58 protein-coding genes (1 of these 58 running past the window's edge) are annotated in these 57,671 nt (G+C 43.8%); 14 read left to right on the top strand and 44 right to left on the bottom strand.

Annotated elements, in window-relative coordinates; translation table 11 throughout:
- The 3 genes in view from purN to ABFW99_RS14155 are tightly spaced (at most 15 nt apart) and all read right to left on the bottom strand, a layout consistent with a single transcriptional unit that may run on beyond the window.
- Positions 1–79, bottom strand: partial view of a phosphoribosylglycinamide formyltransferase gene (gene purN, locus ABFW99_RS14165; RefSeq protein WP_349355624.1) — the beginning only. Its footprint begins 578 nt before the window's first position; 79 of the gene's 657 nt are visible here — the first part of the coding sequence; its start codon is at positions 77–79; the stop codon falls past the left edge of the window.
- Positions 76–1,245, bottom strand: a complete 1,170-nt coding sequence (locus tag ABFW99_RS14160; protein ID WP_349355625.1) for an ATP-grasp domain-containing protein — start codon at positions 1,243–1,245, stop codon at positions 76–78. The genes purN and ABFW99_RS14160 overlap by 4 nt, the downstream gene beginning before the upstream one ends.
- Before the next feature lie 15 nt (positions 1,246–1,260).
- The gene (locus tag ABFW99_RS14155) at positions 1,261–4,557 is read right to left on the bottom strand and encodes a TDP-N-acetylfucosamine:lipid II N-acetylfucosaminyltransferase (RefSeq protein WP_349355626.1); all 3,297 of its coding nucleotides are present in this window, start codon (positions 4,555–4,557) and stop codon (positions 1,261–1,263) included.
- Between the two features lie 390 nt (positions 4,558–4,947).
- Between ABFW99_RS14155 and ABFW99_RS14150 the strand changes: the two genes are divergently transcribed.
- The 5 genes from ABFW99_RS14150 to ABFW99_RS14130 all read left to right on the top strand — a co-directional run bounded on the left by ABFW99_RS14150 (position 4,948) and on the right by ABFW99_RS14130 (position 8,979).
- Positions 4,948–5,235, top strand: a complete 288-nt coding sequence (locus tag ABFW99_RS14150; RefSeq protein ID WP_349355627.1) for a flagellar export chaperone FliS — start codon at positions 4,948–4,950, stop codon at positions 5,233–5,235.
- Positions 5,236–5,264: 29 nt separating this feature from the next.
- Complete coding sequence (gene fliD / locus ABFW99_RS14145; RefSeq protein WP_349355628.1) at positions 5,265–6,662, top strand: flagellar filament capping protein FliD; 1,398 nt, start codon at positions 5,265–5,267, stop codon at positions 6,660–6,662.
- Positions 6,663–6,693: 31 nt separating this feature from the next.
- On the top strand, positions 6,694–7,050 hold the full coding sequence (locus ABFW99_RS14140) for a hypothetical protein (protein WP_349355629.1): 357 nt from the start codon (positions 6,694–6,696) through the stop codon (positions 7,048–7,050).
- Positions 7,051–7,070: 20 nt separating this feature from the next.
- Positions 7,071–7,427 carry a hypothetical protein gene (locus tag ABFW99_RS14135; RefSeq protein ID WP_349355630.1) on the top strand — a complete coding sequence of 119 codons (357 nt, stop codon included), beginning with the start codon at positions 7,071–7,073 and terminating at the stop codon, positions 7,425–7,427.
- 133 nt (positions 7,428–7,560) lie between these two features.
- Complete coding sequence (locus ABFW99_RS14130) at positions 7,561–8,979, top strand: sigma-54-dependent transcriptional regulator (RefSeq protein ID WP_349355631.1); 1,419 nt, start codon at positions 7,561–7,563, stop codon at positions 8,977–8,979.
- Positions 8,980–9,148: 169 nt separating this feature from the next.
- Here the strand turns inward: ABFW99_RS14130 and ABFW99_RS14125 are convergent, their stop codons facing one another.
- From ABFW99_RS14125 to ABFW99_RS14080, 10 genes are read right to left on the bottom strand one after another with little or no spacing between them, the layout of a single operon-like run.
- Positions 9,149–10,471, bottom strand: a complete 1,323-nt coding sequence (locus ABFW99_RS14125) for a tetratricopeptide repeat protein (RefSeq protein WP_349355632.1) — start codon at positions 10,469–10,471, stop codon at positions 9,149–9,151.
- A gap of 36 nt (positions 10,472–10,507) precedes the next feature.
- A complete protein-coding gene (gene flgL / locus ABFW99_RS14120) occupies positions 10,508–11,401 on the bottom strand; it encodes a flagellar hook-associated protein FlgL (RefSeq protein ID WP_349355633.1) in 894 nt (297 codons plus the stop codon).
- 3 nt (positions 11,402–11,404) lie between these two features.
- The gene (gene flgK, locus ABFW99_RS14115; protein WP_349355634.1) at positions 11,405–12,763 is read right to left on the bottom strand and encodes a flagellar hook-associated protein FlgK; all 1,359 of its coding nucleotides are present in this window, start codon (positions 12,761–12,763) and stop codon (positions 11,405–11,407) included.
- 2 nt (positions 12,764–12,765) lie between these two features.
- A complete protein-coding gene (gene flgN / locus ABFW99_RS14110; protein WP_349355635.1) occupies positions 12,766–13,275 on the bottom strand; it encodes a flagellar export chaperone FlgN in 510 nt (169 codons plus the stop codon).
- Positions 13,276–13,298: 23 nt separating this feature from the next.
- Entirely contained in the window at positions 13,299–13,607 is a 309-nt protein-coding gene (locus tag ABFW99_RS14105) for a hypothetical protein (protein ID WP_349355636.1), read from the bottom strand.
- 23 nt (positions 13,608–13,630) lie between these two features.
- A complete protein-coding gene (flgI, locus tag ABFW99_RS14100; RefSeq protein ID WP_349355637.1) occupies positions 13,631–14,758 on the bottom strand; it encodes a flagellar basal body P-ring protein FlgI in 1,128 nt (375 codons plus the stop codon).
- Between the two features lie 23 nt (positions 14,759–14,781).
- Positions 14,782–15,411, bottom strand: a complete 630-nt coding sequence (locus tag ABFW99_RS14095; protein WP_349355638.1) for a flagellar basal body L-ring protein FlgH — start codon at positions 15,409–15,411, stop codon at positions 14,782–14,784.
- A complete protein-coding gene (gene flgA, locus ABFW99_RS14090) occupies positions 15,393–16,097 on the bottom strand; it encodes a flagellar basal body P-ring formation chaperone FlgA (RefSeq protein WP_440707534.1) in 705 nt (234 codons plus the stop codon). The genes ABFW99_RS14095 and flgA overlap by 19 nt, the downstream gene beginning before the upstream one ends.
- Before the next feature lie 24 nt (positions 16,098–16,121).
- On the bottom strand, positions 16,122–16,913 hold the full coding sequence (gene flgG / locus ABFW99_RS14085) for a flagellar basal-body rod protein FlgG (protein WP_349355641.1): 792 nt from the start codon (positions 16,911–16,913) through the stop codon (positions 16,122–16,124).
- Between the two features lie 30 nt (positions 16,914–16,943).
- Complete coding sequence (locus tag ABFW99_RS14080) at positions 16,944–17,684, bottom strand: flagellar hook-basal body protein (protein ID WP_349355642.1); 741 nt, start codon at positions 17,682–17,684, stop codon at positions 16,944–16,946.
- A gap of 414 nt (positions 17,685–18,098) precedes the next feature.
- Here ABFW99_RS14080 and flhB point away from each other — a divergent pair, with 414 nt between their 5' ends.
- From flhB to ABFW99_RS14045, 7 genes are all read left to right on the top strand, one after another.
- A complete protein-coding gene (flhB, locus tag ABFW99_RS14075) occupies positions 18,099–19,175 on the top strand; it encodes a flagellar biosynthesis protein FlhB (RefSeq protein WP_349355643.1) in 1,077 nt (358 codons plus the stop codon).
- 5 nt (positions 19,176–19,180) lie between these two features.
- Positions 19,181–21,331, top strand: coding sequence for a flagellar biosynthesis protein FlhA (gene flhA / locus ABFW99_RS14070; RefSeq protein ID WP_349355644.1), 2,151 nt, complete (start codon positions 19,181–19,183; stop codon positions 21,329–21,331).
- Positions 21,328–22,851: a hypothetical protein gene (locus ABFW99_RS14065; RefSeq protein ID WP_349355645.1), complete on the top strand. Its 1,524-nt coding sequence runs from the start codon at positions 21,328–21,330 to the stop codon at positions 22,849–22,851. The genes flhA and ABFW99_RS14065 overlap by 4 nt, the downstream gene beginning before the upstream one ends.
- 4 nt (positions 22,852–22,855) lie before the next feature.
- Positions 22,856–23,653, top strand: coding sequence for a MinD/ParA family ATP-binding protein (locus ABFW99_RS14060; RefSeq protein WP_349355646.1), 798 nt, complete (start codon positions 22,856–22,858; stop codon positions 23,651–23,653).
- Positions 23,654–23,668: 15 nt separating this feature from the next.
- Positions 23,669–23,899, top strand: coding sequence for a hypothetical protein (locus ABFW99_RS14055; protein WP_349355647.1), 231 nt, complete (start codon positions 23,669–23,671; stop codon positions 23,897–23,899).
- 2 nt (positions 23,900–23,901) lie between these two features.
- Positions 23,902–24,672, top strand: coding sequence for a sigma-70 family RNA polymerase sigma factor (locus ABFW99_RS14050; protein ID WP_349355648.1), 771 nt, complete (start codon positions 23,902–23,904; stop codon positions 24,670–24,672).
- Positions 24,673–24,933: 261 nt separating this feature from the next.
- A complete protein-coding gene (locus ABFW99_RS14045; protein ID WP_349355649.1) occupies positions 24,934–25,191 on the top strand; it encodes a hypothetical protein in 258 nt (85 codons plus the stop codon).
- Positions 25,192–25,605: 414 nt separating this feature from the next.
- Here the strand turns inward: ABFW99_RS14045 and fliR are convergent, their stop codons facing one another.
- The 22 genes from fliR to ABFW99_RS13935 form a co-directional block, all read right to left on the bottom strand.
- Positions 25,606–26,394: a flagellar biosynthetic protein FliR gene (gene fliR, locus ABFW99_RS14040; protein ID WP_349355650.1), complete on the bottom strand. Its 789-nt coding sequence runs from the start codon at positions 26,392–26,394 to the stop codon at positions 25,606–25,608.
- Positions 26,395–26,439: 45 nt separating this feature from the next.
- Entirely contained in the window at positions 26,440–26,709 is a 270-nt protein-coding gene (gene fliQ / locus ABFW99_RS14035; protein ID WP_349355651.1) for a flagellar biosynthesis protein FliQ, read from the bottom strand.
- 6 nt (positions 26,710–26,715) lie between these two features.
- Positions 26,716–27,534, bottom strand: coding sequence for a flagellar type III secretion system pore protein FliP (gene fliP, locus ABFW99_RS14030; RefSeq protein WP_349355652.1), 819 nt, complete (start codon positions 27,532–27,534; stop codon positions 26,716–26,718).
- Position 27,535: 1 nt separating this feature from the next.
- Complete coding sequence (locus tag ABFW99_RS14025; RefSeq protein ID WP_349355653.1) at positions 27,536–28,117, bottom strand: flagellar biosynthetic protein FliO; 582 nt, start codon at positions 28,115–28,117, stop codon at positions 27,536–27,538.
- Complete coding sequence (gene fliN / locus ABFW99_RS14020) at positions 28,117–29,055, bottom strand: flagellar motor switch protein FliN (RefSeq protein WP_440707533.1); 939 nt, start codon at positions 29,053–29,055, stop codon at positions 28,117–28,119. The genes ABFW99_RS14025 and fliN overlap by 1 nt, the downstream gene beginning before the upstream one ends.
- A 2-nt stretch (positions 29,056–29,057) precedes the next feature.
- Complete coding sequence (locus ABFW99_RS14015; protein WP_349355656.1) at positions 29,058–29,993, bottom strand: flagellar motor switch protein FliM; 936 nt, start codon at positions 29,991–29,993, stop codon at positions 29,058–29,060.
- 25 nt (positions 29,994–30,018) lie between these two features.
- Positions 30,019–30,522 carry a flagellar basal body-associated FliL family protein gene (locus ABFW99_RS14010; RefSeq protein WP_349355657.1) on the bottom strand — a complete coding sequence of 168 codons (504 nt, stop codon included), beginning with the start codon at positions 30,520–30,522 and terminating at the stop codon, positions 30,019–30,021.
- Positions 30,523–30,533: 11 nt separating this feature from the next.
- Positions 30,534–31,289: an OmpA/MotB family protein gene (locus tag ABFW99_RS14005; protein WP_349355658.1), complete on the bottom strand. Its 756-nt coding sequence runs from the start codon at positions 31,287–31,289 to the stop codon at positions 30,534–30,536.
- A complete protein-coding gene (locus ABFW99_RS14000; protein WP_349355659.1) occupies positions 31,253–32,131 on the bottom strand; it encodes a motility protein A in 879 nt (292 codons plus the stop codon). Before ABFW99_RS14000 ends, ABFW99_RS14005 begins: the two co-directional genes overlap by 37 nt.
- Before the next feature lie 222 nt (positions 32,132–32,353).
- Entirely contained in the window at positions 32,354–33,976 is a 1,623-nt protein-coding gene (locus tag ABFW99_RS13995; RefSeq protein WP_349355660.1) for a flagellar hook protein FlgE, read from the bottom strand.
- Between the two features lie 93 nt (positions 33,977–34,069).
- A complete protein-coding gene (locus ABFW99_RS13990; RefSeq protein ID WP_349355661.1) occupies positions 34,070–34,750 on the bottom strand; it encodes a flagellar hook assembly protein FlgD in 681 nt (226 codons plus the stop codon).
- 12 nt (positions 34,751–34,762) lie between these two features.
- Positions 34,763–36,601, bottom strand: a complete 1,839-nt coding sequence (locus tag ABFW99_RS13985; protein ID WP_349355662.1) for a hypothetical protein — start codon at positions 36,599–36,601, stop codon at positions 34,763–34,765.
- Entirely contained in the window at positions 36,598–37,176 is a 579-nt protein-coding gene (locus tag ABFW99_RS13980) for a hypothetical protein (protein ID WP_349355663.1), read from the bottom strand. Before ABFW99_RS13980 ends, ABFW99_RS13985 begins: the two co-directional genes overlap by 4 nt.
- A 3-nt stretch (positions 37,177–37,179) precedes the next feature.
- Entirely contained in the window at positions 37,180–37,608 is a 429-nt protein-coding gene (gene fliJ, locus ABFW99_RS13975) for a flagellar export protein FliJ (protein ID WP_349355664.1), read from the bottom strand.
- A gap of 18 nt (positions 37,609–37,626) precedes the next feature.
- Positions 37,627–38,946, bottom strand: coding sequence for a FliI/YscN family ATPase (locus ABFW99_RS13970; protein WP_349355665.1), 1,320 nt, complete (start codon positions 38,944–38,946; stop codon positions 37,627–37,629).
- Between the two features lie 5 nt (positions 38,947–38,951).
- Positions 38,952–39,638, bottom strand: a complete 687-nt coding sequence (locus tag ABFW99_RS13965) for a FliH/SctL family protein (protein WP_349355666.1) — start codon at positions 39,636–39,638, stop codon at positions 38,952–38,954.
- Positions 39,639–39,643: 5 nt separating this feature from the next.
- The gene (fliG, locus tag ABFW99_RS13960) at positions 39,644–40,687 is read right to left on the bottom strand and encodes a flagellar motor switch protein FliG (protein ID WP_349355667.1); all 1,044 of its coding nucleotides are present in this window, start codon (positions 40,685–40,687) and stop codon (positions 39,644–39,646) included.
- 10 nt (positions 40,688–40,697) lie between these two features.
- Positions 40,698–42,338 carry a flagellar basal-body MS-ring/collar protein FliF gene (fliF, locus tag ABFW99_RS13955; RefSeq protein ID WP_349355668.1) on the bottom strand — a complete coding sequence of 547 codons (1,641 nt, stop codon included), beginning with the start codon at positions 42,336–42,338 and terminating at the stop codon, positions 40,698–40,700.
- A gap of 12 nt (positions 42,339–42,350) precedes the next feature.
- Positions 42,351–42,665: a flagellar hook-basal body complex protein FliE gene (gene fliE / locus ABFW99_RS13950; protein ID WP_349355669.1), complete on the bottom strand. Its 315-nt coding sequence runs from the start codon at positions 42,663–42,665 to the stop codon at positions 42,351–42,353.
- Between the two features lie 27 nt (positions 42,666–42,692).
- Positions 42,693–42,926 (bottom strand): hypothetical protein, encoded by a 234-nt coding sequence (locus ABFW99_RS13945; protein WP_349355670.1) that lies wholly within the window; start codon positions 42,924–42,926, stop codon positions 42,693–42,695.
- A gap of 4 nt (positions 42,927–42,930) precedes the next feature.
- The gene (locus ABFW99_RS13940) at positions 42,931–43,431 is read right to left on the bottom strand and encodes a flagellar basal body rod C-terminal domain-containing protein (RefSeq protein WP_349355671.1); all 501 of its coding nucleotides are present in this window, start codon (positions 43,429–43,431) and stop codon (positions 42,931–42,933) included.
- Between the two features lie 11 nt (positions 43,432–43,442).
- Positions 43,443–43,928: a flagellar basal body rod protein FlgB gene (locus tag ABFW99_RS13935; RefSeq protein ID WP_440707532.1), complete on the bottom strand. Its 486-nt coding sequence runs from the start codon at positions 43,926–43,928 to the stop codon at positions 43,443–43,445.
- A gap of 56 nt (positions 43,929–43,984) precedes the next feature.
- Here ABFW99_RS13935 and ABFW99_RS13930 point away from each other — a divergent pair, with 56 nt between their 5' ends.
- Both ABFW99_RS13930 and ABFW99_RS13925 read left to right on the top strand, forming a co-directional pair.
- Entirely contained in the window at positions 43,985–45,061 is a 1,077-nt protein-coding gene (locus tag ABFW99_RS13930; RefSeq protein WP_349355673.1) for a sensor histidine kinase, read from the top strand.
- Positions 45,062–45,228: 167 nt separating this feature from the next.
- On the top strand, positions 45,229–46,623 hold the full coding sequence (locus tag ABFW99_RS13925) for a PAS domain-containing protein (RefSeq protein ID WP_349355674.1): 1,395 nt from the start codon (positions 45,229–45,231) through the stop codon (positions 46,621–46,623).
- A gap of 104 nt (positions 46,624–46,727) precedes the next feature.
- Here the strand turns inward: ABFW99_RS13925 and ABFW99_RS13920 are convergent, their stop codons facing one another.
- The 9 genes from ABFW99_RS13920 to ABFW99_RS13880 all read right to left on the bottom strand — a co-directional run bounded on the left by ABFW99_RS13920 (position 46,728) and on the right by ABFW99_RS13880 (position 57,478).
- Positions 46,728–48,056, bottom strand: a complete 1,329-nt coding sequence (locus tag ABFW99_RS13920) for a sensor histidine kinase (RefSeq protein ID WP_349355675.1) — start codon at positions 48,054–48,056, stop codon at positions 46,728–46,730.
- Positions 48,057–48,115: 59 nt separating this feature from the next.
- Entirely contained in the window at positions 48,116–48,514 is a 399-nt protein-coding gene (locus ABFW99_RS13915; RefSeq protein ID WP_349355676.1) for a response regulator, read from the bottom strand.
- 54 nt (positions 48,515–48,568) lie between these two features.
- Positions 48,569–48,973, bottom strand: coding sequence for a hypothetical protein (locus tag ABFW99_RS13910; protein ID WP_349355677.1), 405 nt, complete (start codon positions 48,971–48,973; stop codon positions 48,569–48,571).
- A 90-nt stretch (positions 48,974–49,063) separates the two neighbouring features.
- Entirely contained in the window at positions 49,064–50,815 is a 1,752-nt protein-coding gene (locus ABFW99_RS13905) for a methyl-accepting chemotaxis protein (protein WP_349355678.1), read from the bottom strand.
- A gap of 33 nt (positions 50,816–50,848) precedes the next feature.
- Complete coding sequence (locus ABFW99_RS13900; RefSeq protein WP_349355679.1) at positions 50,849–51,361, bottom strand: chemotaxis protein CheW; 513 nt, start codon at positions 51,359–51,361, stop codon at positions 50,849–50,851.
- Between the two features lie 559 nt (positions 51,362–51,920).
- Positions 51,921–52,352 carry an energy transducer TonB gene (locus ABFW99_RS13895; protein ID WP_349355680.1) on the bottom strand — a complete coding sequence of 144 codons (432 nt, stop codon included), beginning with the start codon at positions 52,350–52,352 and terminating at the stop codon, positions 51,921–51,923.
- Positions 52,353–52,581: 229 nt separating this feature from the next.
- Positions 52,582–53,724 carry a hybrid sensor histidine kinase/response regulator gene (locus ABFW99_RS13890; protein ID WP_349355681.1) on the bottom strand — a complete coding sequence of 381 codons (1,143 nt, stop codon included), beginning with the start codon at positions 53,722–53,724 and terminating at the stop codon, positions 52,582–52,584.
- A complete protein-coding gene (locus tag ABFW99_RS13885) occupies positions 53,705–56,887 on the bottom strand; it encodes a PAS domain S-box protein (RefSeq protein WP_349355682.1) in 3,183 nt (1,060 codons plus the stop codon). Before ABFW99_RS13885 ends, ABFW99_RS13890 begins: the two co-directional genes overlap by 20 nt.
- A gap of 378 nt (positions 56,888–57,265) precedes the next feature.
- Positions 57,266–57,478, bottom strand: a complete 213-nt coding sequence (locus tag ABFW99_RS13880; protein WP_349355683.1) for a response regulator — start codon at positions 57,476–57,478, stop codon at positions 57,266–57,268.
- Positions 57,479–57,671 lie beyond the last annotated feature (193 nt).

Here is a 57,671-nt window from a genome sequence, read left to right as displayed (position 1 = left end):
CATCATCCTGATAATATCTGTGGATAAACTTCAAGTTTCCGCCACCGCCCGATCCCAAGAACACGATCTTTGTTTTCATGCTACCCGGTACTCCAACACCGATTCGGGATTCAGTTGCAGCCTGCCGGATGGATTCTGATACACTATAATACCGGCTCGTTTGCCTGCACCATCAATAATGGGAGATATCTCATCGCCTTCATTCAAGATGGAAATAGCTTCCTTTACCTTGCTGTAACGCTTTGAATAATTTTTCACCTCTTTAATTGTACCCGCCTTTGGCAATACATAGTACACTCCGGAGTGCATTGGTTCTTGTGTGGGGGAAACCGGATCAGGTGCCTCTCCAAGTGCCACCTGAATAACCGCTTTCAAAAAGTCGTAACCGGTAGACAGTGGAACCATATGCGAGCCTATTAATTCACCCCCCATCCTTCCGGCTATTTCAACGATCCTGATTTCATTGTCTTTGGTTAGAAAAACTTCAGAGTGGCTTGCCCCATTTTCAATACCAAGAGCATCCAATGCCACCATAACCGTCTTTATGATCTTAGCCTTTATTTCACTGCTAATATTTGCCGGTTGGTGATGTGCTATTTCTACAAAGAAAGGAGCTCCGGTAGTTTCTTTGTCCGTAATGGTTATGAACTGGTGTTCTCCCCGGAAGGAAATCATTTCGACGGAAAATTCCCGCCCCTCTATAAACTCCTCCACAATAGCCCTGCCCTGAATTGATTCACTTAATGCCTTATTGATAGCATCATTCACCTTTTCAGGAGACTCAACTTTGGTTACGCCTCTCGAACCGGAACGATCGGTTGGTTTTACTATTACCGGAAAGGTGAATGTTTGGCTCGGCTCAAAATCAGAAGTGGTATAAAGCCGGAAGTTGGGACAGATGACACCCCTTTGCCTAAGTACCTTTCTCATCTCAAACTTATCGGTTGTTACCTTGGTAACACCCGGCGTATTTCCTGTCAGTGAAAGCTTATCAGCTATGTAATTTACGGCGGGCATAGCAATATCGGAGGCTATGCTTGCAATCCCATCTATCTCTATTTCTGTACATACTTCGAGGATTTCTTCCTTATCCAGAATGGAGATCGGGTAGAAATAATCAGCTACATCCAGTACACAATTACCCTCTTTCCATGCAAAAACATGGGTCTCTATCCCCAATTCTGATGCCTTTTGCACCAGGGGTCGCTGCAGGTAACTGGCTCCGATTATTGCAATTTTCTTCATCTCACCTGCATTATTCTATGAAGCGCCGTTCACCTTATTATAAATCAACTCGCTAGACTGAATCATCTGTCCGGCCCTGGCTTCCAGGCTAAATTGCGTATCAATTATCTGCCTGTGCTCCTTGGCATAAGTTTTTGTTGTCGAAATCAGCTCAGATAGCTCATCAACCGATTTCAGGACATTCATGCTGTTGATGTGAAAACCGGCTTCGGATAAAAACTCCCAACTTGGGTTGGTTACCTTTTTCCCTTTCAGAACAATCTCCTCTTTTAAGAAAACACTCTTACCGCAATACAAAGCCATGAGAATGTTACCAACTGCCTGCTGTCGCTCGTGTGCCAGAATCAACATTTCACATCGGTTTATTATCCCGAAATACTCTTCAGGGTTAATAAAATCCTCAAGAAAACGGGTATTATCCTGAAGCCCTAATTCCTCTATTTTGTCCATTAATTCTCTCTTATAAGAAGGCTTGAAACTATAGGCTACGGGTAATAGCAACTCATATTCCTGTATATCTTTTTTCTTACTTAATAATTCGAGAATCTTTTTGTGATTGTTCGAAATATCTCCAGAATTACCTACTACAATCTGAGGTTTTTCCGGATCAGACATATTCAGATCTATGTTGCCATACAAACCCGGGTAAGGGTATCCGAACGGATAATCAGGACGTTTACCATACACTTTATTGCAAAGCTCAATGTCTCCACCAATGGGGGTGAGAATAGCATCAATGTGTTTTGCAATTTGATGGAATGGTTTCTTCTTTTTGATCGGGTTATATAAATCTCCGCCCCAAATTATCCAGCTTATGTGTTTTTTCCTGGCAATCTTTTTAACCAACCAGCTTTGCCAGTCATAAAACAATCCATGGATATATATAGCTGATACTTCCGTACGTAAACATTGGTCAAAAAGCTCTTTGAGGTTTTGAAAAGCATCAAAAAATTGAGCATCTGCATTATTACTTATATCCGGGTCATAATTGAGAATTGCTTGATGTCTTTCAACAAACAATATATGCTTCTGGTTGGACTGTTTATTTACGTATTCCAGCATATCTGATAGTGACTTAGCATACACATGGTTAAAGCTTATGTGTACAAACTTACCTCCATCAGGCGCCTCGCTTTCATCAATTTTCAATGGAGCCAGGTCATTATTCTTTCTCAATCCATTTCTTGAAGAATCCAGTGATTCTACCCATATATGATCCTGCCACTCCCCTTCAGGAAGATCTTTTTCGTACCCTTTCACTCTTTGAATCCACATTTCGCGGAAAGCACTGGCCAGATTGTCGGCAAACCGGGGGGCATCACATACCGGTGAGTACAGTAAGTGTTCCCGAAGTTCAGCTCTCACTTTCGCTAACTCTTCAGGATCTCCGGCTAATGAAACGGCTGTTCGAATGTAATCGTCCCAATTGTCGGTTACCCACTCCGGAAAACCTGCATTGGTGATATGTGAAGTTGAGTGGCGGCCTGCAAATGTAGGTCCGGAATTGGTTACTACAGGCACCCCCATCCATAGGGCTTCGATGGTTGTTAGTCCACCGGAATACGGCCACGGGTCCAGGGCAATATCAACCTTGTTATAATGTTCGAGCAGCTCGTTATGGAGTGAATAACCATCAAACATCACCCTTTCCCTTTCTATACCACAGTCAGCCAGGTGATCTGCCACTCGCCGCCTAACCAGTTCCGTGTCATACTGCTTGCTCTTAAGGTACAGGCGACTGCCGGGAACCTGCTTCAAAATTTCTGCCCACTTTGTAAGCAGTTCCGTATTTATTTTTGTGGGATTATTAAAACACCCAAAGGTGATATACCCGTTTTCCAGAACCGGTGCTTCAGCAACAGGAATATCATAATTAGGCAGAGTATAGCAGACATAATCGTCCGGCATCCGAACTAACTTTTCGGTATAAAAGGTCTCTTCCCCTTCCGGTGATTCTTTGGCATCGGTAAGCAGGTAATCCATGGACTTAAGTCCGGACGTATTAAACAGCCCGCCTACCCATTTAATGGTAATCGGGGCCGGTTCCAGAGCCACCGTCTTTAATCGGTTACCTGAAGAGTGCCCGGATAATTCAACCAAAATATCAATTTCGTCATCCTTAATAATCTGGGCAACAACCTCATCGCTGTACCCCACTACTGAAGTCCACTTAGCACTGGCTTCGCGGATTCGTTTAGTCAAAGAGTCATGATAGGTATCAGTGGTATAGATATAGGTAGCAATTTCATCTTTGGGAAGCTGCTCCAATGCCGAGGTTATCATCCAACCTACCGGATGTTTCTTAAAACCACCGGAGAGAAAGCCAACTCTGAGTTTCTTGTCCTTATTCTTATTTGCTGGAACAGGACGTTCCGGACGTTCTTTTGGCGCGTAATAGGTATCCCAAAGTGAATGTGCCTCGAATATCTCTTCCTTGGTTCGCTTGGGATTGTAGTGAATGCCCATCAGATAGTTAGAAAGAGACTGCTGGGTTTCGGGAGTGTCCTTCAGCGCCCTTAGGTAATTCTTTTCAGCTTCATCGTATTGCCCGGTCTCCACAAGGCAGAGGGCATAATTAACCCTCACATTCCCGTCGTTTGGATAACGTTCCAGTAACTGTTCATTCAACTCGATCGCCTCAGTATACCTGCCCATGGCACGGTATAGTAGCGAAAGTACACTGAGGGCCAGCAGATTCTCGCTGTCAAGTTCCAACACTTTCTGAACGGCCTCCTCAGCCTGCTCATGCTCACCCATAGACTGATAAATCTGAGCTTTCTTTATGCCCGCATCTATCAGTTTAGGCTCCATCTGTAGCGTGATGTCATACAACTCCAGGGCTTTTTTATAATCTCCCTGGTCGGCATAAATCTGGCCGATATTATAAGCAATCAGATAGTTTTTGGGATCCAGTTTGTTGGCAATGGTATAGCACTGAATGGCCTTATTTAGTAGCGCATAATCCCAATAGAGTTTCCCCATAAACATCCAGGCATCAAGCAACTCTTGATTTAGTTGTATTGTAGCCTTTCCATACCGCTCTGCATTCTCAAAATCCTGAAGTTCGTAATAACAGCGGGCCACTAATAAGTAAGTTTGAGCATTTTCTGCATTCACACCTATGGATTTTTCAAAATACCCAATAGCCTTCTCATAGTTTGATTTCTGTATTTGGGCAATTCCAAGAAAATAATAGACCAGCCAGTGCTTCGACTCTCTTCTTAACAATGGATCCAGCAATTTTATAGCCTTATCCGGGTCCGGATATTTTTGATCTAATAACTTTTGGGCTCGCGCTAATTCTACTTTCATGATCGAAAATGGGTTTTCTTGTTTTCAACACACTCTCATTTCCAAAAATGATGCCATCCCCCAATTAGCCCATTCCCACCTCTTTTACGCCAATTTCTGTAAGTGAGCACAGGCCAAATTTTCCGCTTCAGAATTTTTTTCCGCCTGCCTGAGGTCAATTCCGATGATATTCACATAAAAAGCCATTAAAGAAGCTATTTCCACTTTGGCACAGTAGTTGCCAAAATAGTTATGTCCTGACAGTGCTTAACAAAGCCTGGATGGATTGAAAAACATTAAGAACTCCTAATTTAAGTTTTTACGGCGGTTGGCCGATAAAGCACGGGAGTTACTTTCATCAATTTCAAAAATATGCGAGATCCACAACTAGTTTATCAAAAACAATCTGTGATGAATGCTTCGCCACTGAAGCTGGTAGTAAAGATGTATGACCTGGTTATACAGGCTACCTACCGGGAAGATCAGGGAAAAGTAAAAGCCATTCTATCCGAGTTGATACAGGGATTGAATTTTGACTATGAACCGGCCGGACAGCTTTTCGAGCTTTACCGGTATTGCCAGGACCTGGCCCGGAAACAACGCTTCGATGAAATCCGTGAGATTCTGGAGCCTTTAAGAGAAACCTGGGAAGAAGTTGCCAATCAAAAACAACCTTCCCCTTCTGTGGTTCAGCAGTAAAGAAATAGTAACCGTAAAGACTTCTAACTATGGCATCCATTTCCAGCCTTATGAGTCAAACAAGTTCGTACGAATCGTTCGTAACGCAGCTTGTTAATATTGAAAGCCAGAAAATGCTTCGGATGGAAGTACAGGTTCGGGATGAGAAAGAATCCAAATCTGCCGTCGGAACTGTAAGTAAGGCTATTTCTGATTTTGAGAATATTATTAAGGAACTGGAGACCCCAGGTAACCGGTCTTTTGAACCTTTCAAAACCACTTCCAGTGATGACTCGGTTGTACAGGTAAATTCTGCCACCGGTTTAGATAATGAATCGGCTTTCAATATTACGGTAGAAAGGCTTGCCAAAAACGACACCGCCCTTTCCGAGACTATGACCGGAGATGGGTATGAACTCGCATCCCAGGGGGATGGTTCAGTAACCCTTACTATCGGTGATAAGACGGAAACCATAAATATAGTAACCACTAAAGATGACGGCAGCGGTGGCACTATTGATAAAACCAACCGGGAAATTCTTGAATCGTTTGAAACGGAAATCGAAAGTCTATTCGGAGATGAAGCCAGCGCCAGTGTTTTTAACCTGGATGGAACAAACGTACAGTTTTCTTTAAAAAGTCTCGAAACCGGTTACGACAACCGAATCCAATTTAGCGGAGCTACCGGTGTTTTGGCCGGTGTAACCGGTGGTATGACTCACCTCACTCCCCAGGCAGAATTGGATGCCCAGTTTATTATTGATGGAGTAACGTTTAACCGGGCTGAAAATACTGTTGATGATGCCATTGAAGGGCTTTCGTTCACCATGAAAAAAGCCACAGGTGTTGCCGAACAAATGACGGTTGAGCGGGATACCGAAGCAGCTAAATCGAATCTTCAGGATTTTATTAATGCGTATAATGAAATGAATGAGACCATCAGGGAACGTACATTCATTAACCCTGAAACCGGAAATAAAGGCCCGCTGCAAGGAATAAGGTCGGTGCGTAATCTGACTATCAACCTGCGACAAACAGCCATCCTTTCCCTGAGCGGTGTGGCTGAAGGTGAAGTTGCCAGTTTTGCTGACATGGGTATCACATTTGAGAATAGCGGGAAGATGGTGATTGATGATTCCTCAAAGCTCGATGACTTATTGAGCCAAAATCCGGAACAGATAGCCAATTTCTTCACCAACGAAAACTCCCCGGTTGCCATGATGAAGGCGCGGGCAGAATCATACACTGAGGCTGATGGAATTCTTTCCGCCATTGAAAGCGGTTTGGATCAAAAAATTGACCGATTAGATCGCCGTATTGCCAGTGAGCGTAAATACCTGGAAGAATATGAAGCGGAGCAGCGGCGGATATTCAATGAACTGGACTTGATTCTCGAAGAAGGACAGGCTCAGTTTGATGCTGTATATAATTTCATGTCCGGTTATTAAAATTAAGATGAAGAACTGAACAATGACTCCTTTGCATAACATATTGGGACAACTGAACGACAGCAGTGAAGCCATTCTAAGTGAAATTGACTGCAATGAGCCTTCATTTGAAGCTATTAAATCTCAGCTTGGACAGCGTGAAGAGTTGGTTAAAAAGCTGGGCATTCTAAGTGATGCAAACCCAAAGGAGTCACTTTCTGACGAGGAGCGGATCTCACTACGGTTTCTATTCGATACTTTTGTGGAACTAAACGACAGTATCCAAAATAACCTTCAAAACCTACTAAACAGTCATAAGGAAAAATTAGGCACAGCAGTAAACCAGCGTAAGGTGGAGAAAAGCTACCGTGTTTTAAAGAACCCTGACATTTCGTACTTTCAACCTTGATGAATAAGAGGGATAATACTATGGAAATTAACAAGCTAACAAATCAAGCTAACGCACACATAAAGAGCACGGATGCTTCCGAAAGCAGCCAGAATGCTTCTAAAGTTTCCCGTGCAGATAAATCCGCTGAACTCACCGATAAAGTTTCACTGGAAAACTTCAGCGCAAAGAAAAGCGAACAGCTGTTTGCTAAAATAGAGCTGGAAAAGCAAAACCAGTCTTCTTTCGGTAAACTGAAAGAGATGAAAGCCAAGCTTCAGGCTTATGAAGCAGCTAAAAATGAGTCTCCTGATGCGGCTAAGAATACCGAAATCGGAAAAATGCTGAACGATCCCGGGGTATGGTCAAAAATTGCTCAAAATATAGTTGACAAATAGCCCTGACTTATCTTTCTTAATTTTATCTTATTAAATAGTTAGAGAGCATTGATTGCTCTCTTTTTTTGTTTAAGAATCCCGTAACTTATTTCATCAAGTTGGCGCTATTGAAAAATTAATCCGCTAAAAAACTATGAAACACTCCATTCTTGTTGTTGATGATGACGAACTCCTGCTCGGTTTTATGGAGGAGATATTAACAAAAGAAGGATTTGAGGTTCACGCTTTTGAATCTCCCGTTAAAGCCACCCAGCATCTCGAAAAAAACAGTGTTGATTTAGTTATCACTGATGTTAAAATGAATGAGATGACCGGCGATGAAGTATTGGCCACCGTTCAAAAGAACTATTCAAATACCGGTGTTATTATGATCACCGGATTTGGCAACATCAATCATGCTGTGCGGGCCCTACACAAAGGTGCTTTCGACTATATCACCAAGCCCTTTAAGGCCAAAGAAATTATTTACCGGGTGAACCGGTACTTTGATACTGATCCTGAAGAGCGCGACAAAAAGCCAAAATCAGTGGCTCATACTCCCCGGGAAGACAAAAAAGGCGACCTGGTAAGTCCGGTCGACGATTCTGAAGAAGTCGGAAATAAGTTTATAGGCAACCATCCACAGATAAAAAAACTGCTGCGGATCATCCCTCAAATAGCCCGGAATTCAGCTCCCGTTTTAATTCAGGGAGAAAGCGGCACCGGTAAAGAGGTTTTTGCCCATCAAATTCACACTAACAGTAACAGAGCTCAGGGTCCGTACATTAAAATTAATTGTGCAAACCTCCCCTCAGAGCTGGTAGAAAGCACCCTTTTCGGACACCTTGAAGGATCTTTCACAGGAGCCACCTCCGATCGGAAAGGAGCATTTGATGCTGCGGAAGGCGGTACCTTATTGCTGGACGAGATTACCGAGATTGAGCTCAATGTCCAGGCAAAATTATTGCGGGTTTTACAGGAAAATGAATTTTACAGAGTAGGAAGCCAGGAACCTGTGAAAGCTGATGTCCGTATTCTGGCTACCTCAAACCGAAATATAGCAGAAGCCATTGCGGACAAACAATTTCGGGAAGATTTATACTATCGTTTGAATGTATTTCCTGTTGAAATTCCACCACTCAGAGAACGCAGGAGTGATATCCCGGTTTTAGCCAATTACTTTGTAGAACATTATACAGCGAAGTACGGACTGGAGAAAAAAGAACTATCAGAAGAGTTGTTGAACCACCTTACCGAGCAAGAGTGGCGAGGAAACGTAAGAGAGCTGAATAATAAAATTCACCGCGGAATTATCCTTGCTCAAGACAGTGACGAAATTACGATGGAGCATATCGATCATGAAATGTTTTCCAGTGTAGATGACCGTCTGAACAAAGAAGTACTAGCTACCGACCTGCCGTTGATGTCAATTGAAGAAATGGAGCTTCAGCTAATTCAAAAAGCGCTGGAGCATACGCAGGGAAATCAGAAAAAAGCCGCAAAATTACTGGGCATTTCCGACCGCACCATCCGAAACAAGCTGAAACAGCTTGATGATGATGAGGATGAGTAGACTTAGAATAAATCTATTCTATTTTTTTAGTCATTCAGAGCGTAACTATGAATCTTTGCTATGAATTGTTTTCCAGGCATTTCATAGCTAAGGTCCTTCGCTACCCACAGCCCAAACCAACTCCTCCATCCTGCTACTCAGGATGACTTTAATATCGGTAAGTGCCTGCTTAAGCCACTTTAGCTACTAACTTCTGGGCTTGTTCTACACGGTTGGTCTTTACGGATGCTACAATAAGCCTTCGTCGGTATTCATCAATTTGAGGGTTTGAGTTATAGAGTTCCCAATACAACTCGTATACAAACTCATGCCATTCATTCTGCATAAACATGGTCATGTAATCGTTGAGTTCTTCCCGAACTTCATCGTCCAGTGCCCCTGATCCTACTTTATCTTCAAACATTTTGTCGAAGAAAAACACCGACTCCTTATAGTCTCTTAGTTCTATCGATAGCACCAAAAGCTGATGCAGAAAAGCACGATCAACCTCTCCGTTTTTAACGGCGAACAGTTCGTTCAACAGCTTAGAGGCTTCTTCACGCAAACCTGATTTTAAAGCAAGGTCAGCTAAATTAATCAGCGTCTCTTCTTCGGAGATTTTTACATCAAAGTTAGCCAATGAATAAAGCTCAAGTCGCTCGTAATAGCTATTCAGTGACTGATAGGCTTCCTTCCATTTCTTTTGCAACTGAAAGATTTTGAACTGGATCAGATAAGGAAGGCTTTGCAGAGGTTCCGCTTCCAGCGATTTCTTAGTCAATGCCAACGCCTGAGGCCACTTATACTGTTCGGCTAAACAGCTTGCCAATCCATTCACGGCCCCCAAACGATCAAAAGGAAGCAATCGGTTTTTCTTCAGCAACTGCCGGTACTGTGCAGCGGCGTGTACATATTTCCCTTCTTTGAAGTATTGATCGCCCTGTACCAGGTACAACTGCGTAGAATATGACTGAAGCGTTAACTCATCCGAAGGATTTACTTCCTGAACCGGATTCGTTTCCCGTTCAATCATAATAGGCATGGATGCAAGACCGATCTCATTTTCTGTAATGAACCGTGTACAATCCGGCAGGTTTTTTCCGTCAAATACCGGATTTTTACCTTTTTGAACCAAGCGAATCTGATAATGCTGAAAGATTTTCTCATTCTGAGTATGAACAATCAGCGCCGGAGCCCATTGGCTATCGTTCACCTCTGCCTCATTAGGGAAATCATTGAATTGAATGACTTCATCATCCTCAACAAAAAGCGTCCATTCTTTGGAAGATTGCTCCAGCATTTCATTCCAAATATCAGACCGATGCTCCTCGTTCTCAGAAATTCGCCATCCGATTTGATCCCCAAGTTCCGCCGGACGTTCAGCCGGACAAACAACCCTGATGCTGTTGAAAATAGAATCCCACTCAGCAATTTTGTTTGAATTCAGGTATTTGATATCGGTCAGGTACACGACCAAATCAATCCACTCTTTATATTTAGGTTCTTTTTTCATGACTATTGATTCCAATTCTATTTTCACTGTTCAGGCTTAGAGATAATCCAGTAATGTGTTTTTGAACATCGTAGTATGAACCGCCATCGCTGATTCATAGGCTACTTCTATCCGCTGTAAATCGGAAAATGCCTCAGCATAATCTGTATCTACCAGTCGGCTGATATCCGCTTCTTTGGTAATTCGGGTGGCTTCATATTGTTCAAACATAAAGTCCATCCGGTTGATGTTATTCCCCAATCTTGAAGTCACATCCGTTACATGCTCGATGGATTCGTCCACATCAGGCAACAGGTTGTTTAAGGCATCTACGTCGTTATCACGTAATGCCTGCTCAATGTTGCCAATCACTTCAAAAAGATCACCGGCGGGGGTATTTCGTATCTCCGAACCGGTTACGCTGATGTCGATATTCACCCCATCACCGGCCTGTACTTTGGGAGATTTGTTGTTACTTCCGTTTGATACGCCACCCACAGCTGTACCATCCAGTTCGAAGGGTTTATCACCGCTATTGGTGCCCGCAAATAAATAACGGTCGCCATAGCTCAGGTTCAGCGTACTAATCAGGCTGTCCCTGATTCCCGAGATGGAATCGGCCATACTTTCCCGATTGCTCTCTCCCAGCGAGCTGGAGGCTCCCTGCACAACCTTTTCCTTGACTTCAATTAACCTATCGATGGTTTCGTCAAGAGCATCCTGGGCCAAACGGCTTTGCCGTAATCCACTTTCAATATTGCTTTGAAATTGTTCTTCCTTACGGATGTCTTCGGTCAGAATCCGGCTTCGCTGGAATGAAACAGGGTCTTGTGAAGGCACCCTGACCGATTTTCCACTGGAAAGGTCAGACTGGATCTTTGCCATTTCACCGCGATTCTTGTTGATATCGCGCATGAAGTTTCCAAAAATAGTTTTTTGTGTAATTCTCATGATTTACCTCAAAATTCCGATGAGTGTGTCGTACATATTCTGTGCGGCCGACATTACCTTAGCCGCTCCCTGATACGCATTCTGATATTGAATCATCAGGCTTAGCTCTTCGTCGATATTTACCCCGGCTTCCCTCTCCTGCTGGGTCGTCAGCATTTGGATTTCTGAATCCCGGGCCTCAATTTGAGAGTTGAGACTACTTAAATTATTCCCGGCCGATGTAATCAGGTCTACCGAATAATCAATCAGCTTCCTCCCGCCTATCAGTTGCTGGCTTCTAAGTTCAGCTATCTGCAGGGCGGTTTCACCGTTGCCGGCCTCGCCAGCTGTATCGGACGCAGCTATATTCGTAGGATCATCCACCAACACCTGGTTCAGGCTGATGGTATCAGCTGTAGTATTGGTCGGGGTGAAGAAATTTCGGCTGACGCTATCATTCAGGCCAAACCCGGAAGAGTGAATGGAGTTAAACTCAGTTACAATGGTTGATGCAAGCTCATCGAGCCGGTCTTTTAAAGCCGGTATTTCCGTTTCATACATCTCCAGTTCGGCACCAAGCTGTCCCCCCTGAGGCTCTACCGTTTTCCCACTTTCAAGCCTGATCTGATAGGTTTTGTCCACATCATTGATTTCTGCTTTCAAGTGGTCTGCTTTTTCAGCATCCAGCACTTTCACTCCGCCAATCCGTAATTCAACCGCATTGGAATCGTCGGTGCTGATTTCATAGTCGGTTAGTTCAGATAGTTCTTCCAGCTTTCGAACTCTTAGGTCCAGACTGGTATTATCCGGAGAACCCGCCGCATCAGCCTGTGCAATGGTCTCATTCAGAGAATGTATCTCCCCCAACAAGCCGTTTATTGCATTGATGGTGCTGTTTGAAGATTCCAGGATCAGATCGCTGGTGCGATCTATGTTCCGGCTTACATCTTTGAATTTTGTCGTCAATTGCCGTGCATCGCTAATCAGGCTGTTTCGAACGCTGATATCCTGAGGATCAGTAGATAGCTCCGAGAATGTATCCAGTAAGTTGCTGATGCTCAGATCCAGATCGCTTCCGGAATCGGAGGCCATACTGGCTTCCAGCTGCTCAAAAACACGGGCTTTACTTTGCATAAACGACATGTTCTGTCGCTTTTCATTCAGCATCACATCGTTCATCTCATTGCGAAGACGGGTTACATTCGAGATGTTTACCCCCAGCCCGGTATTATAACCGGTCATTTGCATTCCGTTTGGCGTCTTATCGATCCGCTGTCGGGAATATCCCTTGGTATCGGCATTTACGATATTATTTGAAGTAACCGAAAGGGACCGTTCAGCACTTTTTAAACCGCTTTTAGAAATTTCTATAAGTGAGCGCATAATCAGATCTCCTGGTTAATAGCCACACCGGTTGTAATTCCTGATTGTTTGCCTGTAGGTGCATAATGGGTATTTTTTTCATTATGCACGCTGTACATAGACTGCATCATGCGGGCATTTTGGCTCATCGCAAACTCAAGCAGTTGTAAAATCTGGTTATGTTTACGCTGAAGATCTTTGGTATCAGCCGTTAGAGTTTTATGCCATTTTTCAATGGCAGTTACCGATTCCGGAAACACCTCCTTAAGGCTCACCAACCGTACCGGTGCTGTACTCCCTGAAGTGGCTAATATTGCGGATAATTCACTGATGAATTCTTGTTCGTGAATTTTAAAGCGTTTAGACAGATTACCATGCACTTCAGAAAGCTCTTCAATTCTCACAGCGTTTGAGGCGATGATAGCATCAATCTGGTCCTCCATCACCTTAATAATCTGTTTGGAGCAATTATGAAGCAGGTCAACCGATTCTGCTATCTGTTCTAATGAAGTGGTATCGGATATGGTATACATTGCTTTGTTTCTTAATTATTGAATTACTTTTTGGCGGATGCTGAAGATTGATCCCAGTACCTGGAAACCAAATCTGCCATTCCTAATTTTCTTTGAGCCGCCAGTTCACTGGCCAGCGCATCGGTGATAAAGCTTCTATACATATTGTTCGATTGACCCATCATGCCACCTTTATCGGACATCTTAAACGAGTCTTTAGTGAGCTCATTCACCAAATGCTTTGCAAAAATTTCTTCAAAATCAGTAGCCGCCTTCTCTTTCTGAAGATCCTGGCTTCTGTTTTTATCAACCTGATTTCGGGCTATGTTTAAGAACGAATCGTCTACTTTCATGTCATCTTCCGTTTCTTTTTCCTCTACATTACAATGAGTTTGCCGCGTAATACACCGGCTCTGTCCAGTGCCTGAAAAATGGATATGATATCCCTTGGACTTAGCCCCAAAGCATTCAGTGATCCCGCCAGTTGCTGTACATTTGTTTCCGGTTCCAATACAATTGTCTGAGCGGCCTGCTCGCTTATGCCTGCTTCGGGTACGTCGAATACCTGGGTTTCCCCTCCGCTGAAGGCCGGTGGTTGACTCACATACGGTGTTACCTGAGTACGCACCTGTATATTTCCATGAGAGATCATCACGTCGTCGATAACCACTTCTCCACCAGCTACAATGGTTCCTGTTCGTTCATTAATGACAACTTTAGCCGGCGATTCTACCTGAATTTCCTGCTCCAGAATAATGCTGGTAAAAACGTTCATGGTACCCCGGTCTCTGAACGCTTCCGGCCAGTTCACCTTCACTAATCCGGGGTGATGCATAGAGGCCAGTTCTTCATCGAAAGTCTCATTGATGATTTCCACCATATTCCGGGCGTTGGCATAATTAGGTTCTCTCAGTACCAGCCCCAAAGGTTCTTCCGTACTTAAATTAAATTCTTCGTTTCGTTCTACGGTACCTCCGCTTGGGATGGTTGCCGTCAAAGTTTGGTTCTGGCTGAGCCGGGCGCCGGGTATTTCAGCTGTAATTCCTCCAACAATCAGCGGACCCTGAGCCTTGGCAAAAACAGCATCATTATCAGGATCAAAAAGCGGGGTTTGGAGCAATACTCCTCCCTGCAAACTGCTGGCATCTCCCAAAGAAGAAACGGTGATATCAATCTCACTTCCCGGGGCATGGTATGGAGTGATGGTAGCCGTTACCATAACAGCGGCTACGTTTCGGGTACGCAGGCGCTCAGCATCCACCGTGATCCCGAAATTCTCCAGCATGTTGGCAATCGACTGAACCGTAAAAACTGATCCCCTGCTACTGGATGAACGATCCCCTGTTCGGTCCAAACCGGTAACCAGTCCGTAGCCAATCAGTTCCGTGCGTTCGGCATTTTGAATTTCCACCAGATCAGCCAGCTTAGACTGTGCCTGTAAAGGAACGGATACACCGAATACCACAAGAGCTACAATAACCAGGGAGTAAACTTTCTTTTTCATGTTGATTGATTCTGAAATGATGTTCATCGTTGTAGTTCTCGCAATATCATAGCAGCACCCATCCCAAGAGTGACTCCGGTGAACACTACTTTCTTAAGTAAACCTTTGTGTTGTTTTTTCTTCCTGATGCCCCCCATTTTCTGGTAACTGATATTGGCGTTGGCAATGCGGTAAGAAAGCACCTGGTTTCGACTGTCCACATCATTCTGCCGAACGGTACCGGTAATCGACATTTTGTGCACTTCTCCATTTACCTCGGTCATACGGTTGCCTTCTACAATGAGGTCACCCCGGTCGGTTACTTCAATAATTTGAACACTTATATAGCCTTCGAGTAACTGCCGCTGGCTGGAGAGGTTTTTCTGGTCCGAACCGTAATTCACATTCACTCCCGAACCAAAAGTCGGCTCAAACGGCAGAAAGTTGCCACTTATGGCGCCGTTAGCTGATCCGTCTGAGCTGGTTGACAGCTTGGAATCGGAAGTTGAGCTGCCCGATGTACTTTCTTTCAGAATTACCGTAATGATGTCTCCCACACGGTTTGCTTTCACATCTCTGTAGAGAGAATTCTGAGCATACAACGTGCCCGAGAACAGCAGCGTGAGAAAAAGAACAACGGGTACAATTCGGTTTGTCAATGTGTTTTTTGCCATAGTGCTTCTCCCGGACCTTTAATTTTGCCCAGGTATTTATTTCGTGTTTCTTTGCAATAAATTTGAATTTCTTCGTCAATAGAACCGCTTTGACGGGCCTCACAAGTCAGAATAATTTGAATTCCAAACTCCGTGAACAACAGATCTACATCCTCTCCTGCTTCTACCAGGAATGGAGTGCTTATTTCAGATTGAAAAATGGGTTGCCCCGGGTTCACGGTTCTTCTCAATGTCTTTCCCGCCAGGTCTTCTATTTTTCGAACCGGTTCTTCTCGTCCCATTCGTACAGGAACCCATCGAAGGGTTACATCACCGGGTTCAATGGTTTGTCCGCTCATCATTCTTTGGTTGGGAACCGGTAGCTTTTGTTCCGTTTCCACTTTGAGCTGTATTTCTACTTGTTCAATAGTTTTACCATCCAGATACAGCACTTCGAAATTGGTGTATTTTTCAACAGATCCCTGCAACTTTACAGAGCGCACATGTTTCGGCTGGGCATTTAGCAAACTGCCGGGCATCCACCGGGCAGAAAGAGTGAACCGATACTCCTCAGGGTCAAATAATGACTCTATGGATTCCTGTGCTTTCTCTATGATAACCTGCCTGGTTTCATCAGAAGCAGTGGGGTACGCCGGCCCCGCTACCACAGAGGTGCATGAAAATATTATGAGGAGTATCGGTATCACGATGCTATAGATTGCTTATGGGTCTTATCGTTTAATAGAGTTGGTTACCGACATCATGTCTTCAGCGGTTTGGACCATTTTTGAGTTGGTCTCATAGGCTCGCTGAGCTTCAATCAGCCGCACCATTTCGGTTACAATATCCACATTGGATTGCTCGAGATATCCCTGGCGAACCACTCCAAAGCCTTCTGAACCCGGCTCACCGAAAAAGGGCATCCCGGAAGATTCTGTTTCCGCAAACAGATTATCACCGAGTGCTTCGAGTCCGCCCGGGTTGGAAAACTTGGCCAGTTCAATCTGACCTAATTCAACCTGTGTGTTATCACCGGCCATGAGTGCTGTAACCGTTCCGTTTTGTGAAACTTCAATAGCTACGGCATCAGTTGGGATTTCAATCTGGCTGGCTAATGGTAATCCGGAGTTATTGACGAGCATCCCGGTGGCATCCCGGCTGAAATTTCCATCCCGGGTATAGCCAATATTCCCATCAGGCAGTTCTACCTGGAAGAAACCGGCACCGCTGACGGCCATATCCAGAGCATTGCCTGTTTCAGCTACCGAGCCCTGCATAAAATTTCGAATGGTAGCTACAGCACGGGAACCATGCCCGATCTGAAGCGATGGCCCGCTTGAATTCTGGTTTCCGGAATTGCCCAGCTTGGAGGATGCTATGTTTTCATAGAATAGATCCTGAAAAGCGATCGTGCTTCTTTTGAAACCGGTGGTCCCAACGTTAGCCAGGTTGTTGGCTATGTTATCTACCGATCGCTGTTGAGCACTCATTCCAAGTGCGGCTGTACTTAATGCTCTAAACATAATGCTGTTGTTTATTCTGTTGTTTAATAATTAAAATCTTCCCAATCGGGTGGTTACCTGAGAAAGCATTTCATCGGTTGTTTTTAAAGCTCGCTGCTGGCTCTCAAAAGCCTGCATATTTCTCATCATATCCACCATTTCCGTCAGGGGCTGTACATTTCCTTTTTCATAATATCCCTGCATCACCATCCCGGTGTTATCTTCAGAAAGCATATCTTCATCCATCACCGAGAAGTAGGCACTACCTTTTCTGTTAAGCATGCCCGGGTCTTCCACATTTACAATGCGCAGGCGATCCATTGCTTTATTATTCAGCCGAATGGTTCCGTCTTTAGATACTTCCAGCATGGTACTTCCGCCTGTTTCTCCGTTCGACTGCATATACTCTGCAAGCTGAACCGGACCGGAATCGCCCATTACTTTGGCTCCGGAACTGTTAACCAGATAACCATCGGGGTCAAGGTGGAAGCGACCGTCACGAGTTAAAAACTGCTCGCCGTTATCTTCCACCACAAAAAATCCATCACCATTAATACCCATATCAAATTCGTTACCGGTTGGCTCTAAAACGCCTTGTTCCAGATTCACTTGTTGCATAGGCACACTCTTTGAAATCGTTTTTCCATTCACGTTCTCCTGGAACATGCGGTAAAACACTTTAGTACCTTTAAAACCCGGCGTATTAATATTCGACAGGTTATCCGCGGTCATTTCCTGAGACCGGTTCAAAACCTGCATCGCCTGCATTTGGGTGTATAATCTGTCAATCATGGGTAACTGTTTGTGATCATCATTTAAGGATTTCAAAAATCCGCCGAGAACCATGGATAACATTTCCTGCGATTCTCACCGATGGAATTACAAAATCTGTGCCATCCGGGTTGAAATGTTTTTGGGTGAGGCGTTAATAAGGTTCTAAAAGCAGCCTTTACGCATGCGTTTTGAGGGAAAAAATCATGTATTACGGCACTGAATCGGCTATTAATGTTGATTCAGATAATCATGCCTTGCCACAGAAAGAATTTCCTGAAACGGGAAAAGTTGCACCCCTTCTTCGCATACCCTGTTTATGGAAATGTTTTCCGTTAACTGGATTTTTTGTCCTGCATCTGCTCCCTCAACCCTGCTAATTCAGCCGAATTATAAAGCCGTCAGCCGTGGTACTGTTTTTGATAACCATAGTACATGGCAGATAATAAATCAGATCAGGAAAAAACGGAGGAACCCTCCCAGAAACGCCTCGATGATGCGAGGAAGGAAGGGAATGTAAGCGTCAGTAAGGAAGTGTCTTCTGTAGCGCTTATGGTTGCCGCGATTATATCGTTTGTGGCCATGAGCGGTTTAATCGGAGACCGGCTTACCAAATTGTTTGAGTCATTTTTCTCAAATGCAGGAAAAGGGTTCGCCGATCAGGAGGAAGCTACGCGCTACCTTCAGGATGCACTGTGGGCCGGCATGGAAATGCTTACCCCTACCATGATCGTATTATTTGTAGTGGCCATTCTTGTAAATGTGGTACAAACCGGTGGCGTCTTTTCTTTTGATGCTCTGAAGTTCAAAGGCAGCAAGATGAACCCACTTAGCGGACTGAAAAATATTTTCTCTACTAAGGGATTGGTGGAACTGGTAAAAGGATTGCTCAAACTGTTCATCATCCTGATCGTGGCTTACTTCACCATGCGGAGTGATGTGAACCACTTTGTCTCCTTTATTATCTCCCCTCTTGATTATAGCATGAGCCAGTCCGGTTCGTTCATCCTTCTGTTTGTAACCCGGATTATGGCCGCCCTGTTGATTCTTTCCATTGCCGACGCCGTTTACCAGCGGTTCCAGCATCGCAAAGACCTCCGCATGACCAAACAGGAAGTAAAAGACGAATACAAGCAGATGGAAGGTGACCCGCATGTAAAAGGTCAGCGTAGAAAGTTCGGGATGAAACTCCGCCAGCAAAAAAGAATGGATCATGCGGTGCTTGCTTCCGATGTGGTAGTCACCAACCCGACCCACTACGCCGTTGCCCTTAAATATGATCCCGAAAAAAGCAACGCACCCATAGTAATGGTGAAGGGAAAACGACTGCGTGCTTTAAGAATAAAAGAGCTCGCCAAACAGTATGGCATACCTATTGTAGAGAATGTACCTGTAGCCCGTGCTCTTTATGCGACGGCTGAGGAAGACGAATTCATTCCTGCAGACCTATATCGTGCCGTAGCAGAGATCTTGGCGTACGTTTATAAACTGAAAAACAAACACAAAGTATAATTCATATGGCCTTTGGCGGAATCACAACCGATAAGTTAAAAGGAACATTTTTCCAGACGGATGTCTTAATTTCCTCCAGTATCATCATGATCCTGCTGATTATGATTATACCGTTCCCCACCCAGTTGATGGATTTCTTCCTGGCGTTAAACATCTCCCTCTCTCTTATTGTGATGCTGGTAGCCTTTTATGCTTTAAAGCCTTTACAATTTGCCGTATTCCCCGGTATGCTTTTGATCCTCACCCTGTTCCGGCTATCGCTGAACGTGGGAACCACCCGCCTCATTTTAAGTGAAGGCTATGCCGGTTCCATTATTGAGTCGTTTGGAGGGTTTATTGTACAAGGCAACTTTGTAATCGGGATTATCATTTTTGCGGTTTTGGTGATCATCAACTTTGTGGTAATTACCAAAGGTGCTACCCGTATTGCTGAGGTTGCCGCCCGATTTACTTTGGACGCCATGCCCGGTAAACAAATGTCGATTGATGCCGACCTCGCTGCCGGATTACTTACCGATGAAGAAGCCAAGAAGAAACGAGAAGAAATTGCCCGTGAAGCCGATTTTTACGGAGCCATGGACGGTGCCAGTAAGTTTGTTCGCGGTGATGTAATCGCCGGGCTCCTCATTACCTTTATAAATATTATCGGTGGACTCATTATCGGGACCGTGCAGCTTGGGATGCCTATTGGAGCAGCCGCTGCTAAATATACATTGATGACCATTGGTGACGGCCTGGTTTCTCAGATTCCCGGACTGTTGATTTCAACCGCTGCCGGTATCATGGTTTCGCGGGCCGCTTCGGAAGGAAATCTGGGTAACGAACTTAAATTTCAGCTTCTGGGTAACCCTAAGACCGTAATCATTGGTGCTGTGTTTGTGTTTTTTATGGGGATGCTGCCCGGACTTCCGGTTATTCCGTTCTGGAGTATTGCCGGTTTCTTCCTGTTTATGGGAGTGAAAAACTTTCAGCGTGAAGAAGATGAGAGGCTTGAAGAAGAAGCCGCTGAAACCAAAGAACTGTCCGGTAAAGCCGAGGATCCGGTTGAGAACTACCTGCTTATGGATACGCTTGAGCTGGAAATTGGCTACAGCCTTATTCCAATGGTAGAAGCCAGCCAGGGTGGAGACTTACTAGATCGAATGACATCACTCCGAAAACAGCTGGCTTCCGAACTCGGTATCATCATCCCTTCTATCCGAATACGGGACAATGTTCAGCTTGATGCCAACCACTATACTATTAAGATGAGAGGGATTATGCAGGGCGATGGGGAAATTTTACCCGGCTACCATCTCACGTTACTCCCTGCCGATTTTAAACCGGATATTCAGGGCATTGAAACCAAAGACCCCACCTTTGGCATGGACGCCATTTGGGTAAGTGGAAAAAACAAATCGCAGGCGGAAAAATATGGCCTTTCGGTGATTGAATCCGGTGCGGTTATAACCACCCACCTGATGGAAGTGCTGAAGAAGAATGCCCACAAGCTTGTTGACCGACAAATGGTTAAAAAGCTCATTGACAACATTAAAGAACAGCATTCTGCCCTGGTTGAGGAATTGATTCCGGACGGTATGAAAGTAGGAGAAATCCAAAAAGTATTGAAGCGCCTGCTTCGTGAAAGAGTGCCGGTGAAAGACCTGGTTACCATTTTGGAAACGCTGGCCGACTATTGTCATCAAACCAACAACACCGATGTACTTACCGAGTATTGCCGTGCTGCTTTATCGGAGACCATCACCCGACAGTACTCCAATAACGAGAACGAAGTAACGGTAGTGATGATGGACTCTAACCTGGAATCTCACTTAATCGCACAAGCCCAGCAGGGAACGCTGAACAGTAACACGCTTGGGCTTACCCCTGATACAGTTGAGAAATTATACAAGAATTCATCAGCCACTTTTGACAGTATGATTCGTCAGGGATTTGAGCCGATTTTGCTTACTTCTCCGGTTCTTCGCTTTACCCTCTTTGAGTTTTTGGCACCAATTTTGCCAGATATAAATGTGCTGTCGTACAACGACATTAGTCAAGACGTACAGTTTAAAACATTCGGCCGACTGAAGATTGAAGACAATGTAAAGATGAATCAACCTGCGGCTAACACAGAACAACCAGCGCAACAACCTGAAGAACACGTACTGGCATGATATTGAAGAATATTTTTGGGAAAACAATTGAGGCGGCTAAGAAAAGTGCCCAGCAGATGTATGGGGATGATTTTCTGGTCATTGAATCCTTTGAAGGTGATGGAGCCGACGGCAAAGCCCGCATAACCATATTCTCTGACGGTAAGAAAGAAGGGCAAACAAACGACAAGCAGAATGGGCATACAACACCTTCAGTACCTGCAAAGCCTAAACAAGAGCCTGAACAAGGTGTTATGTTTGAACGGTCGGGAGAAACATCGGTTCCTCCCAAAAATGGCCATACAAATGGTCAACCCCGTAAAGATACATTAGGCTCTCTTCGCAAGTTTGCAGAGCAGCAAATGGGGGCAGAGTTAAACGGGCATCAAAATGGAACGGCGACTTTAGAGGAAGCAAATGAGCCCCGGCAGGAAAAAAATTCCGAATTGTTGTATAGCCGTTCCTTCATTCGACCGGTAAAACCAGCTCCTGAAAAGAAAAAAGAAAATAAGATTGAAGAGCCTGTTTCACAGCCGGAAGACTCAAAAGATGAGCCCAAAAAAGCTAATGCTCCGAAAGCAAAGAACAACGGTTTCATCACCCATTTCAAACCATCGAAACCACAGGCTAATAAAGCCCCTGAAGTTCAGGAGGTGGTATCAGCCCGGCATAATGAGCGCGAGATAAAAGCCCTGCACAAACGGTTTGACAAACTGGAGGCGTTGCTTGACTCAGCCCTTATTTCGGCCAACCTGGACTATGCCTCACACCCTGCTTTTCAGCAGCTGGTTCACACCGGAATAAACACCAGCGTAATTGCGGGTTGGTTCAGCGATATTATTAAAGAAGGGATTGACCCTTATGACCAGGGTGAGTTGTTCATGTCTAAACTGGCAGCTATTATCCGCAATGCTTTGGGCAAACCTTCAGAAGAAAAAGCTCAGAAATTCATGTTATTTGCAGGTCCGTCAGGTGCCGGTAAAACTCAGCTGATTATGAAACTGACTCAGCATCCTGATTTTATGATCGACAAGAAATTGGCAGTGGTATCGGTTTACCCGCAGTCCAAAAATTCCGAACCCTACTATACCATTCTGGAGCCATTCTGTGCGGAACGTGAAATTCCATATTTCAAAGTGCAAAGCGGACTGGATGTATCAAAGATTGTAGAAGAATTGGGTGAATTTGATCATGTATTTATTGACACCCCATCGCTGAGTACCGAACAGGATAACTCCTTCCGGGAGTTCTGGAAGATCAAACAGCTGCTTTCTCCTCTTGCTCCCTTAGAGGTGCATTATGTTGTGAATGCTGCCTTAAACAGATTTTATTTCCAGAATTCATCAGCTACTCACCATCCTCTTCAGCCCGATTATGTGGCGATCACTCACCTTGATGAAGTAACACAGTGGGGGCCGGTAATTCCGTTCCTGCAAAAGATGGGATGCAGCGCCCGGTACATCAGCTCCGGCAACAAGTTGAATAACTTGAATGAGTTTAATCCACAATGGTTTGCTCAAAAGGTATTACAGGAAAATTAAAACTATGAAACAGACAATTAAATTAGAACAACCATTTGTATTCACTGTGATAAGTGGCAAAGGTGGAGTAGGTAAAAGTATGACCAGTGTGAATACGGCTACCATGCTTAGTAAACTGGGTTTTAAAGTAGCCTTGCTGGATGCCGATCTCGGCCTTGCAAACTGTGCCACCCTGTTGAATGAGCCTGTGAGTGCAACAGTTAGCAGCTGGATGGAAGGAAAATGCGGCATTGAGGACCTTCCCTGTAATACCTGCGGGATTACACTGGTTACGGGAGCCAATGAGCCTGGTGAAAACAAGTTTAAGCCAGACCTGTTTATGGATGCCCTCGATCAGGTTACCGCGTACCTGAAACAAAACCATGATTTTGTCATCATTGATACCCCGGCCGGTGCAGGTGAAATGGCTTTATGGGCGCTGGATATTTCACAAACCGGAGTTTTGGTGCTGGTTGATGAACCCACGGCCATCTCAGATGTATACCGGTTATGTAAATACGTATTTAACATCGATCCCGGGTATAACTTCGCAAGTATTGTGAACTATGCAGAAAGCGAAGACACAGCCCAAAGTACCTATCAGAGATTCAACACCATCCTGAATTACTTCCTGAATAAGCAGACACAATATTTTGGGTTTATCCCGGCAAGCGATCAGATCCGGAAATCGGTTCAAAAACAAAAACCACTACTATATACAGATGCTGAACAAGATATCCTGAAGGAGTTCGAGTTCATCGCACAAAACGTGCTGGCTTACGCCAATACTGAAGAAAGAAAACTTTTAAAAACTGTACACTAACGGAAGGAGTTAACCATGTTAATACGACTGATCACTGTAATTTCACTGATTCTATTCATGCTTCTGATGATTTCCGGGGTGAACATTGAAGTGGCACTGTACCGCAGTATGCTCACATTTATGATTCTGTTTGCCGTGGTTTATATCTCCATTTTTCTGCTGAATGTTCTTCGTGAAGAACAAAATTCGGATGGTATGTCTATGCCAAATGGCGGGAGTACATCTAATGCTAACGGAGAAGGCTAATCATGGGAAATAAATCACTACAAGAACTGGTTGACATCTATTGTACAAACCCTGCAAACGGGATCAGAAATTCTATTATAAGTAAGTCTACCCCTTTGATTCGAAGTATCATCGGGAAGATAAACCGTCCTGATCAACCTTTGGCTCATCGTGAAGATCTGGAAAGTGCCGGTATCATCGGGCTGCTCCAGGCTTTGGATTCGTACGATTGTGAACGAAATATTCAGTTCAACACCTTTGCTTATTACCGCATCCGTGGTAGCATCGTTGACTACTTGCGCAGTATTGATCAGCTTCCAAGAAAGCAACGCAAGAACTACGGACAGGTACAGGAGGTAATTCAGCGCCTGAGCCAGGTGCTGGGACGCGAACCTTCTGATGAAGAAATCGCCAACGAGCTGGAAATGCCAATGGATGATTATTACAAGTTGCTTTCCAATGTACAGCAGCGAAATGTACTTTCCCTGGATACGCCTGCTTATGATGAAAATTCGGGTTCCTTTTACGATTTCCATGAAGATCCCAACTCAGAAACACCGGATACTAACTTGGAAAAGAAGGAGCGCACCGAAGCCCTGCAGAAAAAAATCGGACAGCTTAAGGAAAGAGACCGCCTGATTCTGATGCTCTATTATTATGAAGATATGACCATGAGTGAAATTGCTTTACTGCTGGAACTCACCGAAGCCCGAATTTCTCAAATCGTAGGTAAGCTGCTTATTCAACTCAAGGACGACCTCGGACAGGAACAGGTTATGTACGTTAACAACTAATACGCAACTCGTTTTTACCTTTACGTTTACATTTACCCCTATTCCCCGTCATTCAGAGCAGAGCGATGAATCTTAGCCACGAAATATTTACCGGGCAGGTTCTGGCTCAGATCCTTCGCAGAAAACAGCCTCCCATTTCTACTTCCTTGCGCTCAGGATGACTCTAACATCGTTCAATTCGGTAATCCGTCAATTCTAATTTAATATCTGCTCCTTTCTGTCCGATAAAGGAATAACGAACAACCTTTTCGTTATTTCAACATGTCACTCGTACCAAAAATAACACGCTTTACAAAACTGCCGGAGCTCCTGAAACACAAACAGGAAGCCGAAGAGAAGCAGAAAAAAGGCCGGCAAGACCGGCAGGATAAAGACCGCCCTCCCTTTATCATAGACGAAGAAAAGGCATTGCATTCCAAAGCCGTGAGCGAGTTTAAAGTTCAATCTCATGCCAAAGAGCCCCAAAAGCCGAAGACTAAAGATGAGACCATCGGCGGGCATATTGATTTACAGGCCTGAAAGAACCCGGTATCTACTATTTTCAGAATTAAAGGGAAAGGATCCGATAATATTCGAATGTTTTCAGGTACACAAGCGAAGTCATTCATGGCTTCGCGAAAAAGATTAAATGGTGGATACTATTCTAAAATGTAATCAAGGCTATCCTTTAATCCCATTAATCAAGGTTCAAAAGCATAGGAACCTTGATTGGCTTGATTTCGGGATTACCATGATTGTCATTCAAAGTTACCAACTGTTTATCGACCATTCATAGCATAGATCCTTCGCGATTACCTCCCTGTACTTTTCTACTCCCTGCCGTTCAGGATGACTTATTCTAGGTTACCTCCACCCTAACTCGAAAGTCATTCATAGCATAGCGATGAACCTTAGCCACGAAATGATTACCTAGCTTATTCTGGTTCAAATTCTTTAGAATTCCAGAGGGGAGATAACTCCCATCACTTCTACCAGGAAGTCGTAAAGGTGTTGGAACATCAAATCGAAGGCGGCCGGCAGGTATGGAATGGCGAGCATTAGTAAGGCGATTCCTACTCCAAACTTTATGGGAAGAGCTATAAACATCATGTTGGCCTGTGGCATGATCCGTGCAAAAATTGCCAGCGATACGTCCAGTAAAAACAGAACGATGATAAATGGTGATGCAATCTGAACTCCGATTGTAAAAAGGTAAGTGGCGATCTCAAGCATATACGGACCGGCCAGGTGAATTTGGGCTTCATTTACCGGTATAACCTCAAAACTTTTAGCCAGCGCACTTATATAAACCTTATCTCCATCAATCGATAGGAAAACCAAGACGGCAATCATACTGAAAAGGTTACTGAGTACCGCACTTTGTTGTTGGGTTTGGCTATCAATCATATTGGCAAAGCTAAGGCCTGTATTTAAACTGATGAGCATCCCCGCCATTTCCAGACCTGCAAACACAAGCTGGCCTACCAGGCCCAAGGCCATACCTACTAAAACTTCAAGAATAATGGCTTGAAAAATAAAGAGCGTACCATCACTCGCTGAAACAAAAGCCCCATCGGCCGGGATGGCAAAAAAAAGCAGGATGGTAGTCGCCATGGCAAAAAACAGCTTAATCTGCTTGGGAAAAGCGGCCGAACTGAAAAAAGGTCCGGTCATGATAAGCGCAGCCACCCTTGTAAAAACAAGAAACACCGATAAAATCATATCTACCGTTAGTGATTCCATCTGTTATCTCCGGGTTGCGGTTTGGGTAAGCACGAATACCAGTGGTTATTGAGTTATCTGCGGAATGAAGTCGAACACACGTTGTGTAAAATCAACCGCAAACTGCAACATAAATCCAAAGGCAAAGAATAGTACCACGACCACCACAATCATCTTGGGAATGTAACTCAGCGTCATTTCCTGAATGGATGTTGCGGCCTGGAAAATAGCTACGGCCAAACCTACAGCCAGTGCCCCAACCATAGCCGGTGAGCATAAAACCACAACGGCTGTAAGCATTTCCTGTAACCAATAAAGTGCTGTATCTATATTCATTGTTCTCTAATTAAAACTTTCAACAAGTGATTGTACCAGCAAATACCAACCGTCGGTAAGTACAAAAACAAGAATTTTAAAAGGCAACGAAACCATTACCGGCGGAAGGAACATAATACCCATCGCCAGCAATATGGAAGCAACCACAAGGTCAATCACCATAAAGGGCAGGTAAATCATAAAGCCAATCTGGAACGCCACCCTGAGTTCGCTTAAAACATAGGCAGGTACAGCTACGTAAAGCGGCAGCGTTTCTATGTCATCCACACTTTGGATTTCCGCCATGTCCATGAAATACAGCAGATCCTGGTCTGATGTCTGCCGAACCATAAACTCCTTGAGTGGCACTGCGGCTGCACCCAGCGCCTCCATTTGCGTCATCTCTTCGTTTATGTAAGGCTGAATGGCCTCCTCGTTCATTCGGTCAAAGGTCGGCTTCATAATGAAAATCGTGAGGAATAACGCCAGCCCAACAAGCACCTGATTTGGAGGCGATTGTTGTGTACCCAATCCCATCCGTAGAAAGAAAAACACTACGATAATCCGGGTAAAGCTGGTCATCATAGTAATGAAGGCCGACCCGAATGAAAGCACCGTAATTAAAATCAGTGCCTGGATAGGTAAGGTAAAATCTTCGTCCTGTGCCGTAGGCCCGCTATTTCCAATCGACAAATCGATTTGCGGAATAGCCTGGATAAACATCGGACTTGTTACCGAAGCTACGTTAATCGGTGTAGCTTCAGAGGCTGATGGGGCTGCTACAAACAACGCAGCCATCACCAAAAAAATCTTCACAAAAAATGTACTATTAAACTTCAACTTCATCTTAGTTCTTGAACATTTTGTAGAGTGATTTAAAATCAGCCGATCCGTTTTTGATCTCTGCTATTTCTTCCAAACCTTCGTTTTCATTCCACTCAGATTTAGGGATGCGATGAAGTAAATTCAGTGATCCTGCCGTCATTCCCATTACCCAAACCTCGTTATTAATTTCTACAAACTTAAGCTGTGCACCCTGCCCCAGAATATGTTCTCCCAGGTCACGGCCGTCGTGCTTCTGCCGGGTTGAACCGGATTTCTTTCTCGCCCAAAACCAAACCAAGCCAAGCATTCCCATCATTACTAGAAACGTGGTAAAGGCATTTTGAAAAACGTTGTCTTCTCCGGCATTTTCCGGTTCTGTAGCTGATACCTCAACATCAGGGGTTTTTTGCCCGAGGCTTGTTTTCAAACCTTGAGTGCGTTCAATAGCTTCCGGATCGGAGGCTACTTTTTCAGTGGCTGAAAACTCCATTCGTGAAACCAGAAACATCCAGATAACCAACAAAGCCACGGCAAAGGCAAGCACTATTCTAAGCACATTCTGCGGCTTCTTTTTTGACTGTGAAAGAATTTGGGTGAAGTCCATTACGATAGCTTGGCTAAACGTTGGCGGGTGGTAATCAGGTTTGAGATACGTACCCCAAAGTGTTCATCAACAACCACAACTTCTCCATGGGCAATTCGCTGCCCATTCACGAGGATATCAACCGGCTCACCAGCCAGTTTCTCTAATTCTATCACAGAACCTTTGGCAAGCTGAAGCACTTTACCGAGCGGTAATTCGATGCGTCCAAGTTCTACCGAAACATCCATTTCCACATCTTTAAGCAACTCCATGCTGTTGCCGTCCCCGTTTTTGATGGCGGGTGTTGTTTCCTCAAAATCTTCAAACTCTATGTAGCGGCCCGAAATCACCTCTTCCTGTGCCCCTGCTTTTTCAAGTTCTTCGGAATCGGATGGGGTGAACTCATCCCGGGCAAGTTCTTCCTGAACTTCCTCTTCAGGCTCTTCCTCTACTTCAACCTGTGCTTCCGGATTTCCGAACAAAGCCGCTGCTTTGATCTTATCATCAGCCAGCCCTTCCACTTCCATGGTGCCAAAGTAATATTCCGTATGGCCTAACTTCTCTTCCAGTTGCTTGAGCGTCAGCACTTCAAGCTCACGGAGTTCAAACACCTGGCCTTCCCCTTGCAATTTTTTTGACAGCGTAGCGGAAAGTTCGGATGAGAACTTCTTCAACAAGTCTTTAGTAACCTCATTGAATGAGCTTTCATCTACACCCAGCATAATACTGGAAAGGATGGCAAACCATTCTTTATCCAGAATACACACAAGGTCCGTCTCAGTATTTTCATCTCTTGTAAGGATGAAAATATCTTCCTTAACCATTTTCTCCAGAAAATCTTCTGACGATATGGTCTCAAAAGAGGTAATTTCAATATTCGTTTCTTCCAGCAGAACAGAGGTTAAATACGTCTCTATATCGGGAAGGTTGTTTTGTAGTTGTTCTTGATAGTAATTCATAGTTATACCAGTTCCTGTTCGTTAATTTCCTCGAGGAGTTCAAAAATTTTGACTGCCCGATAGCCCTGAATAACCCCGGGATAGGCTGTCATTTTCTTCACACCATTTACCCGTACTTCCAGCGGTTTGTCTGACTTTTGCCGAAGCGGGATGGTATCACCTTCTTTGAGATTCATGATTTCATCCAGCGTAAGACGGGTTGTACCCAGCAGTGACTGAATGTGTAGATTAGCTTTTTCCAGCGTCCGTTTATACGACTCCATTTCTTCCTCAGAAAGCTGCTCCTTGCGTGAGCTCATCCCTTTCTTCATAATAGTATCGTTCATCGCTTTTTTAAGCAGGCTGTAAGAATAGGAAATGCCAATCTCTGTCTTTTGATCACCCATATCTACCGCAAATTTCACTACGATATTGGGATCAACCGAAGCCAGGTGGAGATTCTCCGGTTTGCTATCATACTTTATACCGTCCACCTTAAAGTCCATATAGGGTTCCCAGGCCATCACAATCTCATTACTGATGCTCCCCATTACCCGCGACATAATTTTCTCTTCAATGATGGTGAGGATTCGTCGCTCACTTAGTTTCTTTTCAGCACCACCGCTTTGTCTTTCAATCAGGTGAATACAAAATTCAGGAGGGAGGACGACAATTACTTCACCGCCAAGTTCATTTACCGAAAGCAGATAAATGGTACTGGGGCTTTTTATTTCCCGGACAAACTCTGCTGATGAAAGTTGATCTACCTTATCAAGGTACACATCCACTTTATAACGAAGTGAGGAGCTGAAAATGCGGCTTAGGTTTCTGGAAAATACTTCATGAATAGCATGAAGCGTCCTCATGATTTCCTTACTAAACAGCTTTGGATGTTTGAAATCGTAGGATTCTACATATTTAACATTTCCCAATGTATGCTTGGGCAGCTTCGATTCCATAAGAGTTTCCGTTCTTGGTTTACGATCATTGCATTACATATTTAGTGAAATACAAATTGCGTACCGAACGGACTCCGATAGATGAATTAATTAATCCCGAAAGTTCTCTCCTTAATTCTTCGCGCCCGGCTACTTGGGTAAGTTGGTCAACATTACGGGAAGAAAGTGCATCAATGATCTCTTGTTTGAGCTTCATCATATTTTCATCGAGAAGCGAAACATGGTCTTTATCGTCTAATTCAAGGCTTATTTCTACCATCAGGTATCTTTTCCCATAAGTGTTGGCTGGATTCACCACCATCTCTTCCATCTGGTAAGTGCCGTAATCCGAAGGACTTTTCTCACTCATTTTAGCAAAAACGGTTGGATAATATTTATCCACGATGGCATAAGCCAGGAATCCCTGCCCCACAAGGATGAGTAAAAGCAGGAAATATTTTCCGAGCTTCAGAAAATTTGGCCCGCCTTTCCGCTTCTTTCCCTTTAGTTCCTTTTTGTCTTTTTTCTCGTTTTTATTCTCTGTGGCCATGGCCGTATACCTTAATTAGTTGTTGAATTATACACCGGGATGGGCTCTTCGAATGGAAGCACGGCTTCAAGAGCTCCTTTAGCAATCAGGTCTTTCAGGTAGATTTCTACGCGCCGGTTCTTTCTTCTGCCATCCGTTGATTCGTTTTCTGACACAGGCCGGTATTCCCCAAAACTACTTGCTTTAAAATGCGAAGGATCCATGTCCGCCTGGGCTTGTAAATATTGTACAACTGATACTGAGCGGGCGGCTCCCAAATGCCAGTTCGATTTATACATCATATTACTGATGGGCACATTATCGGTATGGCCCTGCACTTCAATATCAAGTACCCGATCGCCCAGTACATCAGCCACCTGCTCTAAAACCACCTTAGCTTCTGGGAGCAGATCCGAAGAACCACTTTCGAATGTCAGAGAATCACTTAGTGTTATTTTCACCCCGTCCTGGAGTAATTGAATATCCACTTCTGAGGATAAATCCTGCTCATGAAGGAAGTCCGCAAAGGCTTCCCAGCGCTCCATCTGCTCTTCCATCATCTGCTCGAGCTGCTCAGGTTCAATCTTATTCTCAATACTCTCCACTGCTGCCTGAGATTCCGGCAGAAAGCCCGCATTTTTCTGGAAGTATTGTATAAAACTATTAAATGATGTTTTCTCAACACCGGATGTCATCGTATATAGCAACACAAAGAACGTGAGAATCAACGTCACAAGGTCGCTATAGGTCACTAACCAGCCTTGAGAATCTCCTTCAGATTTTCCCATTCCTTATCCTGTTGTTCGATCCAAAGTTTGTAGAACTTCTCGTCGCGTTGTTTAATGATTTTTAGCTCTTCATGATGTTTGACGTACTCAGCCCTGCTGTGCGGATCAATGTGAATGAGCATTTTCTTTTCCATGATGCGCGGGTTTTCGCCGGCAACGATGGACAAAATGCCCACCCGGAACATTCGCTTTCGGTTCAAATCAATTTCACTCAAATACTCTAATTTAGCTGCCAACGGACCCACGATCATATTGGCGAACATACTACCATATAGTGTTGTCAAAAGGGCCACCGCCATGCCGGCTCCAAGCGCTTCCGGATCCGAAATATTCTGAAGCATCAACACCAGCCCTACTATAGTCCCAATCATACCGAAGGCAGGTCCGTAGGTCGCCAGTGAATTCATAACACCGGCAGCAAGTTCTAAATCCCGCTCCGCTCCTTTAATTTCATCTGCCAGAATGCTATCCAGGCTTTCTTCTTTGAAACCATCTACCGCCAGCTGAAGACCATTCTTCAAATAGTCATCTTTTAAATGTTTGATGTCGTTATCCAGAATCAACAATCCACCGGTTCTTACACGCCGGGCAAACATACTGAGTAACTCCATGTCGGTACGGAGGTCGATAGAGGTCACTTTCATTAACCCCATGAAGGTCTTAAAACTCGTTTTGATGTCATCAACGCTGAAGCTGATCATGGTTGAAGCCATAGCACCACCAACCACAATAAAAAGAGAGGACAAACTCAAGAATATGAGAATACTTCCTTCCATCATGATGGAACCGATGATCAGGGTAAACCCAGTAATTAATCCTATGATTGTTGAACGATCTAACATATTTCCTTTATCGGTGTATGGATAAAAATCTTAAGAGGATATCCCCCCTGTTTTTCTAAAAAGCGTATCGGAACTAAGTGGTTCAGTGATATAGGATTGGTATCGACACTTTTTTGAAGTTCATAAGCATAAAAAAACTCCACCCCCAAAATTGATCCACCGACCAATTCCTGAGAGCAGAGCTTTAACCTTAACTATGAAAAATTAGCTATGTTCGGCTAATTATCTTTTCAGATTCACCGCTTCTGTCAACATCTCATCAGAAGTTGTAATTACACGTGCATTCGACTGATAAGCACGCTGTGATGTAATCATATTTGTGAACTCTTTGGCAAGGTCAACATTTGAACCTTCCAAAGAACCGGAATTAATGGCGGTTCCTGCGAAACTATCGGCAGTATTTACAAACATCTCACCGGCAGCTGAGGTGGCACGGAATAATCCACTGCCTACCATTTCAAGTCCATTCTGGTTTTGAACCTGCGCAAGAGCAAGCTGCGCCAGAACGGTGCTGTTTCCATTGTCATAGATTCCCTGAACCTGTCCGGCTCCGTCTATAGCAACATCAATAAGCTGTCCCTGGGTATAACCATCCTGGCTAATCACCTTAGCAGAGTTGGATCCTGCATATTGTGTAAACCGGGTTCCGGTTTGGGAATCACCGAGATTTACAGAGAAGCTGGAAGTGCTTGCTCCGCGGCCCGGCTCAAACGTCATATTCAGCATGTCGCCAGAAGAAAGCTGACCCAGTTCATCAAATGTAACGGTTCCGGACGCTCCGCTTGAAATGGTTTCACCATCAAGGAAACGAGCGTCGTATTGCCACTCGTTAGTACCTGTTTGGGTAAACTCAAGCATCAGTGAGTGTGCCTGGCCGAGATCATCGTAAACCGTAGTACTCATCGTCTGAGTATTGGTTTGACCTTCCTGAATAGTTTGTAGTCCAGGGAAGTTGATGTCTCCTGCTCCGGTTATAGATACATTTGAAATATCAAGGTCACTGTCGCCCATTGTAGCTGAGCGAAGGTTCATCATTCCGTCAATCAGTGTCAGCTGGCCTTCTGCTGAGGTCAATCCGCTGTTGAAGCTGTTGATCATATCTCCAACGGTATCACCGGCAGCATAGGTATGGTTAATGGTTGTTGCTGTTCCGTCATTTAAGGTAACATCAAATGAAATTACATCACCGGCAGAGAGATCTGTAAGCGTTTGGCTGAGATCGTTAATCGGGGTTGCCAGGGTTGCATTATCACCGGCAGCAGTTGTAAACCCACTTTGCGCCTGCAGTACTTTACTTACACTGGTTCCTGCGTTCAGGTTACCGGCAAGCGTTACGTTATCTGTTTTCTTTGGGGGAAGAACGTTCTCAAAATCGATACGAACGTTTTCAGCTGTACCACCGCCCAGAATATTTCCGGAACTGTCAGCGATATATCCCTGAACCGAACGTCCGGCCTGATCAACCAGCATACCGTCTTTATTAAATACAAAGTTACCGGCACGGGTCATCAGGTTTTCTCCACCGTCTGACACCATAAAGTATCCTTCGCCTTCAATGGCTAAATCGGTAGAACGACCTGTACTTTGCATCGCACCCTGGCTAAAGTCGCGGCTGATGGAAGATACGCGTACTCCCAACCCTACCTGGTTGCTTAACTGCGGAGAAGAATCTCCACCACCGCCGGCCCGGCCTAATCGCTCACTCATCATCTCAGCAAAAGTTACCGATGATGATTTGTAGCCCGCCGTTTCTACGTTTGCAATGTTATTACCTATAACATCCATTTTGGTTTGAAATGCTCTCAAACCACTAACACCTGAATTTAAAGATTTGACTAATGACATAAGTTATCTCCTGTCTTTTTGAAAATTGCAGCCTTTAGTACTGCCGGGCGATGCTACTCAATGCCCCTTTTTGGTTTTTTTGATTAATTACGTTTAGAATATTCCAGTACCTACTTCTTCAACATCACCAATAGGTATCTCTACATCATTCACCGAGAGGTATACCCCTTCCGATGTATAACGTACTCTGTCGGCTATACCTTCAATAAATACCAGCGAGCCTACCGGGTTATCCCCGTTCGCTGCCTTCACTTCAATGGTATAATCTCCTTCTCCCATGCGGTCACCGGCGTTGTTCAGCCCGTCCCATGTCCAGTCGTGGTCGCCGGATGACAACCCGTTCATTGTTTCGCGGCGAATTTCTGAACCACTCGCATCGCGGATAATAATCTCAACCGAATCGGCCGAGTTATTCAGTTCAAACTGAATCTCAGAATTACCTTCAGCACCAAGGTGAACCTCATTGCTCAGTGCCTTCACCTGCTTTCCGGTCAAAGATGCGGCCATGGAGTTTGTTAAGCTGGCGCTCATCATATCCTGGCTGCCTTGCAAGGTTTTCAGGCCGTTATTCACACTGATCAGCTGCTCCACTGAGTTAAACTGAGCAAGCTGGGATGCAAATTCGGCTCCATCCATTGGGTTGATGGGATCCTGATTACGCATTTGCGCCACCAACAGGTGTAAAAATTCCTGTTGCCCGAGCTGACTTTTCTTAGTCTGCCCTTGTTGTGCAAATGCTCCTGAAGCTTGTGAAGTTATGCTATTTACATCCATGGTTCGGTTCCTTTAAGCGGTCCATTCCATTTGGTTGTACCCAAATCGTCGGACGGTTTGTTGTAAGTTCTTTTCGGTGTTTTTTACCGATGACTGTTCTTTTTCAGCACTTGATTTCGTCATCTCAGCTTTTTGCCGGGAGGAAGACGGGTTCCCAAAGAAGCCTGACATCTCCTGCCCTTGTTCACCGCCATCAAACTGAAGGTTGACGTCCAGTTGACATTCCTGCTCCAGGTGTTGCTTAATTTCTTGTTCGTACTGCTGCATCAGGCGACTTAATTCCACACTTGTAGTTGCCAGTTTCACCTGTAATACTCCATCCACCTGTCGGGTAGAAAGCTGAATGCTGTTTCCATCTTCCAGTTCAAAACTGTGCTTTTGCCAGGTTTCCGGAGTTGCTTTACCGGCTGAAATCGTTTTTTGAACAGCCTGAGTAAGCGATGGCATTACAGTTCTTCGAACCAGCATATTTGAGACGGGTATTTCTCCCATTCTGGCAAACAAAGCGTTGGAAGTATCCTTCTGCTCGGTCATATCAACCGATTCTTTTAGATATTCTTTCAGTATCAGCTCCTGCTCGGTTGTCATCGTAGAGTTTTGGCCGGGGCTCATCTGATTCTGAATGGCCTGAAGCGGAACATCCAGTTGCGATAAAAAGGTAACCGGTGCTTTTGAGTCCCTTCCCTGGGTTATGATATCAAGTCGCTCTGAGGTCAGTTCCTGCCGGCCTGAAAAAGCGTAGTTTTCGCGGAATCTCTTTTCTCTTACTTCTTCCGCTTTTTGGCTCTGCATTCCCTGGTTTAATTCAGGAGCCCCAGTAACGGTTTGGCCCGTAGCTGCCCGCATAGCCTGTTTGGTTCCATCCACCTCTGCTTCGGGATCGGTTTCATTAGTCTCAGAGCTTTCCTCAATCTGCTGTTTTTGGTTGTTTGCAGATACCTGCTCAACAACTTTTTGATTCTTTTGCTGAGGAGCTGCCCCCTCAGTACTTAAAGATGAGGCGGAAGCCGGGTTATTTACATTGTTTGTTAAAGAAGCTTTTGTTGAATCTCCTTCAATTTCCTGAAGTTCGGTTTCTGATTCTGATACCGTTTCTTTCACCGTATCAGCTGTTTTACCTGCTTCTTCACCTTCAGTGGTTTCAGAAACTTCGGAGCCACTCAAAGCCGAAGATTCCGTTTGAGGTGTAACCGGTTCAGCGGATTTAACTTCCCCGGTCTCCATTTCAACAGTAGGTTTCACCGCTTGATCTGTACTTTCTGTTTCAGAAACAGCCTTGGTGTGTATAGCTTTAAGATCCCCTTCAGAATTCGAGGTTTCACTTACACCTGTAACCGTTTCCGAAAGAGTCGATTTCTGTTCGGTTTTGGCCGTTGACCCAGCCGTTTCTACATTCTTTTTGGATGCCTCAGTTGCACGTTCAGTTTCAGATAAAGAAGTATCTTCACTGTCAGCAGGTAACATCGCATCGCCCTTCCCCGCTGCAGGATTGTTTTCAGATTCAGTGGTTTCTAACTCAGGATTTTCTCCTGCTCCCTCTGCCCCGGTTACTTCCGGGTTCTGTTCATTTTCTTCTTGCTCTTGCACCGTTACTTTTTCATTTCCAGTAACTTCATCCTTAGCAAGCGTGGTTTCGTTGGCAAGGGTTGTATCTTCCGACTGACCTTCCTCCTTCATCGAAGAAGTATTATCTGATTCCGCTTGTTGTCCAAAACCCTGTACTGTTTTCAGTATAGAACCAAATAGTCCCTGGGAGGCCTGATCTCCTTCATCTCCGTTTCGTTTGGTAATATTTGTTGCCAGTCCGGTTTCTTTACTACTCCCGGCTGATGATAATAACTGCTTTATCATAACATAATCTCCGTCATAAGTTTGGCTGCTTTATCGGAGTTCAACGACCGCAGTATTTTCTCCCGCTGAATGGTACCACCTCCATTGTAAAGCCTCACCAACTGCTCGTTAGTCATTTTTTCCAGGATGGGAGCCAAATCGTCTTCTTCCAGGTTCAGCAGACTTTTAATACGTTGTGCAAACTCTTCTTTGCTGAGCTCCTGAATATCTTCTGTACCCGTTTCTTCCGGTTGATTTGCTCTAAGCATCTCGATCTCAGCAATCAGAGAATCTACTCGCTTATGCAGAAGAGTATTTTCTTCCAATGCCAGTTGAAGCTCATTGTTAACCAGGGTATCAATGGCCACCGAATCCATAACCACTGTTGTATCAGAGAGAACAGCGATGACTGAATCTCCCTGAGCAGGTATGCCTAACGCATCAAACTCAGAATCCAGCTTTTCTTGTTGCGTCTGCACTAATTCCTGATAGTCTTCTTTGTTGATATAAGGATACAGGAAGTACATGGCGACAATCATCACCAACAGCGGTACGGTTATTAAACCTGCAATTTTAAGTATTACTGCTTTGTTCATCGCTTAACGGCTAAATGATTGAGTTGCTATTTCATCCATAAATTTCTGTTCGTCTTTGGCCACACGTTCCGAAAAAAGTCCTTTTTCAAATTCCTTCACTTTTTCCAGGATATGAAGGTTTTTATAGGCCGTGGCCAGCTTCTCTCTCTCTTTGGAAACCTCAACTTCAGCCTTATCCAAATCACGACTCAGCTTATCCATTTTCTGGTGTACTTGTTGAAGATGAGCCGATCGTCTTCGGATCATATGGATATTTTCTACTGAATTATCTTCAGAGTTTTCCAGAAAAGTTTTCAATTTCCCCTGTACATCATCACGCACATCGCTGATCTTCTGTTTTTTGGAAACCTGCTCAGCCAGCTTTTGCTTCTGGAGCTTTTCCTGGTGTTTCCGAACTTTAAGAACCGGTGCAAGAGAGAATTTGAATTTCATGTCTGTTGCTCGTGATTTTTATTCAAGAATTTTCTTTAGCGTATCCCAGAGATCATCGCTGAAATCTGTTTCGTTTAAGTCTTGTATCAAAAATGATTCCAAACCCGGATGTTTTTTTATGGATTCATCAATTTTCGGGTTCGAACCTTTCACATAAGCGCCAATGTTGATGAGGTCTTCAGCCTCGCGATAGGTGGCGAGCAGCTCGCGGGCTTTCATCGCTATTTGCCGTTGTTCGGGTGTCACAATCCTCGTCATCACCCGTGAAATACTTTCGAGAATATCAATCGCCGGATAATGATTTTTATGCGCTAAACGCCGGGAAAGCACGATATGGCCATCTAAAATAGACCGCACGGCATCAGCAATAGGCTCATTCATATCGTCATTATCAACCAATACGGTATATAAACCGGTGATGCTTCCCTTGTGTGTTTTACCCGGACGTTCGAGCAATTTCGGGAGAATGGTAAACACACTTGGAGTGTATCCTTTGGTGGTTGGAGGCTCCCCTGAAGCCAGCCCAATTTCTCGTTGAGCCATGGCAACCCTGGTCACAGAATCCATCATCAAGAGGACATTTTTTCCTTGGTCGCGGAAATATTCCGCAATAGCGGTTGCCGTAAATGCTCCTTTTACCCGACTCATGGCCGCACTATCGGACGTTGCCGCCACCACAACCGACCGCGATAACCCTTCTTCGCCCAGAGTATCATGAATAAATTCCTGTACCTCACGCCCACGCTCACCAATCAGGGCAATCACATTGATATCAGCGGAAGAATGCTTGGCAATCATCCCCATCAAAACGGATTTCCCGACACCGGAGCCGGCAAAAAGTCCGATTCTCTGTCCGGTTCCCACCGTATTCAAAGCATCCAGGGCTCGGATACCCGTAAACATAATATCATCTATGGGGGCGCGATCTAAGGGAGAAGGAGGATCGTTATGCACAGGCATTTGCCCGGATACACGAATTTGCCCTTTGCCATCGATGGGCTCAGCATTGGTATCTACTACCCGCCCCAGCATATCAAACCCAACCGGAACATTCAGCGATTGTCCCATGCTTTCCACTTTACAACCGGCTTTCATACCAACCACGCGATCGTAAGGCATCAACAGTGTTTTCCCATCTTTCAGCCCAACCACTTCGGAAGGCACAATGGTATCCATTACAGTATGAATGCCATATACTTCCCCAACGGAGGCTTCCAGCCCGGTACATTCGATGATAGTACCGATGATGGATGAAACTTTTCCATAACGCTTTACCTGACTCAATTCTCCGCTGATTTTCTCACGGATCGATTCGAAGTGCTCTTGTAAGGAGGGCATTTCAGCTATTTCCATGATGGCAGGGCTAAGGTCTTTTTAAATTCATCCAGCATTTCTCTGAAATTATGGACCACCGTTTCTTCCTGGGTTTCCAGCCTGAACTCGCCGGGATTGCAATCTTCTGAAACCTGCATGTTCAGCACCATGCTTTTCGAGAAATCATCTTTTAGTGCCTGCACAAATTCCAAATCATCTTCACAAACCCAAAGTATAGGTTTCGACTGTTCATTAATCTTTTGCAATAGCGGAACTATTTTTTCTTCCAGGGATTCTCTGATAGCCGGATTTTCAACCGGGATGCCAAGAATAGATTCGCTGATTTCAAATACCATATCCAACAGGCCGGGTTCCAGTATCTGTTGGCGGGTTTTCCATTCCTCATGAGCTTGAGTCATAGCTTCTTTTATTACTGAAATTTTATCGTCAATTTCAGACCTTGCTTTTTCTATGCCTTCAGTTTGGCCTGCATTAAATCCTTCAGCGTAAGCTTCATTGCGAACCTGTTCAAGCTTTCTTTTCCAACGGGAATCTCTTTCATCAAGTAACTCATTAATATCTGTCGTTTTTTCCGAGTATTCATCTTCTTCGTTTCTAACCTCACTTTCGTTAAAAATCATCTGGTAATTCAGGCGTTTACTGCCCTCATTAAACCAGCTAATTTGATTATTATCTAAGACCTTCTGAGTTCTCATCCTTCTTACTCAACTATCTCTTCTTCGTCCATCTTACGGGTAGAAATCTGGCCGTCTTCTTCCAGTTCTTTAATTTTCTTGATAATACGCTGCTGTGCTTCTTTCACATCCTTCAGCGCTACCGGACCAAGAGCATCCATATCTTCACGCAGCATATCGGCCGCACGATTCGACATGTTTTTGAGGAACTTGTTGGCCAGAGCTTCTTCCACTCCTTTGAGTCCCATAACCATATCGGCTTTTTCCATCTCGTTGATGATAAGCTGAACAGTACGGTCGTCGAAGTGCAGAATATCCTCGAACAGGAACATTTGCTCCTTGATATCGCTGGCCATTTGTTCGTCCCTGTCACCGATAGTCTCCAGCACATGGCGCTCAACGGTAATGTCGGAACCGTTAAGAATCTGGGCCACAATATTGGTTCCGCTTTTCACGCGGTCGCCAAGGGTATCCATACCGCCCATATGTTCCTTGATCACTTCTTCAATTTCCTCGATTACTTCCATGGAAATTTTATCCATACTGGCCAGCCGGTATACAATATCAGCTTGTAGTTCTTTGTCAAGATATCCGAGTATTTCAGCTGATTTCTCTACCTGGAGCTGAGAAAAGATAAGAGCGGCCACCTGGGGGTGCTCATTCTGAATGAACGAGGCAATTTGTGTGATTTTGGTTTGTTGAAATTCGTCAAATACGGTGCTGCCCGACTGTGCTTTAAGTCTCTTCAGCATCTTCTCTGAGTTAGCGCTGTCTCCCAATTGAGCAAGCAGGTCTTCGGCAGCATCCACACCACCTTTCAACATGTACTGCTTCACCTCCATGAGTGCATAAAATTCCTGCAAAACAGCATCTACGATTTCGGATTTCACATCCTTAATCTTGGCGATCTCAAGAGTGATTTTTTCAATCTCATTTTCATTCAGTGATTTCATCATTGTTGCTGCCGTGCGTGTGCCAATACTCATAATGAGCACCGCCGCTTTTTGAGGACCGTTTAAGTCCGACACATCGTTAAAAGCACCTTTTTTATTTCTTGTAGTAGCTGCCATATTTCCTCTTTTAATTATCTTCTGATGCTAACATTGCTCTCATCACCTGTGCGGCTTCCGCAGGCTTCAACTCAACAAAATTCACAATTTCATCCTTGTTGTATTTCTTCTCCGGGAGCTGCTTCGCTTGCTCTTCACCCTCTTCGCCGGTTGTGCTTTCTGAACCTTCGAGCTGATTTGACGCTGAGCTTTCCCCTGTCAATGAGTTTTGTTTCTCACTGCCTTCAAGCTGATCACCAGCCTTGAATTTGCTTACGGTCTTCATTTCATCGACACCTGATTTTTTCTTGATGCTATTGATCAGCAGGATAACAACCACAAAGGTGATGCCTATCAGAGACCAGCGTAAAATGTTGTTGGTGAAAGTAGGCTGGCCGGTAAAAAAGTCTCCGTTGTCGATAGGGTGTTTATCAAAAAACTCAACCTGTTTCACGGTCAGTTGATCTCCCCGGTTATCCTGAATACCCAGGGCCACTTTCACAACTTCTTTGAATTCTTCAACTTCCTGCTCAGAGTATGGCTCACTTACCAGTGTCTGATCTCCCTCTTCACTCTCTTCGAACCGCTGTTTGTAATTCAGTAACACCGAGGCTGATACCATCTTTAACTCACCCTGCGTCTTCTCAAAAACTTCCCGGGTTCGGTTTACTTCATAATTTCTAGTTTGAACCGTTGACCCGTTGTTGTTACTCGCAACTACCACCGATCCTGTTTGATTGTTGTTGGTCACATTTCCTGCAACCGGTTCCATCACCTCATCATTATTGGTTTGCTCTCTTTTCTCTTCGGAAATAATGGTTCGGCTATCGGGATCTATTAAATCTGACTCTCGTACAATACGATCAAAATCATGCTCCACAGAAACACGGAGAATACTGTTACCGGCACCCAGCACACGGTCCAGCATCGACTGTCCGCGCTCGGTCAGATAAGCTTCCGTTTTTTGGCGAAGCTGCATTTGGGATGAACCGAAAGCAAGTTCGGATTCATAATCAATTTCATCAGTCAGCCTGTTTCCGGCCTGATCCAAAACAGTGACGTTGGCCGACTCCAGCCCTTCCACACTACCGGCAATCAGAGATGTTATCCCTTCAATTTGTTCTTTTTTGAGGGCCTGTCCCTTTTTCAGGTTCAGGATTACAGATGCCGAGGCCTCTACTGATACTTCTTCAAAAGGAGACCGCTCGGGTAGCACCAAATGGATTCGGGAAAACTCAACCTGCTCCAGGCTGTTGATAGACCGGGCCAGTTCCCCTTCAAGGGCCCGCTTTTTATTTACCTGCTGCATAAAGTCGGTCATACCAAGAGCATTGGTATCGAAAAGCTCATAACCTTTCACATCCGAGAAGCTTCCGCCCATCGGGGCCAGTTCCAGCCGTAGTTCATGAACCTTGTCACTGGCTACATAAATAGCGCGGCCGCTTTCCTGCAGTTCGTAATTGATTCCCCGATTATTGAGCTCGGTTACAATTTCCTGGGCAACTTCAGGCTGTAAAGATCCAAACAAGAGTACATTTTCCTCCTGCTGAGACCAGTAAAAAACGCCTCCAATGATGGTGAGCACCACCAACATCAACACCACAAACATGGCACGCTGGGCATTGCTCAGCGGACCAAAAAACTCCTGAAAACTTTCTACATACTTATTCATTTAGGGAAGTCCTTATATTTGCATTCTGCTTATTTCATTATAGGTCTCAATGGCTTTGTTGCGCACTTCAACCATCATCTGGAAGCTGAGCTGAGCACGCTGCATTGAGATCATCACATCCGCTACGTTGTCGGTTTTACCGGCCACGTAATCCTGCATCTTCGTTTCAGAAGTTTTCATCGTAGTATCCACCCCGTTGATAGCATTGGACAGCATATCAGCAAAGGAATCTTTTTCAATATCATCTACCGCGATCTCATAATGCTTCGGGGTAATTTCAATATCCTTGGGTAGCTGTAATCCGTTTAATTGTACTGGACTTTGCATGGCTTTTTCTTACCTGTTTCCTTCTTTTTAAATTCGGGTGTCTATATTTCTTCCGCGTGATAACTCATGCTGATTCACTTTTCCATCGACTGAATAAATATTCATCGCGGTTTTTTTCTCAGCGGTAAATTTCTGGTTGATCAGAGAAGATTCATCCTGAGTCAACTTGGGTAAATCCTGCGAACCGGCTGCACTTCTGAGGGCGGTATTTCGGCTTACTTGCCCGGCTTGTTGGGTATAAATAGAATTAATGCTGTTCATGGTATCAGATCTCCAGTGATCGTTTAATAATTTCTTTTTCAGCTTCGATACTACTCAGGTTGGCTTCATAAAGACGATTGGCACTTACCATCTCCGTCATTTCACGCACCATATCTATGTCCGGATATTTTACCATCCCGTTTTCATCAGCGTCGGGGTGATTCGGGTCATACTCAAAGCGAAAATTATTTTGCTCGCTTACTTGAAAGTCAGGTCCCAGTCCGGTTGCTTTTTTGCCGTTCGGATCGTTTCCAACACCGGTTGCCATATGCTTGGGATTGGTTCTTGTGAGTGAAGAAACACTCTCGGAAAGTACCTGTAGAAATTTTTGTTGATCCGGGGCTAAAGATTGTACCCGTTTTGGCCGATAAACATTCTCGGAGCCTGCCGGGGCTGAAGTTTGAGCATTGGCAATATTTTGCGATGCCACGGAAATCCGCTCACGTTGTAAGGCCAGGCCCTGAGCAGCAGTTTGAAATGTTGATGATAATCTATCTGGGAGCATCTGAATCGGTTTTATCGGTTAATACCTGTAATTCCTGATTTGAGCAGGCTAAAGTGATGACGGAGTGAACGGGTTACCATTTGAACCCGAATCTGTGTATCGGCCATCTCAATCATCTCATCTTCCAGAATTACACTTTCTTCGGTTTGTACGATTGAGGGTGACACCGATTTCATTCCGCTGATGCCTTCATCCAGCTGTGCCTGCTGAAGTTCTTCCTCAAAAAGCACTTCATGCCTTTTATAATTTGGCGTATCAGCATTAGCTATGTTTGAAGCCGTCACTTTTTGGCGAAGCGAATAGGTATCCATCGCACGGGCCAACATTTGACTATGATTACTGTCGATAAAGTTCATTGAAAATTTGCTTTGGTTGTGAGTCACTCGCACGGATAATTGCAATTGCTGTGCCAGCTCACCAAATCTCCCTTCAGATGACCTGATATCCATTTTTTCAGGAACAATCGGAAAAGACAAGAGTAGAATTGACCGCTTCATGGCAAATTTTTCCGTCTTTCCGAAATTATTTAAGACATACAGGGGACTGCTGATAAATGTTCAGACAATCAGAACAAGACCAAAGCAACATGATGATGATGACCTTACGGCAAGAAATTTGCACACCAGATTTGGAAGCAAAACCCGTTAATGCATTTAAGCAGATTGATGGTTACCATTACACAACTTCGGAGTATACATTAATGCAGATTATAAAAGACCTATTTAACGGGTATCCACACCCCATTATGGTTTTACATCGTAATAACCGGGAAATCTGTTATGTCAGCCATTCCTCTTCCGAAGCTGATAGTTTGTTAGGGCAAAATTTTGATAAGGCCATCACTTTCGTCGATCATGAAGTATCCCGGGAACCGGTTGCCCGCTTCAACAACCGGTGGCTTGAGTTTGAAGAACGTCTTTTTTCATGGGAGCAAGAAAAGTACACGCTGGTAGTTTTTAAGCAACGGAATGAAATCCCTGAGGAGAAAACATTAGTCTCATGGAAGAATATGATTGCCGTTATGCTTCACCGATTTCGTTCTCCCCTTACGGGTATATCCGGCTATGTTGATATGCTGAGTGAGCATAATAACGATGCCCGGCAGGACAAGTATTTCAACCTCGTCAACAAGGGGCTCGATCACCTTTATGATATGATGGACGAGCTGGAGATACTTTATACCATCGATTCAGATCAGACCGAAGTTGAGCTCACCTCATTTAAAGCAAACAAATTGTTTCAAAGCATCCTGCTTGATTACCCCACAGATGTACAAGAAAGAATTGATATGAGCTCCATTGACTTTGACATGGAACTTCACGGGAATCCGGCAAGCCTCAAAAAAATCATTGAGCTTTTAATTCAAAACGGCCTGGATCATGGACCTGATCATGCTGTGACTATTTCTGTTCCCTCTGAAAAACTTATTCAGATTTCGAATCCCGGCCCGGCTATTCCGGAATCCATATCCAAAAACCTTTTCAGTCCTTTTGTAACTGATAAAGCCAATGGCCTCGGCATTGGTTTAACACTGGCTTTGCTTTATGCTCATCAGCTCGGAGGAACCATCTTCTTGTCAAAAAATGATGAGGTGGAAGGAATTACCTTCAGTTTGTGCCTTCCTGAGTAATTACCTGCAAACTTTAATGCTGCAGATCACTTATCTCCAATAAGTGGTCTTTTTTTGTATCTCATCACTGCTAAAAACTAATGTTTTTTCCAATTCTACCGATAAAACAAACGGTAAAGTATATATAGCACTGATCCGATTACATCTAAATAAAGCAAGCTAACCACATGTTGACAGAAGAACTTACAAGCAGAAAGATTAAAGATCTCAATAAACCGGTACCCGTAAATCAGGAAAGCCCTTTTATCTTCGAAGAACTATTCTTCTCAGTCACAGATCCTAAATCCAATATCACTTATGCCAATGAAGTTTTCGTGCGGATAAGTAAATATGACAAGGAAGAAGTAATTGGCCAGCTTCATAAATTAATCCGGCATCCCGAAATGCCCCGGGCTGTATTCAATATTTTCTGGGATCACCTAAACTCCAATAAACCGGTAGCCGCATATGTTAAAAATATGGCAAAAGACGGTTCTTACTATTGGGTGATGGCGCTGGCTTTCCCATGCAAAGGTGGATATTTATCGATCCGTTTAAAACCCGGAAGTGACCTTTTTGATACCATCAAAGAGTGCTATGCCAAAACCCTGCAGTTTGAAAAGCGAAAAGAACAGCAGTTGGGTGACAAGAAAAAAGCCATGGAAGAATCCCGGGCTTACCTGTTAAACCTACTCAAAGCAGAAGGATTTGGAGACTACAGGGAGTTTATGTGGAAGGCTCTTCAACAAGAAATGAGTTACCGGGAAAGCATACTCAATGAAAGTATGTCGGAGGAGAAGAAGAAAACGGATAAACATATCGTGCCACCGGTACTGGTCAAGGTTGAGACCGTTCTGAGTGAACTGGTATTGGGTTTAGAAAGCCTGCAGAATATTCATAACGCCTTAATCGGGCACTCTGATTACATATTAAAATTGGCGCGTTCTATCCTGTTACTTTCCCTGAACGCTCAAATCAGTTCTTCCAAGCTTGATCAGGATGATATATCCCTGTCGGTGGTTGCTGAAAAAATGGGCGAACAGTCTGTGGATGGTGAGAAAAGACTCATCAACATGAAAGAAAATATTCATCATTTAAGCGACCTGATTACAGAACTCAATTTTGACATTATTTCTGCTAAGCTACAGGTTGAAATGACTATTGATTTCCTTAAAGAGCTGGAAAGCAGAAAATTTGAAAAGGATACAGCCATTATCCACTCTGATGAGGTTATTGACTTTTTGTATGACGCTTTTATGCCCCGTTTAGATGTAATTACCAATGGAATCGGTAAAGTACCGGCCTACCTTCGTGATCTTATCAATGGAGTGAAAGATATAGAGCGGTTTTTGCTGGTTTTACGATTTATCCACATAACCGGGAAGGTGGAAGTTGCCCGGATGAACGATGATTCGAATTCGTTCTCGACCACCTTTCAGGATCTGGTAAATGAAATTGAGACAGCCGAGTCACATCTCAGTGAACTAAATGAGGTTGTGAACGATAATAAAGACAGCGGACTGATGTACACCGCCTACCAGGAACGCCTCACAAACCTTATTGCAAATATTGACCGCAAATAAGCTGCCGCGGCCAATACTGTTAGGGTAACACCCCAAAAAAAAGAGGAGTCAATTGGCTCCTCTTTTATTTTATCTGATATACTGACTTATCCTACTCTTCAATTTCAGCAAAAATTAGCGCTGGTCGAACCCTTTATATTCTCCTTCTTAAAGCACAAGGTAAAGGTGGTTCCCCCCTCATCGGAAATATATTGATACGACCCGTAAAGCTGCTTTACCAGGGTTTTAAGTAGCGTATTCCCCAAAGTTTTATCTTTGTCAATATCAAAGTCTTCCGGGAGGCCTGAACCGTTATCCGATATGGATATAAAAACTGTATCACCCTGGGTATAAAGCTGAATACGAATTTTGCCCGACTCCGCTTTGGTAAAAGCATGTTTATACGCATTGGTAATCACCTCGTTCATAATCAATGAACAGGGATGTGCCTGGTTAATATTTAACTGCACCGATTCAACATCCAGCTTCACATCAATCTTCTGAGTCAGCTCATAGTACATCTTAGAAATAGAAGTTACGATCTTCTTCAGATTCTGGCCAAACTCCAGCTGGCTGAAGCTCCCGGATTCATATAACAGCTCATGCATATTCGCCATAGCTTGCACACGCCCCACACTCGAATACAGTTTCGACTGAACACTTATATTATCTTCGGTGAAGGCTTGTAGCTGCATAAGCCCTGAAATAATAGCCAGATTATTTTTAACGCGATGGTGCAGTTCCGACAAGAGAACTGTTTTCTCTTCCACCGCCATTTTAAGCTCCTTCTCGGTCTCTCGGAAAGGAGTAATATCCTGCCCAACCATGATAAAGCTCGTTATAAAATCATATTCATTCCGGACCGGGGTAAGTGTAGCTGAAAATACAAAGGTGCCGCCTCTCTTCTTACTATTGATTAGCTCTCCTTTCCACTCCTCACCCTTTGCTATCGCTGTTCTTAATTCCGTGTACTGTTGCTGATAGTCGAGACTGGATTTAAACATCTCCAGTCCGCAACCTATAACTTCCTCTTCTTTGTATTGCGAGAGTTCTAAAAAACTTGGATTTGCATACTCTATAAAACCCTGCCTGTCTGCTATAAGTATTAACGCCGGGCTCAATTCAGCAACTTTACTAAACTTGTAATACGGGTTTTTGGCTACGCCCAGCTTCGAAGGATCTCCAAATGAGGGCTGAAACATATTGCTGGAATGATTTCTGATCAACCTTATTATTTTACTTTGGGATGGTACCGAAAACTCTACTTCCGCCTGATCCTGCTCACTTTTTCCCACTTTCCTAAGAGTCGATTTTGCCATATTTATCTCTTCTTCAGGTTCCCGGGAGTCTTGCGTTTTCAAATAATTGAGCCGACAACTATTCCCCTCCAAATCATACTTCATACCTTTTTCCGACTCTCCGGAGAGCTTTTTCTTAGGTGAAGAATTTTTCATGGTTCATCTCCTCATAGTTATCTTGATTATCAGGCATCTTTCTGTTTGCAGATGAATGTTCACCCTGCGTCACTGTTTTTCATATTTATCATCTCACTTATTTTGTCTTTCAACAAAAGATGGGTCAATGGTTTATGTACAAAACCAAGTCCCTGCCTCAATATGGCATCAATACGATCCTCGTTGTTTTCAGAAGACACAACGATGGCAGGTATATCGGCCATCTCTTTATGATCCCGGGCATAATCCAGCATTTCCAGGCCATCCATTATCGGCATGTAAATGTCAACCAACATCATATCTACCTTTTCTTTTTCAAGTACTTCCAGGCCTTCTTTACCATTCTCAGCTTCAAAAATTTCTGCTACTTCTACATCAAGATCTGCTGAAAGCACTGTACTTTTCAGAAGTACTCTCATTGCAGGATCGTCTTCAACAATCAGTACATTTATCTTCATCCCTACTGCTCCTAACTATTAGATTTGATAAAACCCTCTGTGAAAAATTTTTACTTAAAGAATCAAAGCCAGAACAACCGCAACAACCGACAGCATCACCGCTACGGCTGAAATTGTTATAAATATAGTCGTTCGTTTTTTCTCTGAATTTAAATCAGCCAATACCGCTGACACCAACGGATAGTTAACACTCAGTCCTTCAAACTTTTCGGACATAAAGAATGTGGTAGTATCACCGTTCTCATCTTTGTAGCTATACTTTTTATTGAAGTGATAGTACAGGCGCCCGAAAATCATGTCTTCTTCGACTCCGCAAGCATCCGCAATTTCCTGGATGTTAACCGGCACCCGTATGCGGGCAATCCGATCGGGTTCATCCTTAGCGTACTTCTTGTACTCGTCATAGTAGCGATAATAAATATCCTCAATGATCTCTAAGTCTGTTGGTATTTGATCCATGTTAACCTCTCTGTTTTATACTTGAATAGAGAATCCGTTTAAACAGATTCTCTACTACAAGTTTGTATTCATTTATGTAGTCTTTCCTGATTAGAAATCACTAAAGTCTTCGTCATCTTCAAAAGGAATTAGTTCATGAGCTTCTACTCTTTTAGAAGCCCCATTCTTATGACCATTTGAATAAGTGTCATTGGATCCATTTCCGTTATGTTGTCCATTGCCATTACTGTGGCTTCGTCCATTTCCGTTTACGAATCCGTTCTGGATGGTTTTGTTAATAACAGGTTGTGATTCTGCACGCTGTATAAACGTACCGTTACCGATACTGGCTGAACTTCCTCCCCCAACAAGACCTACCAGCTCAACGATGATATTATTCAACTCATTGGCCTGAGAAGTAAGTTCTTCGGCTGCACTGGCTGATTCTTCTGAAGAAGAAGCATTATCCTGAACCACGTTATCCATTTCAGTCATTACTGAAGTCATTTGCTCAATTCCGACAGCTTGCTCTTTGGAAGCCGCTGAAATTTCAACAACAAGTGTACTTACACTAGCGATACTCTGCTCAATAGCTTTAAGATTTTCAGACACTTCCTCAGCCACACTTGAACCACGGTCAGAACTTGCCTGTGATTTTTGGATGAGTTCAGACGTATTCTGGGCTGCTTCCGCACTTCGTTGCGCCAGGTTACGAACTTCCTCGGCGACCACGGCAAATCCTTTACCGGCTTCTCCGGCACGCGCAGCTTCAACGGCAGCGTTTAGAGCCAGCAGATTGGTCTGAAATGCGATATCATCAATAGTGTTAATAATTTTAGATGTTTCCTGGGCAGAATTTTTAATCTCATTCATAGCCTGAACCATACGTTGCATGGCTTGCACCCCATTTTCAACCAGCGGCTTCGACTCATTCATAGCCAACTCAGCCTGACTCGAGTTATCATCGGTCTGCTTAATTTGGGCGGCCATCTCTTCCAGCGAGGATGTCGTTTCTTGTAGGCTTGCGGCCTGCTGGCTGGCACTTTCAGCCAACTGTTGGCTTGCACTCGAAAGTTGTTCCGAGGATACACTAACCTGGTCGGAACCGGTTTTAAGTCTTTCGATGATTCCCTTTAGTACACTACTGATAGACCTGCCCACAAAGAACCCAAATGCCAGCACACCCAATACCGAAAGCACAGCTACCACGCTTATAATCCAAACATAGTTGTTCACTGTGGCCTGGGTATTATCGGCTAAAGCCCTGGCACCATCTTCGGCGGCAGTATTTATGGCAACCGAACGATCCAATAATTCCTGGTATTCTACCGCTGCCTTTCTTTCAGCATCAAATAATGCATTGCTGACTTTTGTAAGTTCCGAGGGATCGGTGTTGTTCTCCAACGCCAGGGTTGCATCAAGGTAGTCCTGAAGATTACTTTCATAACTTTCAATGACTTCTTTAAGCCCCACCATATTTTCTTCAAGAACAGGCAGATCGTAGTTCTCTACATAATCTTCAAATTCACCATACTCCCCATATATTTTTTCGAATCTGGAAAGCGCCGTTTCCATATAGGAAATATCATTCGTATTTGTGAACTGCAGATGTTCATAACCTGCTTTTCGAACAGCCGTTTCAAAAGCTGCAGCCGTTCCCCACTCATTAAATGATACTTCGGATAAAGAAGTGGTATTGCTTTGAATTTTACTTAGTGAGAATAAAGCAATAGCCCCAAGTATAAGTGTTACTACAGCTGCAGATGCTGTTAGAAAGAATATTCTTTTACCTATGGTCCAGCTACCTTCGGCTGCACTCACACCCTCGCTTATGTTGTTCAGATAGTTATTAATCGATGACATTGTTACCTCATGTTTACTGTTTTAATTTGTTGATTAAGCGGCGGTTTCGTTTGTTTCCAATACCTCTTCAGGTACATCAAATAGAACTTTGTGGATATCAACGATCATTTTTACAGACTCTTTAACTTTGCCGATACCAGCCAGGTATTCGCTGTTTCCCTTCACGCCAAATGAAGGAACTTCCTCTATTTGATTTTCTTTGATGTCGGCCACTTCTGATACTTTATCCACCAGAACCCCCATCAGGTAATCATCCTCTTGTACTACAATCACGCAGGTTTCGTCGGTGTCTTCCACGGCGGGTAGTTCAAAGCGAAGGCGCAGATTCATTACAGGAACAATCTTCCCCCTAAGGTTTAATACTCCGCGTATGTACTTCGGCATTTTTGGAACAGGCGTAATCGGCATCAACCCAATAATTTCCTGTACCTTTAAAATTTCAATTGCATATTCCTCTTTACCTAAAAAGAAGCTGAGAAATTTTCCGCCAGCTATAATATGGTCCGGTGTTTCGGCCTCTTTTTCCTTAACCAGTGTTTCTTCCATGTCAATGATAGTTTTGCTTCTTTTCGGGCTTTCGGGATTCATAAGCTGAGAACCCTCACACAGAGACCCCGTCGCCAAAAAGCATAGTTATTTGGTTTGATAGTTAGTTTATCGGACGTGCCGGGATTTTCTTAAATGATTTTAATATCCGCAGGCAACTATTTTCGATGGGGATGACTCTATTATAACATCTTCTCTCTTTCACGAAGCTATTCAGAGTATAGCGCCTGCCGACCGTTCCCGGTTGAATGAATCTTAGCATGATATGCCTACCAAGTTTTTTCTGGTACAGACCCTTCGTGGTTAACAGCCAGACCCATTCAAACTTTCCTGCCCTCCGGATGACTTTGTGACCAGGGGCACCTTACAGCTTCCTCAAGACCTGCAAGCGCAACAGGAGCCGACGCTTTATTTCACGACAAGCTCCGAGCTCTTTTGGAACGCATGGAGGCTCTGTTTCCTGCAATTTCACTCGGGAGAGGTATTTCAAGCACAAAAAAAAGCATTACCCTGATCAGGATAATGCTTTTGGGGATGTTATGTCTTAGTCTAAAGTTCTTTAGCTGTTGATTTTGAAGCTTACAGGAAGTGTGTAGTACACCTTAACAGCTTTTCCCTGTAATTTCCCTGGAGTAAATTTCACCTTTTTAATTCCTTCTATCGCAGCCTCACCACAACCGGCTCCAATATCTTTTATTACTTCCGGGTTCTTAACTTTTCCATTTTCATCAACTACGAATTTGACAAAAACACGTCCTTCAATACGTCCGGCTACAGCAGCACGGGGATAATCAATATTTTTATAAACCTCTTTAATGCCGCCTTCAATCTCGGGCATCTGATCTACTACATCGTAGATCTTTACAGAGTCGTCGGCAGCAATTTCAAAAGCTGTGCTCTCAACAATTTCTGATAATGATTCAGCATTTGCACTCGATACCAGTGCCAGTACAATTACAAAAGAAAATAGTTGTATTGATTTCTTAAGCATGGGTTTTTCCTCAATTTTGGATATCTGTATAAAAAAGATTCAGGTATTAGTATTTCTTATACAGTTATCGGCCCGGCTATTTTTTTCTTAAATGTTTTTCTTAAAATTTTTTAATAAATCATCTTTTATTAAAAAAGCGCCCAATCGTGCAAAGATGATCACTATGGGTAAAAAAAAAAGCAGTAGAAATTTCTTTCTACTGCTTTCTAAAAATCTGGGTAATTAAAGTTTAAGCGGCTATAACCTTTTGTTCTGTTTGTGGAATAACCAGGGTAAATGTTGAACCTGTACCCTCTTCACTCTCAACAGTGATACTGCCACTGTGCAACTTTGCCAATTCATTGCAAAGCAGTAACCCAAAACCTGCACCATTAATATTCATGGAGGATTCATCTTTGGGGTGCTCCATTTTGAAAAGGCGTTCCTTAACCTGTTCAGACATACCAATGCCATGATCTTTGACTGAGATCTTCAGGTTCTCATTAAACTCTATGTTGATATCGATGGTACTCCCATTCTTGTCACTGAATTTGAGTGCATTCGATAAGAAATTCCGAATTATCGTTCGGATGAAAGACTTATCCGCATTTATTTCGAAATCTTCTTCGGGATGTATCCGAATTTTAATGGCTTTCTTGTCAGCTATAAGCTTCATTGCTTTAGCGTCGTCTTCAATCGCCCTTAGTAAGTAGAAATTACTTCGGTTCACTTTCAATTCTTTGCTTTGCACGCGGGCCCAGCTCAGTAAATCGGTAAGCAGATTCCACAAGTTGGTAGAAGATTCATTAATTAATGTGAGGAATCTCTTCAGTTTTTGGGGATCCGTATTTTCGAGATCGTTTAGCAGCATGTTTATAACACCACTTATCCCGTTTACAGGACCTCTCAGGTCATGCCCGATTACCGAGTAAATCCGGTCTTTCATCAGGCTTAATTCTTCAAGCTTCTGGTTTTGCTCTTTCAGCTTATCTTTAGACTGCTTAAGGGAGATATGGGTATCAACCCTTGCCAGTAATTCCTGAGTATTAAAGGGTTTCGTTACATAATCTGCCCCCCCGAGATTCAGACCATGAACTACACTTTCCTGTTCTACTTTGGCCGTCAGAAAAATCACGGGTATATGTTTCAAGTCCGAATGAGCCTTTAGTTCTTCACATACTTCAAAGCCTGATTTCCCGGGCATCATAACGTCCAGAAGAATAAGGTCGGGCATATACTTAAGAGCACTGTCCAGCACCTGTTCCGGTTTTGAAACCGCTGCTACTTTATAACCGGCTTCCCGGAGGGTGGTGCCCAGCAACTGAAGATTCTTTGGAACATCATCTACAATAAGGACAAATCCTCTTTCGGTATTACTGCTTTGCTTTTCCATAGATTTCTACTGATTCCTTATTGTTATTTACGACTGGGATATTCGTCTGAATTACCTGATCATATTTCGTTAACGATTCCTCAACACCTTCTATATCAAAACAGGAGGCATATTCGAGTATGTTATCGGCCAGAATTTCCAGTTCTGAAATATTTAAATCCGACCCTGCTTTTTTAAGTTCTTCAGCAAACGCTTCACAGGTATCCATCATTAAAGCCTCTCTGTCAATTTCTTCTAACAGGTTATTTAACCCGGACTGCCATATTGTTGAAAATGCCTGCACCTGCTCCTCATTCCAGACCGAAATCCCCGCTTCTTCCGGCAAATCTACTTTCGCTGCATTTTTGGATGTGCTTTGATCTTCAGTTGACGAGTGTGTCAGAAACTCACTCAAATTACGGACCAGGTTTCGGTAACTGATGGGTTTACGCAGATAACCGTCAAATCCAAGTTCTTTCACTTCATCTCCGTATCCGATAAATCCAGATGCAGTGAGAGCGAGAATCTTCACCCCCGGGTTATGCTGCTTTATGATTTTCATGGTTTCCACGCCGTCTAACCCGGGCATTTTAATATCCATCAGAATCAGGTCAATATCTTGTTCTTTAGCTTTTTGAATGGCTACATTGCCATCACAGGCTTCAAGGATGGTGAGTGGATGTTCTTTCAGGAATTCTATAACCAATTCCCGGTTGGTTGAAATGTCATCGGCCACCAGAACAGTTGCCTCGTCAAATAAGATGTCTTTTATCAGGATGTCATCTTCATTATCTATTGCAAGCACCGATGAAGTAACAACTTCAGGTATGGTAAGAGTAAAACAACTTCCCGATCCGGGCTCACTTTCGACAGAAATATCTCCTCCAATCATTTCTGCAAGCTTTTTACTGATTGACAATCCTAAACCGGTTCCACCATACAGATCGGTAATTTTACGCCCCTGTTGCTCAAACGCGTTAAAAATCTTGTCGATCTTTTCCTCGGATATACCAATCCCGGTATCACGCACTTTTATCAGCAGATCTACTTTACTGAGGTCTTGCTGTTCCATGTTGGCTCCCAATTCAATCGTAACCTTCCCTTTTTGGGTGAACTTTATGGCATTTCCAACCAGGTTAAACAGGATCTGACGAAGCTGTACGTCATCAAGCAGCAGAGCCTCGGGAATTTCATCCTCGATTATTACTTCCATTTCAATGCCCTTCTGTTCGCTTTTTACAGAAAACACGTCTCTGATTTCCCGAACAAAGCTTTTCACATCCGTAGGAGTCAGATTGATCTCCTGCTTTCCGGCTTCAATTTTCGAGAGATCCAGAATATCATTGATGAGCTGTAAAAGCATCTTACCGCTGCTGGTAATATTTTCCAGATACTTCTTACTTACTCCGGTGGTAGCTCTCTTTTGAAGCAATTCCGTAAACCCTAAAATAGAGTTCATCGGAGTTCGGATTTCATGGCTGATATTGGCTAAAAATTCACTCTTAGCTCTGTTGGCAGCCTCAGCTTCTTCCTTTGCCTTCACCAATTCCAGTTCCATATACTTACGCTCAGAAATATCCTGAAATACCCCATACACTTTATCAATGCTTCCGTCCGATTTTTTATCGGCCATGCCTATTGCCCGAACCCATCTTTCGTTCCCTTTAGCTGTTACAAATGGGAGCTCCAGGTCATAACCCTCTCCGGTTTGCGCAGTATGAGCAAATGCCTTTTCAATAATATTACGGGCTTCTCCGGGAAAATAACTTAGGCCATCAATCAAATTCGTATCTGTTCCTAAGGGAAGTTCGTGTACATTATAAACCTCTTTGGTCCACAAAGATTTACCGGTATCCAGGTACACTTCCCAGCCCCCCACAGCAGCCAGTTTATTAGTTTCTTGTAGCAATAATTCCAGTCGTTTCCTTTCCGTAACATCCCTGGTACCGGTTCGGAGCTTTATTACCTCTCCCTGTTCGTTTAAAACAGGTTCTGTATTGGTCTCCAGCCATATGTAGTCACCGTTCTTTTTCCTGGTTCGGTAGGTAAAACTCTTAACTTGTTCTCCAATTTTGGCTTTTTCGTGAGACTCTTTCTGGATTCTTTCAATATCGTCAGGATGAAACCGTGAATACGGATTCATTCCGACTATTTCTTCCTGAGTAAACCCCAACAGTTCTTCTACAACCGGAGAAGCGTATATATAGGTGCCATCGGGTTCATGTAAGCATACCATGTCGGAAGAATGGTTGGCCAATAGCTCATATAACTTCCGGCTTTCACTTAACTCTTCTTCAATTTCTTTCTTTTCCAGTATAGAGCCGATCCATTCCGCAAGGAGCTTAATGGTATCTTTATCGCCCCCGGTAAACTCTCTTCTGGTTTGTTCACTTGAAAAATTCAGGGTCCCAAACAATTCACTATCTATATAAACAGGAGCCCCAATATAACTTTCCAGCTTAAACTGCTCATAACAAACATGATGACAGTACTCTGATTCTCCCATATGGTTAATAGCGAGCACTTCATCGGCTTTTAGCATTATATCGCAGTAGGTATTGCCCAATTCAAACTCCATACCTTTTTCCAAGCCGGAGTCCTCGGGATAGAAGTACTCAACAGCATAGGTTTGGTCTTCAACAGAACTAATAATCCCAATCTCCAGCCCTAAAAGCTCTGAGGTAAGTTTTAAAGATTGATTAATCTGCTGATCGTAGTCGTAGATATCCTGACTCATCACATTTACGAGCAGGTGCAGCTGATCTGTGAGCTGCTGCAGGTTTGCCTCTTTGTGCTTCTGATCACTCAGGTCTTTAATTAAACCTAAATAGCCTATCGTATCTCCATCACTATTCTTAACTACACTCCCTACAGTTTCTGCAATAAATTCTTTCCCTTCCTTGGTCATGTACTCTATTTCGTACGAATCATTCCGGACTGAAGACTTCTTATTATATTTCGTTTCCCCGGTTTGTTTAAAATCTTCCCTATTCGCATACAATATGGCCGTTTTGTTGCCGATCACATCTTCAGCCGAAAACCCGAATATTTTTTCTAAGGCATTATTTACAGCTATTATCTCCCGTTCTGTATTCGTTATAACTGCAGCATGCGGTATGCTTTGAAATACCGATGTAAGGAAATCAGTATTCAGCTTCTCTAATAATTGTTCTTCAGGTTTCATGTATTCTTCATTATGTATGCCGATTGATTGGGCTTATCGACCAAAACGATTCCTTATGAAGAGCTTCAAAGAATAAACTTCATTAGAAAATTTTAATAAAAGGTAGGCGCTGAATACTAATAATGAATCGGCTTTTTGGCCTAATTTGGAAAGAAGTGTTTATTAGGTATTTATACCTAATATGGTAACCTGTAACTCTTAAAACAGTGCAGGTTTCACGATACCGTGAACGACTCACTTACGTACCGGAATGCATTCTGTGTCCGGCCACCATGCTACCCCAAACAACCAACTCCTCCGGTATACAAGCGAAGGGGTTCAGCCCTTCGCTAATAACAAAATCAAATACAAAAACCAGGAACTGATAGCATCAGCCTATTAATGCATCACCCCTAATACATCCAATATCTTCTCTTTCAGCACTTCCGGTGTAAAGGGTTTGTGAACAAAACCGGCGTACTGCTCATCAATAATTTTGATTCGTTCGTTGTTACTTTCCGTTGAAACAATAAGTACCGGCATATCCATAGTGATGGGATTTCTGCGGATATTATCCAGCATTTCCATTCCATCCATAACGGGCATATTCACGTCAATGAAAACTCAAATCCAGCCAGTTGTTGTCAACCACTTCCAATCCTTCGTAAACCGTTCGGTTTGCCCTTACCAAGCGGCGCACGAAAAACGCGAAAGCGTTTCACGATAAATGCGAAAACCTAAGATGTTCAAAGCTGCACCAGTGGTTAAATATCCGACTGGCACAACCTACGAAGTAACAAAACAT

It is taken from the genome of Gracilimonas sp. BCB1 (assembly GCF_040117685.2).
Taxonomy (GTDB): Bacteria; Bacteroidota; Rhodothermia; order Balneolales; family Balneolaceae; genus Gracilimonas.
Note: the sequence above shows the minus strand (reverse complement) of the source record. Positions and strands in the feature narration are given on the sequence as shown.

What these genes read in the sequence shown, in the direction of transcription:
- ABFW99_RS14160 (WP_349355625.1), bottom strand. Translation starts at nt 1,245, where the DNA reads ATGAAGAAAATTGCAATAATCGGAGCCAGTTACCTGCAGCGACCCCTG.
- ABFW99_RS14155 (WP_349355626.1), bottom strand. Translation starts at nt 4,557, where the DNA reads ATGAAAGTAGAATTAGCGCGAGCCCAAAAGTTATTAGATCAAAAATAT.
- ABFW99_RS14150 (WP_349355627.1), top strand. Translation starts at nt 4,948, where the DNA reads ATGAATGCTTCGCCACTGAAGCTGGTAGTAAAGATGTATGACCTGGTT.
- fliD (WP_349355628.1), top strand. Translation starts at nt 5,265, where the DNA reads ATGGCATCCATTTCCAGCCTTATGAGTCAAACAAGTTCGTACGAATCG.
- ABFW99_RS14135 (WP_349355630.1), top strand. Translation starts at nt 7,071, where the DNA reads ATGGAAATTAACAAGCTAACAAATCAAGCTAACGCACACATAAAGAGC.
- ABFW99_RS14130 (WP_349355631.1), top strand. Translation starts at nt 7,561, where the DNA reads ATGAAACACTCCATTCTTGTTGTTGATGATGACGAACTCCTGCTCGGT.
- ABFW99_RS14125 (WP_349355632.1), bottom strand. Translation starts at nt 10,471, where the DNA reads ATGAAAAAAGAACCTAAATATAAAGAGTGGATTGATTTGGTCGTGTAC.
- flgL (WP_349355633.1), bottom strand. Translation starts at nt 11,401, where the DNA reads ATGAGAATTACACAAAAAACTATTTTTGGAAACTTCATGCGCGATATC.
- flgK (WP_349355634.1), bottom strand. Translation starts at nt 12,763, where the DNA reads ATGCGCTCACTTATAGAAATTTCTAAAAGCGGTTTAAAAAGTGCTGAA.
- flgN (WP_349355635.1), bottom strand. Translation starts at nt 13,275, where the DNA reads ATGTATACCATATCCGATACCACTTCATTAGAACAGATAGCAGAATCG.
- ABFW99_RS14105 (WP_349355636.1), bottom strand. Translation starts at nt 13,607, where the DNA reads ATGAAAGTAGACGATTCGTTCTTAAACATAGCCCGAAATCAGGTTGAT.
- flgI (WP_349355637.1), bottom strand. Translation starts at nt 14,758, where the DNA reads ATGAAAAAGAAAGTTTACTCCCTGGTTATTGTAGCTCTTGTGGTATTC.
- ABFW99_RS14095 (WP_349355638.1), bottom strand. Translation starts at nt 15,411, where the DNA reads ATGGCAAAAAACACATTGACAAACCGAATTGTACCCGTTGTTCTTTTT.
- flgG (WP_349355641.1), bottom strand. Translation starts at nt 16,913, where the DNA reads ATGTTTAGAGCATTAAGTACAGCCGCACTTGGAATGAGTGCTCAACAG.
- ABFW99_RS14080 (WP_349355642.1), bottom strand. Translation starts at nt 17,684, where the DNA reads ATGATTGACAGATTATACACCCAAATGCAGGCGATGCAGGTTTTGAAC.
- flhB (WP_349355643.1), top strand. Translation starts at nt 18,099, where the DNA reads ATGGCAGATAATAAATCAGATCAGGAAAAAACGGAGGAACCCTCCCAG.
- flhA (WP_349355644.1), top strand. Translation starts at nt 19,181, where the DNA reads ATGGCCTTTGGCGGAATCACAACCGATAAGTTAAAAGGAACATTTTTC.
- ABFW99_RS14065 (WP_349355645.1), top strand. Translation starts at nt 21,328, where the DNA reads ATGATATTGAAGAATATTTTTGGGAAAACAATTGAGGCGGCTAAGAAA.
- ABFW99_RS14060 (WP_349355646.1), top strand. Translation starts at nt 22,856, where the DNA reads ATGAAACAGACAATTAAATTAGAACAACCATTTGTATTCACTGTGATA.
- ABFW99_RS14055 (WP_349355647.1), top strand. Translation starts at nt 23,669, where the DNA reads ATGTTAATACGACTGATCACTGTAATTTCACTGATTCTATTCATGCTT.
- ABFW99_RS14050 (WP_349355648.1), top strand. Translation starts at nt 23,902, where the DNA reads ATGGGAAATAAATCACTACAAGAACTGGTTGACATCTATTGTACAAAC.
- ABFW99_RS14045 (WP_349355649.1), top strand. Translation starts at nt 24,934, where the DNA reads ATGTCACTCGTACCAAAAATAACACGCTTTACAAAACTGCCGGAGCTC.
- fliR (WP_349355650.1), bottom strand. Translation starts at nt 26,394, where the DNA reads ATGGAATCACTAACGGTAGATATGATTTTATCGGTGTTTCTTGTTTTT.
- fliQ (WP_349355651.1), bottom strand. Translation starts at nt 26,709, where the DNA reads ATGAATATAGATACAGCACTTTATTGGTTACAGGAAATGCTTACAGCC.
- fliP (WP_349355652.1), bottom strand. Translation starts at nt 27,534, where the DNA reads ATGAAGTTGAAGTTTAATAGTACATTTTTTGTGAAGATTTTTTTGGTG.
- ABFW99_RS14025 (WP_349355653.1), bottom strand. Translation starts at nt 28,117, where the DNA reads ATGGACTTCACCCAAATTCTTTCACAGTCAAAAAAGAAGCCGCAGAAT.
- fliN (WP_440707533.1), bottom strand. Translation starts at nt 29,055, where the DNA reads ATGAATTACTATCAAGAACAACTACAAAACAACCTTCCCGATATAGAG.
- ABFW99_RS14015 (WP_349355656.1), bottom strand. Translation starts at nt 29,993, where the DNA reads ATGGAATCGAAGCTGCCCAAGCATACATTGGGAAATGTTAAATATGTA.
- ABFW99_RS14010 (WP_349355657.1), bottom strand. Translation starts at nt 30,522, where the DNA reads ATGGCCACAGAGAATAAAAACGAGAAAAAAGACAAAAAGGAACTAAAG.
- ABFW99_RS14005 (WP_349355658.1), bottom strand. Translation starts at nt 31,289, where the DNA reads ATGGGAAAATCTGAAGGAGATTCTCAAGGCTGGTTAGTGACCTATAGC.
- ABFW99_RS14000 (WP_349355659.1), bottom strand. Translation starts at nt 32,131, where the DNA reads ATGTTAGATCGTTCAACAATCATAGGATTAATTACTGGGTTTACCCTG.
- ABFW99_RS13995 (WP_349355660.1), bottom strand. Translation starts at nt 33,976, where the DNA reads ATGTCATTAGTCAAATCTTTAAATTCAGGTGTTAGTGGTTTGAGAGCA.
- ABFW99_RS13990 (WP_349355661.1), bottom strand. Translation starts at nt 34,750, where the DNA reads ATGGATGTAAATAGCATAACTTCACAAGCTTCAGGAGCATTTGCACAA.
- ABFW99_RS13985 (WP_349355662.1), bottom strand. Translation starts at nt 36,601, where the DNA reads ATGATAAAGCAGTTATTATCATCAGCCGGGAGTAGTAAAGAAACCGGA.
- ABFW99_RS13980 (WP_349355663.1), bottom strand. Translation starts at nt 37,176, where the DNA reads ATGAACAAAGCAGTAATACTTAAAATTGCAGGTTTAATAACCGTACCG.
- fliJ (WP_349355664.1), bottom strand. Translation starts at nt 37,608, where the DNA reads ATGAAATTCAAATTCTCTCTTGCACCGGTTCTTAAAGTTCGGAAACAC.
- ABFW99_RS13970 (WP_349355665.1), bottom strand. Translation starts at nt 38,946, where the DNA reads ATGCCCTCCTTACAAGAGCACTTCGAATCGATCCGTGAGAAAATCAGC.
- ABFW99_RS13965 (WP_349355666.1), bottom strand. Translation starts at nt 39,638, where the DNA reads ATGAGAACTCAGAAGGTCTTAGATAATAATCAAATTAGCTGGTTTAAT.
- fliG (WP_349355667.1), bottom strand. Translation starts at nt 40,687, where the DNA reads ATGGCAGCTACTACAAGAAATAAAAAAGGTGCTTTTAACGATGTGTCG.
- fliF (WP_349355668.1), bottom strand. Translation starts at nt 42,338, where the DNA reads ATGAATAAGTATGTAGAAAGTTTTCAGGAGTTTTTTGGTCCGCTGAGC.
- fliE (WP_349355669.1), bottom strand. Translation starts at nt 42,665, where the DNA reads ATGCAAAGTCCAGTACAATTAAACGGATTACAGCTACCCAAGGATATT.
- ABFW99_RS13945 (WP_349355670.1), bottom strand. Translation starts at nt 42,926, where the DNA reads ATGAACAGCATTAATTCTATTTATACCCAACAAGCCGGGCAAGTAAGC.
- ABFW99_RS13940 (WP_349355671.1), bottom strand. Translation starts at nt 43,431, where the DNA reads ATGCTCCCAGATAGATTATCATCAACATTTCAAACTGCTGCTCAGGGC.
- ABFW99_RS13935 (WP_440707532.1), bottom strand. Translation starts at nt 43,928, where the DNA reads ATGAAGCGGTCAATTCTACTCTTGTCTTTTCCGATTGTTCCTGAAAAA.
- ABFW99_RS13930 (WP_349355673.1), top strand. Translation starts at nt 43,985, where the DNA reads ATGTTCAGACAATCAGAACAAGACCAAAGCAACATGATGATGATGACC.
- ABFW99_RS13925 (WP_349355674.1), top strand. Translation starts at nt 45,229, where the DNA reads ATGTTGACAGAAGAACTTACAAGCAGAAAGATTAAAGATCTCAATAAA.
- ABFW99_RS13920 (WP_349355675.1), bottom strand. Translation starts at nt 48,056, where the DNA reads ATGAAAAATTCTTCACCTAAGAAAAAGCTCTCCGGAGAGTCGGAAAAA.
- ABFW99_RS13915 (WP_349355676.1), bottom strand. Translation starts at nt 48,514, where the DNA reads ATGAAGATAAATGTACTGATTGTTGAAGACGATCCTGCAATGAGAGTA.
- ABFW99_RS13910 (WP_349355677.1), bottom strand. Translation starts at nt 48,973, where the DNA reads ATGGATCAAATACCAACAGACTTAGAGATCATTGAGGATATTTATTAT.
- ABFW99_RS13905 (WP_349355678.1), bottom strand. Translation starts at nt 50,815, where the DNA reads ATGTCATCGATTAATAACTATCTGAACAACATAAGCGAGGGTGTGAGT.
- ABFW99_RS13900 (WP_349355679.1), bottom strand. Translation starts at nt 51,361, where the DNA reads ATGGAAGAAACACTGGTTAAGGAAAAAGAGGCCGAAACACCGGACCAT.
- ABFW99_RS13895 (WP_349355680.1), bottom strand. Translation starts at nt 52,352, where the DNA reads ATGCTTAAGAAATCAATACAACTATTTTCTTTTGTAATTGTACTGGCA.
- ABFW99_RS13890 (WP_349355681.1), bottom strand. Translation starts at nt 53,724, where the DNA reads ATGGAAAAGCAAAGCAGTAATACCGAAAGAGGATTTGTCCTTATTGTA.
- ABFW99_RS13885 (WP_349355682.1), bottom strand. Translation starts at nt 56,887, where the DNA reads ATGAAACCTGAAGAACAATTATTAGAGAAGCTGAATACTGATTTCCTT.